The 57,671-nt window shown below is 37.1% G+C and carries 53 protein-coding genes and 1 pseudogene (1 of these 54 running past the window's edge); 40 read left to right on the top strand and 14 right to left on the bottom strand.

Translation table 11 applies throughout. The annotated features are described in order from the left end of the window. The 6 genes from gyrA to dnaA form a co-directional block, all read right to left on the bottom strand. A protein-coding gene (gyrA, locus tag ACQKOG_RS23735) for a DNA gyrase subunit A (RefSeq protein ID WP_370077961.1) crosses the window boundary here: on the bottom strand, window positions 1-1,607 show its 5' portion. The gene continues 871 nt to the left of window position 1, outside the view; the window shows 1,607 of its 2,478 coding nt (coding positions 1-1,607); its start codon is at window positions 1,605-1,607; its stop codon lies off the left edge, out of view. 25 nt (window positions 1,608-1,632) lie between these two features. After that, window positions 1,633-3,567: a DNA topoisomerase (ATP-hydrolyzing) subunit B gene (gene gyrB / locus ACQKOG_RS23730; RefSeq protein ID WP_370077959.1), complete on the bottom strand. Its 1,935-nt coding sequence runs from the start codon at window positions 3,565-3,567 to the stop codon at window positions 1,633-1,635. 91 nt (window positions 3,568-3,658) lie between these two features. Beyond that, window positions 3,659-4,774, bottom strand: a complete 1,116-nt coding sequence (recF, locus tag ACQKOG_RS23725) for a DNA replication/repair protein RecF (RefSeq protein ID WP_402869872.1) — start codon at window positions 4,772-4,774, stop codon at window positions 3,659-3,661. A 3-nt stretch (window positions 4,775-4,777) separates the two neighbouring features. Next, window positions 4,778-5,002 (bottom strand): S4 domain-containing protein YaaA, encoded by a 225-nt coding sequence (gene yaaA / locus ACQKOG_RS23720; protein ID WP_370077955.1) that lies wholly within the window; start codon window positions 5,000-5,002, stop codon window positions 4,778-4,780. A 212-nt stretch (window positions 5,003-5,214) separates the two neighbouring features. Further along, window positions 5,215-6,351 carry a DNA polymerase III subunit beta gene (gene dnaN, locus ACQKOG_RS23715; protein WP_370077953.1) on the bottom strand — a complete coding sequence of 379 codons (1,137 nt, stop codon included), beginning with the start codon at window positions 6,349-6,351 and terminating at the stop codon, window positions 5,215-5,217. A 169-nt stretch (window positions 6,352-6,520) separates the two neighbouring features. Continuing rightward, entirely contained in the window at window positions 6,521-7,870 is a 1,350-nt protein-coding gene (gene dnaA, locus ACQKOG_RS23710; RefSeq protein WP_142510017.1) for a chromosomal replication initiator protein DnaA, read from the bottom strand. Between the two features lie 555 nt (window positions 7,871-8,425). Between dnaA and rpmH the strand changes: the two genes are divergently transcribed. The 12 genes from rpmH to ACQKOG_RS23650 all read left to right on the top strand — a co-directional run bounded on the left by rpmH (window position 8,426) and on the right by ACQKOG_RS23650 (window position 20,433). Further along, entirely contained in the window at window positions 8,426-8,560 is a 135-nt protein-coding gene (gene rpmH, locus ACQKOG_RS23705; RefSeq protein WP_004233310.1) for a 50S ribosomal protein L34, read from the top strand. Between the two features lie 101 nt (window positions 8,561-8,661). After that, window positions 8,662-9,006 carry a ribonuclease P protein component gene (gene rnpA, locus ACQKOG_RS23700; RefSeq protein ID WP_370077951.1) on the top strand — a complete coding sequence of 115 codons (345 nt, stop codon included), beginning with the start codon at window positions 8,662-8,664 and terminating at the stop codon, window positions 9,004-9,006. Between the two features lie 295 nt (window positions 9,007-9,301). Continuing rightward, on the top strand, window positions 9,302-10,072 hold the full coding sequence (gene yidC / locus ACQKOG_RS23695) for a membrane protein insertase YidC (protein ID WP_427448377.1): 771 nt from the start codon (window positions 9,302-9,304) through the stop codon (window positions 10,070-10,072). Beyond that, complete coding sequence (gene jag / locus ACQKOG_RS23690) at window positions 10,069-10,878, top strand: RNA-binding cell elongation regulator Jag/EloR (RefSeq protein WP_370077947.1); 810 nt, start codon at window positions 10,069-10,071, stop codon at window positions 10,876-10,878. Before yidC ends, jag begins: the two co-directional genes overlap by 4 nt. A gap of 858 nt (window positions 10,879-11,736) precedes the next feature. After that, a complete protein-coding gene (mnmE, locus tag ACQKOG_RS23685) occupies window positions 11,737-13,122 on the top strand; it encodes a tRNA uridine-5-carboxymethylaminomethyl(34) synthesis GTPase MnmE (RefSeq protein ID WP_370077945.1) in 1,386 nt (461 codons plus the stop codon). 28 nt (window positions 13,123-13,150) lie between these two features. Further along, complete coding sequence (gene mnmG, locus ACQKOG_RS23680) at window positions 13,151-15,046, top strand: tRNA uridine-5-carboxymethylaminomethyl(34) synthesis enzyme MnmG (protein ID WP_370077943.1); 1,896 nt, start codon at window positions 13,151-13,153, stop codon at window positions 15,044-15,046. 166 nt (window positions 15,047-15,212) lie between these two features. Then, a complete protein-coding gene (gene rsmG, locus ACQKOG_RS23675; protein WP_402869879.1) occupies window positions 15,213-15,929 on the top strand; it encodes a 16S rRNA (guanine(527)-N(7))-methyltransferase RsmG in 717 nt (238 codons plus the stop codon). A 179-nt stretch (window positions 15,930-16,108) separates the two neighbouring features. Beyond that, a complete protein-coding gene (gene noc / locus ACQKOG_RS23670; RefSeq protein WP_370077939.1) occupies window positions 16,109-17,008 on the top strand; it encodes a nucleoid occlusion protein in 900 nt (299 codons plus the stop codon). A gap of 133 nt (window positions 17,009-17,141) precedes the next feature. Next, window positions 17,142-17,336, top strand: a complete 195-nt coding sequence (locus ACQKOG_RS23665; protein ID WP_427448376.1) for a hypothetical protein — start codon at window positions 17,142-17,144, stop codon at window positions 17,334-17,336. Window positions 17,337-18,029: 693 nt separating this feature from the next. Further along, window positions 18,030-18,791, top strand: a complete 762-nt coding sequence (locus tag ACQKOG_RS23660) for a ParA family protein (RefSeq protein WP_142510024.1) — start codon at window positions 18,030-18,032, stop codon at window positions 18,789-18,791. After that, a complete protein-coding gene (locus tag ACQKOG_RS23655; RefSeq protein ID WP_427448375.1) occupies window positions 18,784-19,638 on the top strand; it encodes a ParB/RepB/Spo0J family partition protein in 855 nt (284 codons plus the stop codon). Before ACQKOG_RS23660 ends, ACQKOG_RS23655 begins: the two co-directional genes overlap by 8 nt. A 78-nt stretch (window positions 19,639-19,716) precedes the next feature. Further along, the gene (locus ACQKOG_RS23650; RefSeq protein WP_427448374.1) at window positions 19,717-20,433 is read left to right on the top strand and encodes a DUF554 domain-containing protein; all 717 of its coding nucleotides are present in this window, start codon (window positions 19,717-19,719) and stop codon (window positions 20,431-20,433) included. Here the strand turns inward: ACQKOG_RS23650 and yyaC are convergent. Continuing rightward, a complete protein-coding gene (yyaC, locus tag ACQKOG_RS23645; protein ID WP_370077931.1) occupies window positions 20,350-20,982 on the bottom strand; it encodes a spore protease YyaC in 633 nt (210 codons plus the stop codon). The genes ACQKOG_RS23650 and yyaC overlap by 84 nt on opposite strands. A gap of 93 nt (window positions 20,983-21,075) precedes the next feature. Between yyaC and ACQKOG_RS23640 the strand changes: the two genes are divergently transcribed. The 4 genes from ACQKOG_RS23640 to ACQKOG_RS23625 all read left to right on the top strand — a co-directional run bounded on the left by ACQKOG_RS23640 (window position 21,076) and on the right by ACQKOG_RS23625 (window position 24,615). Continuing rightward, window positions 21,076-21,960 (top strand): mechanosensitive ion channel family protein, encoded by an 885-nt coding sequence (locus ACQKOG_RS23640; RefSeq protein ID WP_427448373.1) that lies wholly within the window; start codon window positions 21,076-21,078, stop codon window positions 21,958-21,960. Window position 21,961: 1 nt separating this feature from the next. Further along, window positions 21,962-22,162 carry a DUF951 domain-containing protein gene (locus tag ACQKOG_RS23635; RefSeq protein WP_370077973.1) on the top strand — a complete coding sequence of 67 codons (201 nt, stop codon included), beginning with the start codon at window positions 21,962-21,964 and terminating at the stop codon, window positions 22,160-22,162. 228 nt (window positions 22,163-22,390) lie between these two features. Next, window positions 22,391-23,491 (top strand): redox-regulated ATPase YchF, encoded by a 1,101-nt coding sequence (gene ychF, locus ACQKOG_RS23630; protein WP_402869887.1) that lies wholly within the window; start codon window positions 22,391-22,393, stop codon window positions 23,489-23,491. 83 nt (window positions 23,492-23,574) lie between these two features. Beyond that, window positions 23,575-24,615: an acyl-CoA dehydrogenase gene (locus ACQKOG_RS23625; protein WP_427448372.1), complete on the top strand. Its 1,041-nt coding sequence runs from the start codon at window positions 23,575-23,577 to the stop codon at window positions 24,613-24,615. A gap of 65 nt (window positions 24,616-24,680) precedes the next feature. Here the strand turns inward: ACQKOG_RS23625 and ACQKOG_RS23620 are convergent, their stop codons facing one another. After that, on the bottom strand, window positions 24,681-25,241 hold the full coding sequence (locus ACQKOG_RS23620; RefSeq protein WP_402869890.1) for a DUF3267 domain-containing protein: 561 nt from the start codon (window positions 25,239-25,241) through the stop codon (window positions 24,681-24,683). Window positions 25,242-25,413: 172 nt separating this feature from the next. On the opposite strand from ACQKOG_RS23620, the gene rpsF reads away from it, so the two are divergent. The 8 genes from rpsF to ACQKOG_RS23580 all read left to right on the top strand — a co-directional run bounded on the left by rpsF (window position 25,414) and on the right by ACQKOG_RS23580 (window position 33,783). Then, entirely contained in the window at window positions 25,414-25,701 is a 288-nt protein-coding gene (rpsF, locus tag ACQKOG_RS23615) for a 30S ribosomal protein S6 (protein ID WP_053482932.1), read from the top strand. Window positions 25,702-25,741: 40 nt separating this feature from the next. Continuing rightward, window positions 25,742-26,314, top strand: coding sequence for a single-stranded DNA-binding protein (gene ssb / locus ACQKOG_RS23610; protein WP_079563368.1), 573 nt, complete (start codon window positions 25,742-25,744; stop codon window positions 26,312-26,314). Between the two features lie 38 nt (window positions 26,315-26,352). Beyond that, window positions 26,353-26,589: a 30S ribosomal protein S18 gene (gene rpsR, locus ACQKOG_RS23605; protein WP_004233359.1), complete on the top strand. Its 237-nt coding sequence runs from the start codon at window positions 26,353-26,355 to the stop codon at window positions 26,587-26,589. 904 nt (window positions 26,590-27,493) lie between these two features. Then, window positions 27,494-28,435: a YybS family protein gene (locus tag ACQKOG_RS23600; protein WP_370077920.1), complete on the top strand. Its 942-nt coding sequence runs from the start codon at window positions 27,494-27,496 to the stop codon at window positions 28,433-28,435. Between the two features lie 12 nt (window positions 28,436-28,447). Next, window positions 28,448-30,421 (top strand): DHH family phosphoesterase, encoded by a 1,974-nt coding sequence (locus tag ACQKOG_RS23595; protein ID WP_402869893.1) that lies wholly within the window; start codon window positions 28,448-28,450, stop codon window positions 30,419-30,421. Continuing rightward, entirely contained in the window at window positions 30,418-30,864 is a 447-nt protein-coding gene (gene rplI, locus ACQKOG_RS23590; RefSeq protein WP_053482928.1) for a 50S ribosomal protein L9, read from the top strand. The genes ACQKOG_RS23595 and rplI overlap by 4 nt, the downstream gene beginning before the upstream one ends. Window positions 30,865-30,877: 13 nt before the next feature. After that, the gene (gene dnaB, locus ACQKOG_RS23585; RefSeq protein ID WP_370077916.1) at window positions 30,878-32,239 is read left to right on the top strand and encodes a replicative DNA helicase; all 1,362 of its coding nucleotides are present in this window, start codon (window positions 30,878-30,880) and stop codon (window positions 32,237-32,239) included. Between the two features lie 251 nt (window positions 32,240-32,490). Next, window positions 32,491-33,783 carry an adenylosuccinate synthase gene (locus ACQKOG_RS23580; RefSeq protein ID WP_370077914.1) on the top strand — a complete coding sequence of 431 codons (1,293 nt, stop codon included), beginning with the start codon at window positions 32,491-32,493 and terminating at the stop codon, window positions 33,781-33,783. Window positions 33,784-34,284: 501 nt separating this feature from the next. Here ACQKOG_RS23580 and ACQKOG_RS23575 read toward each other — a convergent pair. After that, complete coding sequence (locus tag ACQKOG_RS23575; RefSeq protein ID WP_370077912.1) at window positions 34,285-35,205, bottom strand: YitT family protein; 921 nt, start codon at window positions 35,203-35,205, stop codon at window positions 34,285-34,287. A gap of 972 nt (window positions 35,206-36,177) precedes the next feature. On the opposite strand from ACQKOG_RS23575, the gene yycF reads away from it, so the two are divergent. The 8 genes from yycF to rlmH all read left to right on the top strand — a co-directional run bounded on the left by yycF (window position 36,178) and on the right by rlmH (window position 44,491). Beyond that, window positions 36,178-36,891, top strand: coding sequence for a response regulator YycF (gene yycF / locus ACQKOG_RS23570; RefSeq protein WP_049662630.1), 714 nt, complete (start codon window positions 36,178-36,180; stop codon window positions 36,889-36,891). Between the two features lie 6 nt (window positions 36,892-36,897). Further along, window positions 36,898-38,763 (top strand): cell wall metabolism sensor histidine kinase WalK, encoded by a 1,866-nt coding sequence (walK, locus tag ACQKOG_RS23565; RefSeq protein ID WP_370077909.1) that lies wholly within the window; start codon window positions 36,898-36,900, stop codon window positions 38,761-38,763. Further along, the gene (locus ACQKOG_RS23560) at window positions 38,760-40,079 is read left to right on the top strand and encodes a YycH family regulatory protein (RefSeq protein WP_370077907.1); all 1,320 of its coding nucleotides are present in this window, start codon (window positions 38,760-38,762) and stop codon (window positions 40,077-40,079) included. Before walK ends, ACQKOG_RS23560 begins: the two co-directional genes overlap by 4 nt. Then, window positions 40,066-40,893: a two-component system regulatory protein YycI gene (locus tag ACQKOG_RS23555; protein ID WP_370077905.1), complete on the top strand. Its 828-nt coding sequence runs from the start codon at window positions 40,066-40,068 to the stop codon at window positions 40,891-40,893. Before ACQKOG_RS23560 ends, ACQKOG_RS23555 begins: the two co-directional genes overlap by 14 nt. Next, window positions 40,893-41,681 carry an MBL fold metallo-hydrolase gene (locus ACQKOG_RS23550; protein ID WP_100542654.1) on the top strand — a complete coding sequence of 263 codons (789 nt, stop codon included), beginning with the start codon at window positions 40,893-40,895 and terminating at the stop codon, window positions 41,679-41,681. The genes ACQKOG_RS23555 and ACQKOG_RS23550 overlap by 1 nt, the downstream gene beginning before the upstream one ends. A gap of 177 nt (window positions 41,682-41,858) precedes the next feature. Beyond that, window positions 41,859-43,166 (top strand): S1C family serine protease, encoded by a 1,308-nt coding sequence (locus ACQKOG_RS23545; RefSeq protein WP_370077903.1) that lies wholly within the window; start codon window positions 41,859-41,861, stop codon window positions 43,164-43,166. 590 nt (window positions 43,167-43,756) lie between these two features. Beyond that, window positions 43,757-43,921 carry a CxxH/CxxC protein gene (locus ACQKOG_RS23540; protein ID WP_049662644.1) on the top strand — a complete coding sequence of 55 codons (165 nt, stop codon included), beginning with the start codon at window positions 43,757-43,759 and terminating at the stop codon, window positions 43,919-43,921. A 90-nt stretch (window positions 43,922-44,011) separates the two neighbouring features. Then, the gene (rlmH, locus tag ACQKOG_RS23535) at window positions 44,012-44,491 is read left to right on the top strand and encodes a 23S rRNA (pseudouridine(1915)-N(3))-methyltransferase RlmH (RefSeq protein WP_370077901.1); all 480 of its coding nucleotides are present in this window, start codon (window positions 44,012-44,014) and stop codon (window positions 44,489-44,491) included. Window positions 44,492-44,610: 119 nt separating this feature from the next. On the opposite strand, the gene ACQKOG_RS23530 is transcribed toward rlmH, so the two are convergent. Both ACQKOG_RS23530 and ACQKOG_RS23525 read right to left on the bottom strand, forming a co-directional pair. Then, window positions 44,611-48,306, bottom strand: a complete 3,696-nt coding sequence (locus tag ACQKOG_RS23530; RefSeq protein ID WP_427448371.1) for a S8 family serine peptidase — start codon at window positions 48,304-48,306, stop codon at window positions 44,611-44,613. A 346-nt stretch (window positions 48,307-48,652) separates the two neighbouring features. Beyond that, window positions 48,653-50,119 carry an amidase gene (locus ACQKOG_RS23525; protein WP_370077897.1) on the bottom strand — a complete coding sequence of 489 codons (1,467 nt, stop codon included), beginning with the start codon at window positions 50,117-50,119 and terminating at the stop codon, window positions 48,653-48,655. A 134-nt stretch (window positions 50,120-50,253) separates the two neighbouring features. On the opposite strand from ACQKOG_RS23525, the gene ACQKOG_RS23520 reads away from it, so the two are divergent. The 3 genes and pseudogenes from ACQKOG_RS23520 to ACQKOG_RS23510 all read left to right on the top strand — a co-directional run. Beyond that, entirely contained in the window at window positions 50,254-50,985 is a 732-nt protein-coding gene (locus ACQKOG_RS23520; protein ID WP_370077895.1) for a response regulator transcription factor, read from the top strand. Window positions 50,986-51,286: 301 nt separating this feature from the next. Continuing rightward, entirely contained in the window at window positions 51,287-52,012 is a 726-nt protein-coding gene (locus ACQKOG_RS23515) for a Fic family protein (protein ID WP_402869902.1), read from the top strand. Between the two features lie 207 nt (window positions 52,013-52,219). Then, a pseudogene (locus ACQKOG_RS23510) lies at window positions 52,220-52,339 on the top strand (LysR family transcriptional regulator); the annotation flags it as partial. A gap of 203 nt (window positions 52,340-52,542) precedes the next feature. Here the strand turns inward: ACQKOG_RS23510 and ACQKOG_RS23505 are convergent. Next, window positions 52,543-52,965, bottom strand: coding sequence for an exosporium protein C (locus ACQKOG_RS23505; protein WP_370077891.1), 423 nt, complete (start codon window positions 52,963-52,965; stop codon window positions 52,543-52,545). 308 nt (window positions 52,966-53,273) lie between these two features. Beyond that, window positions 53,274-53,591 (bottom strand): BRCT domain-containing protein, encoded by a 318-nt coding sequence (locus ACQKOG_RS23500; protein ID WP_370077889.1) that lies wholly within the window; start codon window positions 53,589-53,591, stop codon window positions 53,274-53,276. 602 nt (window positions 53,592-54,193) lie between these two features. Between ACQKOG_RS23500 and ACQKOG_RS23495 the strand changes: the two genes are divergently transcribed. Next, on the top strand, window positions 54,194-54,463 hold the full coding sequence (locus tag ACQKOG_RS23495; protein ID WP_402869903.1) for a hypothetical protein: 270 nt from the start codon (window positions 54,194-54,196) through the stop codon (window positions 54,461-54,463). A 254-nt stretch (window positions 54,464-54,717) separates the two neighbouring features. Here the strand turns inward: ACQKOG_RS23495 and ACQKOG_RS23490 are convergent, their stop codons facing one another. After that, entirely contained in the window at window positions 54,718-55,209 is a 492-nt protein-coding gene (locus ACQKOG_RS23490) for a hypothetical protein (protein ID WP_370077885.1), read from the bottom strand. A 270-nt stretch (window positions 55,210-55,479) separates the two neighbouring features. Between ACQKOG_RS23490 and ACQKOG_RS23485 the strand changes: the two genes are divergently transcribed. The 4 genes from ACQKOG_RS23485 to ACQKOG_RS23470 all read left to right on the top strand — a co-directional run bounded on the left by ACQKOG_RS23485 (window position 55,480) and on the right by ACQKOG_RS23470 (window position 57,581). Further along, on the top strand, window positions 55,480-55,629 hold the full coding sequence (locus ACQKOG_RS23485; protein ID WP_370077883.1) for a hypothetical protein: 150 nt from the start codon (window positions 55,480-55,482) through the stop codon (window positions 55,627-55,629). A 202-nt stretch (window positions 55,630-55,831) separates the two neighbouring features. After that, entirely contained in the window at window positions 55,832-56,149 is a 318-nt protein-coding gene (locus tag ACQKOG_RS23480) for a hypothetical protein (RefSeq protein ID WP_427448370.1), read from the top strand. Window positions 56,150-56,155: 6 nt separating this feature from the next. After that, window positions 56,156-56,551, top strand: coding sequence for a MerR family transcriptional regulator (locus tag ACQKOG_RS23475; RefSeq protein WP_415731629.1), 396 nt, complete (start codon window positions 56,156-56,158; stop codon window positions 56,549-56,551). Between the two features lie 262 nt (window positions 56,552-56,813). Further along, a complete protein-coding gene (locus tag ACQKOG_RS23470) occupies window positions 56,814-57,581 on the top strand; it encodes a nucleotidyltransferase domain-containing protein (RefSeq protein ID WP_427448369.1) in 768 nt (255 codons plus the stop codon). The last annotated feature ends 90 nt before the right edge of the window (window positions 57,582-57,671 follow it).

Genomic DNA, 57,671 nt, shown 5'->3' with positions numbered 1-57,671 from the left:
CCTTGTACACCACGACCGCCACGTTTTTGACTGCGATATGTATTCGCAGCTAAACGTTTGACATAACCATTGTGCGTTAAAGTTACAACTGAATTTTCGACTGGGATTAAATCCTCGTCCTCAATCATTTCTAAACCGCCAGAAGTAATTTCAGTACGACGTTTATCGTTAAAGCGTTCTTTTAGTTCTACTATTTCAGTACGAATAATATCAACAATTTTAGCCTCATCCGCTAAAATTGCTTTTAATTCAGCAATTAAAATTTGAAGTTCTTGATATTCTGCTTCAATTTTTTCACGCTCTAATCCACTTAAACGAACTAAACGCATATCTAAAATTGCCTGCGCTTGACGTTCAGATAAATCAAATCGTTCCATTAATTGAGGTTTCGCTTCATCACCACTACGTGAACCACGAATAATAGCAATAATTTCATCGATATGATCAAGGGCAATACGTAAGCCCTCTAAAATATGTGCACGATCTTCCGCTTTTCTTAATTCAAATTCCGTACGACGACGAATAATAACCTTTTGGTGCTCTAAATAATGATACAGCATTTCTTTTAAGCCCATTACTTTAGGTTGACCATTTACTAATGACAGCATATTAATACCGAAGCTCGACTGCATGGCTGTTTGTTTATATAAATTATTTAAAACTACATTAGCATTTGCATCTTTACGAACTTCAATGACTACTCGCATACCACGTCGGTCAGATTCATCACGTAGGTTTGTAATACCATCAATTTTTTTATCGCGTACAAGCTCTGCTATTTTTTCAATAAGCTTAGCTTTATTTACTTGGTATGGTAATTCATGAATAAGAATTGTTTCTCTACCATTTGATTTTTGTTCAATCTCTACCTTTGCGCGAATAATGATCGAGCCACGACCTGTTTCGTAAGCACGGCGAATACCGCTACGACCTAAAATTAATCCACCAGTTGGGAAATCAGGTCCTGGGATGATTTCCATCAATTCTTCTGTTGTGATAGCTGGATTTTCTGAAAGTGCGATCACAGCATCTATCGTTTCACCAAGTTGATGTGGCGGAATATTTGTCGCCATACCAACCGCAATTCCTGCCGCTCCATTTACTAATAAGTTTGGATAGCGACTCGGAAGGACAATAGGTTCCTTTTCTGAACCATCATAGTTATCTGTATAGTCAATTGTGTCTTTATTAATATCACGAAGCATTTCCATCGCTATACGAGACATACGTGATTCCGTATAACGCATCGCTGCCGCTCCGTCGCCATCGACAGATCCGAAGTTACCATGACCATCGACTAGCATGTAACGATAGCTGAAATCTTGCGCCATTCGTACCATTGCATCATAGATGGATGAGTCACCATGTGGGTGGTATTTACCCATTACGTCCCCAACGATACGTGCTGATTTTTTGTACGCTTTATCTGCTGTATTCCCTAGCTCTTGCATGCCATATAAAATACGGCGATGTACAGGCTTTAATCCATCTCGTACGTCTGGTAATGCACGAGAAACGATTACACTCATCGCATAATCGAGGAAGGATGTTTCAATTTCTTTTGTTATATTAACTCCTTTAACACCGGAGCGTTCTTGTTCTGACAAAGTGTAGACCTCCTCTCAAGAAAAATTAAATATCTAAATTAGCGTATACTGCATTTTCTTCGATAAATTGACGACGAGGTTCAACTTCATCGCCCATCAAACGCTCAAATGCTTGGTTTGCTTTAATTGCATCATCTAATTCTACTTGTAACAATGTGCGGTGCTCAGGATCCATTGTAGTTTCCCAAAGCTGCTCTGCATTCATTTCCCCAAGACCTTTGTAGCGTTGCACATTTGGTTTTGGCATTTTTGGTAATCGTTCTAAAATTTCTTTTAATGTTTCTTCATCATAGCAATATTCAACATGCTTACCTTGCTTTACTTGATAAAGAGGTGGCTGTGCAATATAAATATAACCTGCCTCTACGAGTGGTCGAAGGAAACGGAAGAAGAATGTTAGTAGTAATGTGCGAATGTGGGCACCATCGACATCGGCATCTGTCATAATAACAATTTTATGATAACGAGCCTTTTCTAAAGTAAACTCTTCACCAATACCTGTGCCGAATGCTGTAATCATCGCACGAATTTCTGCGTTCGATAAAATTTTATCTAAACGCGCTTTTTCGACGTTTAGTATTTTACCACGTAATGGTAAAATCGCTTGGAAGTGTCGATCACGTCCAGATTTCGCAGATCCTCCGGCAGAGTCACCCTCAACGATATAAATTTCACATTCAGCTGGATTTGTTGATGAACAGTCAGCTAATTTACCTGGTAAACTTGATACTTCAAGTGCACTTTTACGACGTGTAAATTCACGTGCTTTTTTAGCAGCGACACGTGCACGAGCAGCCATTAAACCTTTTTCAACAACTTTACGAGCGACAGTTGGATTTTCTAACATAAATCGTTCAAAACCATCTGAGAATAAGGAGTTAGTAATTTGGCTAACTTCAGAGTTACCAAGCTTTGTTTTTGTTTGTCCTTCAAATTGTGGATCAGGGTGCTTAACTGAAACAATAGCTGTTAACCCTTCACGAACATCCTCACCAGTAAGGTTTGTATCTGATTCTTTTAATAGGCCATTTTTTCGTGCGTAATCATTAATAACACGTGTCAGAGCTGTTTTAAAACCAGACTCATGTGTACCGCCTTCATACGTATTAATGTTATTAGCAAATGAAAAGATATTTGAAGAGAATCCAGCATTATATTGCATAGCAATTTCAACTGAAATACCATCTTTTTCTCCAAGAACATCTATTGGATCATGGATTGGTTCTTTAGATTGATTCAAATGCTCAACATAAGAACGAATACCACCTTCATAATGATACGTAGTAGAACGTTCCTCGCCTTCGCGTTCATCAGCAATTGTAATCTTGATACCACGATTTAAATAAGCTAATTCACGAATACGATGTGCTAAAATATCATATTCATAAACAGTCGTTTCTTTAAATATTTCAGGGTCTGCTTTAAAACGTGTAGTTGTTCCATTATGATCTGAATCACCGATAACCGTTAGCTCTTGCGCAGTTCTCCCACGTTCAAATTTAATTTCATGAATATGACCCTCACGATGAACTTGAACGATCGTCTCAACTGATAGAGCATTTACAACAGATGCACCTACACCATGAAGACCGCCTGATACTTTGTATCCTCCACCGCCGAATTTACCGCCAGCATGGAGCACTGTCATAATAACCTCAACAGCAGGCTTACCCATTTTCTCTTGAATACTTACCGGAATACCACGACCATTGTCTTCTACACGAATCCAATTGTCTTTTTCTATTGTTACTTTTATATCTGTACAAAATCCTGCAAGAGCTTCATCAATACTATTATCAACAATTTCCCATACTAAATGGTGAAGCCCTTTAGAGCTTGTTGAACCGATATACATCCCTGGTCTTTTACGTACAGCTTCTAAACCTTCTAATACCTGTATCTGATCGGCTTCATAAGCTTGATTTTGTAAACCTTCATTCTCTATAGCCACGGCTTTCATCTACTCCTTCATAACATCATTGTGTGTAAATGAATGAACAGTCAACCGAGCTGACTATTACCATTCTTTTGTAATCTAAAAAACTCCCGGGCTAACTTTCTTCAATCGCTCCTTGTTTCACGTGAAACAGCTGTGCATGCTCCATCGTTTCATGGTGAATTCCATCAACACTTGTAGTCGTAACAAAGGTTTGAACTTCACCTTGAATGGTATTTAATAAATGCGATTGGCGATAATCGTCGAGTTCCGACAATACATCATCTAAAAGTAGTATGGGTGTTTCATTTGTTTCTTGTTTAATTAATTCGATTTCAGCAAGTTTTAATGAAAGAGCGGTTGTACGTTGCTGTCCTTGTGAACCATATGTCTGAACATCATAGTCATTTACTAAAAACTGCAAATCATCTCGATGTGGACCAACTAGTGTTACACCTCGATCAAATTCACGCGGCTTAGCTTCTATTAGCTTTTTATGCAAGAAGTTTTCAATTTCACTGGAAGTATGCTCTTTTTCAATACCAGCTACTGTGCGGTATTTAATAGCTAACGTTTCCTTCCCTTGTGAAATACCTGCGTGAATTGGCTCTGCCCACTCCTGCAATAAATCCATAAATTGAAATCTTTTTCGAATAATTTGGGTAGCTGCGTGAATATATTGTTCATTATAAACCTCGTACATCACGTCATCTGGCATAGCTTTACCTTGATTCATCTTTAAAAAGTGGTTACGTTGCTTTAAAACTTTTTGAAAGGTTAATAAATCATGTAAATAGACAGGCGAAATCTGCCCAATCTCCATATCAATAAAACGTCGTCGTATTTGCGGACTTCCCTTTACGACATTTAAATCTTCGGGTGCAAACATCACGACATTCATTTGGCCAATATAATGACTTAGGCGACTTTGTTCTATGTGATTTATCTTACCTTTTTTGCCTTTTTTCGTAATAGTAAGTTCAATTGGTAAAATACCATGCCTTTTTTGAATGGCCCCTTCTATTTTACCATAGTCTGAATCCCAACGTATTAATTCTTTATCGTTCGTTGTGCGGTGGGATTTAGCCATCGCCAATACGTAAATAGATTCCATAACATTAGTTTTCCCTTGAGCATTTTCACCAATGAAAACATTAATTTTTGGAGAGAAGTTTAAAGCTAAGGCATCATAGTTACGATAATTTGTAAGTTTTAATTGCTCTATATGCATAATCTACTGTCCAGCGGCACCAACGATACGAAATCGACCACATCCAGGAATATTTACAATGTCACCGTCACGTAATTTACGACCGCGGCGATCATCTATTTCTCCATTTACATATACATCATTTTCGTGTAAAAACCACTTGGCCATGCCACCAGAGCTAATGGCATCGGTTATTTTTAAAAGTTGTCCTAATGTGACAAACTCTACATCAATTTCAATGTCCTTCATAGCTGAGTTCCCCTCCAAATACAGATCGTCTATCTCTCTATCATACCTAAAAATTCGTCATAAGTAAAAAAAGATAGCCGCAATTAGCGACTATCAGTACATTTTTCAAAGTCCTTTGAGTTTGAAATTATGGAGTTTATTCTCTCCAACAAAAATTGTTTACTTCTTTCAACTGATTCCGGGCACAATTTGCCTTCGGTTTAATTGATTTTTTAATACGTACGTACAGGTAAAATCAATTGTAAAATAGCATCGTCATGAACAGAACGTAAAATAAATGGTCTCATTGCCCCTGTGAATTGAACGACTACCTCTTGACCATCAATTGCTTTTAATGCTTCCATCATGTATTTCGCACTGAAAGAAATTTTTAAGTTCTCCCCTTCTAATGACTCAACAGGAATTTCCTCTTGTACTTTACCGATTTCCGGAGAATTGGAAGAAACTTCAACAGCTTGATTATCTAAAATCTCAAAACGTACAACATTGTTACGATCGCCACGAGCAACAAGAGATGCACGATCGATTGCTTGTAATAATGATTTACCATTAATCGTTAGATTTGTTTGGTACTCTTCTGGAATTAAACGTGATGTATCTGGGTAGTTACCTTCAAGTAAACGAGAGAAGAATAAAACCTCTCCAGTTTTAAACAACACTTGCTGACTTGTTATAACAATTTGTACAAGATTTGTAGAATCCTCTAAAACTTTATTTAACTCATTTAAGCTTTTACCAGGAATTACAACACTATGTTCAACCTCAGGTAAATTTTCCAGTTGAACTTTACGTCTTGCCAAACGGTGGCTATCTGTTGCAACACAGATTAATGTTTCATTTTTTATCTGCCAGTTTACACCTGTCAACACTGGTCTACTTTCTGAAGTGGCAACAGCGAATACTGTTTCACGGATAATTGACTTTAATAGATCTGCAGGAATAGTAAATTTTTGATCCTCTGTTAATTCGGGTAGTAAAGGATATTCAGCAGCATCTGAGCCAATTAAGTGGAATTCAGATTTACCTGAACGAATATGAGTTTGGAAACCAATTGTTACTTGAATTTCAACCTCATTTGTTGGTAACTTACGTACAATTTCATTGAACATACGTGCTTGTACAACTATTGATCCTGTTTCTGTAATATGAATTATTTGTTGGCCATCTTCTTCAACTGGAATAAATGTTTGAATTGTAATATCAGCATCACTACCTGTTAAGCGAATACCCTCATCTGTTACATCAATTTTTATTCCCGTTAAAATCGGAATAGTCGTTTTTGAACTTACGGCTTTCATGACATCATTTAAACCCTCTAATAAACGGTCACGTAAAATATCAAATTTCATTCGTTTTCCCTCACATATTTATATTATTTATTTATATAAAATAAAAAAGATATAGTAATAGGCCCTGTGGATTTGTGGATAAGTACTTTCAAGTGAATAAAATCAGTCTATCCACATGTAGATAGACTGTGTATAAGTTTGTGTTTAAATGTTTGTGTTGTCCACAGCATTATTTTCCTAGCATGCTTCGAATTTGTTTAATATCTTGCTGTAGCTGAACGTCATTTTTCAACATAGAAGATATTTTTTCGTGCGCATGGATAACAGTAGTATGGTCACGTCCACCAAATTCTTCGCCAATTTTCGGCAGCGAAAAATCTGTTAATTCGCGAGATAAAAACATGGCGACTTGACGTGGGAAGGCAATTAACTTTGTACGTTTTTTAGCGACAAAATCCTCTAAACGAATGTTAAAATGCTCTCCTACTGCATTTTGAATGTCTAATATCGTGACAGTCCGTGGCTTTGAATTAGGGATAATATCCTTTAATGCTTCAGCAGCCAAAGTTGCATTAATATCCTTGTTAACAAGTGATGAATAGGCAACGACGCGAATAAGCGCACCTTCAAGCTCCCGAATATTGGAGTCAATCTGGTTCGCAATATAGAGCATGACTTCATTTGGCACTTCTAGGCCATCAGCCTTTGCTTTTTTTCGAAGAATGGCGATACGAGTTTCCAAATCAGGGGGCGCAATATCTGTAATTAGTCCCCATTCGAATCGAGAACGTAAACGATCTTCCAATGTCGGTATTTCCTTAGGAGGACGGTCACTGGAAATAACAATTTGTTTCGATTCTTCATGCAATGTATTAAAAGTATGGAAAAATTCTTCTTGAGTTGATTCTTTTCCAGCTAGAAATTGAATATCATCAATTAGCAGTACATCTACATTGCGATATTTATTGCGGAAATCAAGTGCCTTATTATCTCGAATTGAGTTAATAAATTCATTTGTAAATTTTTCAGATGATAAATATACCACCTTTGCATTTGGATTATGTTCAAGTACATAATGACCAATCGCATGCATTAAGTGTGTTTTGCCAAGCCCTACTCCCCCATAGATAAAAAATGGGTTATAAGCCTTCGCAGGCGCTTCTGCGACAGCTAGCGAGGCAGCATGTGCAAAGCGGTTACCAGAGCCAATAACAAACGTATCAAAAGTATATTTCGGGTTTAACATACCTGGTGAAATATCATGATGATCGTCATTTTTTGCTTGGATAATCGGCGCTGGTAAATCGAAATCGTCCGAATCCTGGTTTTTTTGAACAACAAACTTAATAAGCAAGTCTTCGCCTGTAAGCTCCGTTAATATACCTGTAATCAAATGAATATAATGATTTTCAAGCCAGTCTCGAGCAAACGAATTTGGCGCAGCAATTGTCACAGTAGAACCACTACCATTGTAGGAAAGTAGTTTAGTAGACTTTAGCCACGTTTCGAAGCTTGGTTTAGAAATTTTTTGTTCAACTTGAGCCAGGACATTATTCCATAGTTCTTCTAAATGTTCCAAGCTGCTAATCTCCTTTTCAGTTCAATACAATTAAAAGCGCATTTATAGAAACGGTAAATACGTTCATTTTACAACTAGTCCACAAACTCACAAGTTGTGGATAAAAGTTAACCAAAGGCTGTGATAAAAATTATCCACAGCATATCAACAGTTGTGGATAAAATAAAAGTTCATTTCAGTTTTCAACAAAGTGAAGCACAGATATCGTATCAGAAAAACAAAGCTATTTCAATAGTTTGCGAAACTTATCCACATACCTTCTATTTATGCACTACCTAGTTGTCCACAAGGTCTGCTTATGTGAAAAAGCTGTAGATAAATGTTGTGGATAAAAAAATATGCAAAAAATACTATACACAACTCTGTGTAAAAAAAACAAGTATTCTGTGGATAATTTATTTTTATTCAGTAGAAGATGATCGAAGTGAAATATAGACATAGATTTGCGTAAATATAGAAATTTATAAAATTCATTGACAAAATAACTAGTTACTTTATATAATATTCAAGTCTGTATGTTGAAAAATTCAACTCATCCAGGAGGTGTCTATATAAATGAAACGTACTTACCAACCAAAAAAACGTAAGCACAGCAAAGTTCACGGTTTCCGCGCACGTATGAGCACGAAAAACGGTCGCAAAGTTCTTGCTGCTCGCCGTCGTAAAGGAAGAAAAGTATTATCAGCATAAAATAAGTCCACTGAGACACATCAGTGGTCTTTTTTTTCTTTATTTTTGGTAAACCTAAAAATGAGGATCAAAGGATAATTATCGAGTAGCAGGTGAAAGTAATGAAAAAACGCCAACGAGTGAAGAAAAACGATGATTTTCAAAAGGTGTTTAAAAAGGGTAAATCTTTCGCTAATCGTCAGTTTGTCGTATATTTTTTAGAAAAAGAGGGACAAACGGAATTTCGTATAGGATTATCGGTTAGTAAAAAGCTTGGGAATGCAGTAACACGCAACCAGATCAAACGCTATATTCGACAAAGTATTCATGAATTAAAGGATGAACTAAAGCCGAATATGGACTATGTTATTATCGCCAGACAGCCGGCGGCCACAATGGATTTTCATGAAGTAAAACAAAGTTTGCAGCATGTACTACGAATCGCAAAAGTATTGAAGAAAGCCTAATATGGATGGCAACCAAAGTGGTGAAATAGAATAGTTTCGTTTCTGCGCGAAAGTGAATTCAATGGAAATACGCTTAGGGGTATTTTAGAAATGAATTTTCACTGCAATATATGAATTATTAGTAACATTACTTAGCAAATATGTGCCCATTGTTAGAATATTTAGTAGAGTGAAACGATATATGCATGATAAAATAACTGATAACTTTATTCAGTTGCAGGAAACTGTAAATGTATAAAGAAGAGAATGCATATAGTTTTAGAAAAAGTGAATAGTATTTGTAGGGGGAAAAAGGTTGAAGAAACAACTTTGGGTAATTTTGTCGCTAGCATCAGTAGCACTACTACTATCTGGTTGTACAGAATTTAAAGAACCAATCTCCAAAGAAAGCACAGGCTTCTGGAATGAATTTATTGTTTGGCCTTTAGTGTCAGTGATTAAATACTTTGCTGATTTACTTGGTTCATATGCATGGGGGATCATTATTGTAACAATTATCATTCGTTTAGCAATTCTCCCATTGATGATTAAACAAACAAAGAGCTCTAAAAAAATGCAAGAAATTCAGCCGAAATTGAAGGAATTGCAAAAGAAGTATGCTTCTAAGGATGCACAGACACAGCAACAGTATCAAAAAGAGATGATGAAGCTTATGGGTGAGTCTGGTGTCAATCCAGTTGCTGGATGTTTACCTGTATTCATTCAAATGCCAATTTTATTTGGTTTCTACCATGCGATTAGTCGTATGAATGCTACACCTGCTTTTGATTTAGGGAATTTCTTTATTTTCCCGTTAGCAGATCCTGCACCTGCATTAGCAATTATTGCTGGTTTAATGCAATTCCTAGTTTTACGTACGGGCCCAGCGATGGATAACCCTCAAATGAAAATAATGATGTACATTATGCCATTTATGATTATTGCTTTCGGTATGTCATTACCAGCAGCATTATCACTATACTGGGTAATCGGTAACATTATTTCGATTGCTCAAAACCTGTTTATTTACAAACCTTGGGAAAAAGATAAAACACAACCTGCTCAAAATGGAGGGGCTAAAAAGTGAAACAACTTACGCAAATAGGCGCAACAACACAAAAAGCGATCTCATTGGCGTTACAGAAACTTGGCAAAACCCGTGAACAAGTAGATGTTGAAGTTTTACAAGAAGGTAGAAAAGGATTTTTAGGTTTTGGAGCACGATCTGCAGAAGTTCGTGTAACAGTAAAGGAAGTACAGGTTCGACCAATAATTGAAGAAGAAAAAGCTGAACAGCAAAATACGACTCAATTTGTCGAACCAACAGTAATAGATGATGTTGAAACAATAAGTTCACAAGTTTCTGAACAACTAAGTGATATCGAAGCTGTTCAACAAGTCGTAGAGGTACAAAAAGAGGAAGAAGAATCCTCGGTAAACCCAATTGAAGATGCAAAGACTTATTTAGTAAATATTGCTGAACAATTGGATATTCATGATCTTGAAATTGAAACGACACGTGAAGGGAAATATGTCATATTTCAACTGAAAAGCGAGAAAGCTGCACTGCTTATAGGAAAACGTGGTCAAACATTAAATTCTTTGCAGCAATTAATACAACTTGTATTAAATAAAAGTGCCAAGCAGTTCTTAATGGTGAAATTAGACGTAGAAAACTATCGTGAACGTCGTCAAGTAGCTTTGGAGTTACTAGCAGATCGTATGGCGGATAAAGCACTTCGCTTAAATCAGCGTGTGACATTTGAGCCAATGCAGTCGTACGAGAGAAAAATTATTCATAATCAATTGGCAAATCGCCTTGATATTGAAACATACTCAGAAGGAACGGAGCCTAATCGTTATTTAGTCATTGAACCTGTAAAGAACGGCTAAACTTCGTAAAAAACATACAGACAAAAATAAAAAGTCATTTTATCTTCATGATAAAATGACTTTTTTATGTTGTTGAAATAATAAGATGGTCAAGGGAATCATTGTGAATGTTGTGGTTACTTCAGATGAGGGTGATTTCCGTTCCAGGCTACTCGCTTTGCCGCTGACGCTTCGCTTTCGCGCAGAGCAGAGCTTCCTGTGGGCGAGCGTCGAGCCGCTTCCTCCGCTGGCGTTGCTGTCGCTTCGCTTTCGCACGGAAAACATCCGCTACGTGCAGGGTCTCGCCTGTCTCGCTTTCCCACGGGAGTCGAATAGCCTTCCACTCCAATCAGCGATAGTGTAGAACTTTTATAAGTATCATTCAATTCAAAAGTGAACACTTACCATAAATAGAAAAGAAAAGACTTATAACAGTGACACAATTGTACACCAGTTATTGCTACCACTTCGCTTTCGCACAGACAAACATAGCTGAAGTTTTTGTTTTATCACTATAAATTTTGAGTGACATGCCAGAAGATATATGCCAAGTAGTTGATTGGAGTGGAGACTGAGCGACTCCTTGGGGCTCATCGGACGCCCCCAGGAAAGCGCTCAGTCGGAACGGAAATCAACCCCCCGTTTGCCGAAGAGCATACTTTATTCATTGGCAAAATAGTTTTTTTATGATCTAGAAAGAACATTCTAGCATTCGCAATTTTTGTCGAAATACGTGCTATAATGTAGAGCTTTCTGATTATCCACAATTGGAAATTATCCTTACTTTAGATTTTGCAAAAAATATGTTAGTCTAAGGTGTTAGTAAGTATTGGTCGGTTTTATTTATCCACATGTGGATAACGTTAAGGAGGTCATTAAATGGAGTTCGATACAATTGCTGCGATATCCACACCTATGGGTGAAGGAGCTATTGCTATTGTTCGTTTAAGTGGGGACGAAGCAGTCGCGATTGCAGATAAAATATTCAGATCGCCTGGTGGTAAAAGTTTAGCAACGAAGGCTTCACATACAATTCATTATGGACATTTGGTCGATCCAAAAACAAATGAGGTTGTAGAGGAAGTAATGCTGTCATTAATGCGCGGACCTAAAACATTCACTCGTGAGGATGTAATAGAAATTAACTGTCACGGGGGACTAGTTTCGGTGAACCGTGTATTAAAGCTAGCATTAACAAATGGAGCAAGACTCGCAGAGCCAGGTGAATTTACAAAACGCGCATTCTTAAATGGACGTATCGATTTATCACAGGCTGAGGCAGTCATGGATTTAATAAGAGCAAAAACTGATAGAGCGATGAATGTTGCGTTGGGACAAATGGATGGCAAATTATCGCGTTTAATTGGTGACTTACGCCAAGCATTACTAGAGACATTAGCACAAGTAGAGGTTAATATAGATTATCCGGAGTATGATGATGTAGAAGAGATGACAGTTCCCGTATTAGTAGAAAAATGTACATGGGTACGAAATGAAATTATTAAACTTTTGCAAACATCTTCTCAAGGGAAAATATTACGAGAGGGTCTATCAACTGTTATTTTAGGTCGCCCAAATGTTGGGAAATCTTCTCTTTTAAATAGTTTAGTACAGGAGAATAAGGCCATTGTGACAGATATAGCAGGTACAACTCGTGATATTATAGAAGAGTACGTGAATGTACGTGGTGTTCCGCTTCGTTTAGTCGATACAGCTGGTATTCGAGAGACAGAGGATATCGTCGAACGAATCGGTGTTGAACGTTCACGTGAGGCGTTACGTGGCGCAGATTTAATTTTATTTGTTTTAAACTACGCAGAGGAATTGACTGTCGAGGATGAGCGTCTATTCGAAACAATTCAAGCGATGGATTACATCGTTATTGTCAATAAAACAGATCTACCGCAAAAAATTGATGTAGCTCGTGTCAAAGAGCTAGCAGGCAATCATCGCGTTGTGACAACTTCTCTTTTACAGGAAGAGGGCATCGCAGAGCTAGAGGAAGCGATTGCTGCGCTATTCTTTGAAGGGCAAATTGAAGCGGGCGATTTAACATATGTTTCAAATGCAAGACATATTGCATTACTTCATCAAGCACAAGCAACGGTCGAGGATGCATTAGCTGGAGCACAAGCTGGTGTACCTGTTGATATGGTGCAAATAGATGTTACTAGAACTTGGGAAATACTTGGGGAAATTATTGGCGACACAGTACAAGAAAGCCTAATCAATCAGTTATTTTCACAGTTCTGTTTAGGAAAATAATTTTACTAAAGAAAGGAAGATACGAGCTATGCCAACAAATTATGAGGCAGGCACGTTTGATGTTATCGTAATTGGCGCAGGTCACGCAGGTTCTGAAGCTGCACACGCTGCTGCCAAAATGGGTGCTAACACACTGATGTTAACAATCAATTTAGATATGATTGCATTTATGCCATGCAATCCTTCCATTGGTGGTCCTGCCAAAGGAATTGTAGTACGAGAAATTGACGCATTAGGTGGCGTCATGGGGAAAGTTATTGATAAAACGCATATTCAAATGCGGATGTTAAATACAGGGAAAGGTCCTGCTGTGCGTGCATTACGTGCACAAGCGGACAAAGTTTTATACCAACAAGAAATGAAACGTGTGTTGGAGGAAACTGAGAATTTGACAATTCAGCAAGGAATGGTGGAAGAGCTAATAATTGAAGACGGGGAAGTACAAGGTGTTATTACACAAATTGGTGCTATTTACCGCGCTAAAACAGTTGTTATCACAACAGGTACATTCCTTCGTGGTGAAATCATTATTGGTGACGTAAAATATTCAAGTGGTCCTAATAACCAACAACCGTCAATTCGTTTAGCTGATAACTTAAAAGAGCTTGGTTTTGACCTTGTGCGTTTTAAAACAGGTACACCACCACGAGTGAATAACCGTACGATTGATTATGATAAAACAGAGATTCAACCAGGAGATGATGTTCCACGTGCATTCAGCTTTGAAACAACTGAATTCATCACGGATCAGCTTCCTTGTTGGTTAACTTATACAAGCCTAGAAACACATGAAATTATCGAGGCAAACTTACATCTTTCACCGATGTACTCAGGGATGATTAAAGGTACGGGTCCACGTTATTGCCCTTCTATTGAAGACAAGGTTGTGCGATTTAACGATAAACCGCGCCACCAAATTTTCTTAGAGCCAGAAGGTCGCAATACACGTGAAGTATATGTACAAGGTTTATCGACTAGCTTACCAGAGCATGTACAAACACGTTTACTAAAATCAATTCCGGGCTTAGAAAAAGCAGAAATGATGCGTGCTGGCTATGCTATTGAATACGATGCAATCGTGCCAACACAATTGTGGCCAACTTTAGAAACAAAACGTATTAAAGGGTTGTATACTGCTGGTCAAATCAACGGAACATCAGGTTACGAGGAAGCGGCTGCTCAAGGCTTAATGGCTGGGATAAATGCTGCTGCTAATGTGCTTGAAAAACAAGAATTAATTTTAAGTCGTTCAGATGCTTATATTGGCGTATTAATTGATGATTTAGTAACAAAAGGAACAAATGAACCGTATCGCTTACTAACATCTCGTGCAGAATATCGTTTACTACTTCGTCATGATAACGCTGACTTACGTTTGGTAGAGCTAGGTTATAATATGGGAATGATTACTGAAGAAAGATATGCAACATTCAATGAGAAAAAAGAGCTGATTGAAAACGAAATTGCACGTCTCCGTGAAGTGATTATTAAACCAAATGAAGCAACACAAGCTACTATTCGCTCTGTAGGTGGTAGTGAGCTAAAAGATGGTATCCGTGGAGCAGATTTATTAAAACGTACAGAAATGCATTATGAGTTAGTTTCTTCGTTAATTCCAGCAGACATAGAGTTTTCGGATGAAGTGAAGGAACAAATTGAAATTCAGCTTAAGTATGAAGGTTATATTGAAAAAGCATTGCAACAAGTTGAGAAGCTTCATAAAATGGAAAATAAAAAAATTCCTGAAAATATCGATTATGACGCTATTTCAGGTCTAGCAACAGAAGCTCGACAAAAATTAAAACAAGTTACACCACTTTCCATTGCCCAAGCATCGCGAATCTCTGGTGTAAACCCAGCAGATATTTCAATATTACTTGTTTATATTGAGCAAGGTAAAATTGCCCGCGTCAGCGGCGAATAATGAACAACAGTAAAGTGAATAAGAGGCGGGCATACCTTTGTGCCCGCTTCCTATTTTTAAGGCTAATCTTATTTTTATATAGTAGTTGATTTGTAAATGTGAACGAATACATGCTTACAAATCAATAATAGGGATAGTAAAGCCAGTTAGAAAAAGGAGACTTTACATGAACGAACAACAATTTATCGAGGCTCTGAAGAAAAAGGGCATTGAACTTTCTGAAAAGCAGATTGCTCAATTTAAAAAATACTTTGAGTTACTTGTTGAGTGGAATGAAAAGATGAACTTAACTGCTATTACGGATTTAGAAGGTGTTTATTTAAAGCATTTTTATGATTCGATTAGTGCCTCTTTCTATTTTGATTTTTCAAAAGTGACGACAGTTTGTGATGTTGGAGCAGGTGCTGGTTTTCCAAGTATTCCAATTAAAATCTGTTTCCCACATTTACATGTAACAATTGTCGATTCTTTAAATAAAAGAATTACATTTTTAAATCATTTAAGTGATGAGTTACAATTAGATAATATGAATTTCGTACATGCCCGTGCAGAGGAATTTGCACAAAATGCGAAATATCGTGAACAGTTTGATGTTGTAACAGCTCGTGCAGTAGCCCGATTATCGGTCTTATCGGAGTTATGTGTACCACTAGCAAAGCAAGGTGGCTATTTTGTTGCTTTAAAAGCAGCAGCTGGTGCGGAAGAATTAAAAGATGCAAAAAAAGCATTGGCCACATTAGGGGTTACGCTAAAAGAAGAATTTTCTTTCCTACTACCTGTTGAAGAAAGTGACCGCATGTTATATATCTTTGATAAAATAAAAGGAACACCGAAAAAATATCCGCGTAAACCAGGTGTACCAAATAAAACACCAATTCAATAATTAGTGTTTCATGTGAAACTTCTCAAAGTAGAAAATATTTTTTCTATTTTGAGCATACATACTAGTTATGGATGGTTCACGCAAATGACATCTACGAACTATATACATTTTAAGAAATATAATAAATAATAATAGAATGAAACAGAGCAAGATAGTTACTTAAAGGTGGTGCCACTTGGATGAAAAGTCCTTTTTCACGTTTTTTTGGAGGCGGAAATAAAACTGAGCCTATTGTGAAAAATGAAGTAGAACAAGCAGAGACGGTTCATGCAGCAGAAGAAGTTATAAAGCTGCCTATTGATCAAATTGTGCCTAACCGTTTTCAGCCACGTACTATTTTTGATGATGAAAAAATTGAAGAATTATCAAGAACCATTCATACACATGGTGTAATTCAGCCAATTGTTGTACGTAAAACAGCAGAAAATCAATATGAAATCATTGCTGGTGAGCGTCGCTATCGAGCAATGAAAAAGCTACAATGGACAGAAGTCCCGGCAATCATTAGAAATTTAACTGATAAGGAAACAGCTTCTATCGCGTTAATCGAGAACCTACAGCGTGAGGAGTTAACAGCAATTGAAGAAGCTGTTGCCTATCAAAAATTATTAGAGCTTCATGAGCTGACACAAGAAGCTCTTGCCCAACGACTTGGAAAAGGACAATCCACGGTAGCCAATAAATTACGTTTACTAAAGCTGCCTGAAGAAGTGCAGCAAGCTATTTTGAAGCGTGAAATCTCTGAACGACATGCACGTGCATTAATTGCAATTAAAGATCGGTCGTTACAGCTAGAAGTTTTACAACAAACGATTGAAAATGATTGGAATGTTCGTCAGTTAGAAGAACAAATTTATTCTTTATTACATCCGGAGGCAGAAGTTCAAGAAGAAGCGGAGCCAAAGAAAGTAAAGCCGAAACGTAAGGCCATTAGTAAAGACGTACGCATTGCCTTAAATACGATTAAACAATCGTTATCTATGGTAACAAAGAGCGGTATAACAGTTAAGACTGAAGAAGAAGACACAGAGGAATATTATCAAATTACAGTGAAAATACCTAAAAAGAAAAAGTCTTAAGTCGTAATTGAAATTATATTAGAAAAATAAAGAATTGACTTTCATAACATCATCAAAGTTGAGGATGACATTTGTATAACGTATACCAGGTATATAAGTTGATAGGAGCGGGAGTTGGAAGGCCCAGGAAGCTTTGCTCTACGCGAAAGCAAAGCGACAGCAACAAATGTTTACTGTGCGAAAGCAAAGCGACAGCAACAAATGTTTACTGTGCGAAAGCGAAGCGACAGCAACAAATGTTTACTGTGCGAAAGCGAAGCGACAGCAACAAAGCGCCCAGCCGGAACGGAAATCAACGCTACGTTATGATGATGAGCCACTTTTATAGCTCTTTACTATGGAGGCATCTCAGTAATATTTCTGAGATGTCTCCTTTTTTGCATATATTCTTAATATTTTATACAACTATTTTCTGTTTTTTTGATAGAATGAAAGTAAGATAGAGATATTTAACTTCTTTCAGCAAGTGTTTTTTGTAACGAAAGTGAAACGGCAGTTACAAGTGTTTTTTGTACCGAAAGCGTAGCGACAGGTACAGAAGTCTCTCACCTCTATAAGTGGTAATATGAATGCGGGTTTAAGTTACTTTTCAGCGGGTGTCCAAACATCCGCTGAAATAGGGGAGCTCAGTCTAAGAACGCCACGTCCTGTGGCAATTTATCTGTGCGAAAGCGAAGCGACAGCAACACGGTTTTATCTGTGCGAAAGCGAAGCGACAGCAACAACACACGACTGAGTAACCAACTTCGTGCTGCTGACGCTACGTTAGCACTACGCTTTCGCGCAAAAAACATCTGTTGGCCTAAAGCCTCCGGCGGATGTCACGGATTCGGAAAGGAGTGCTTAGAGGATGTTAGCCTAAAACCATCGCATCCATGCGATAACGGCTAACTGACCTACATCGTGCAGGCCTAAGCACAAAGCCGAATCCGGACACAATTATGCCGAGGCATAATTGATCAGTGATTTTACAAATGATTTATCAAAGTGAACTTTGATAGATGAAAGCAGGTGCTTTTAAATGGGTAGAATTATAGCAATCGCCAATCAAAAGGGTGGCGTAGGAAAAACAACGACATCGGTCAATTTGAGCGCTTGTCTAGCATACTTAGGGAAGAAAGTGCTCTTAATCGATACTGATCCACAAGGAAATACAACAAGTGGACTTGGTGTTAATAAAGGAGAACTTCAAGGCTGCATTTATGATGTATTAATTGATGATGAAAACGTTGAAAATGTCATTCAACAAACAAATGTCGAAAACTTAGCAATCGTTCCAGCAACCATTTCACTAGCAGGAGCAGAAATTGAATTAGTTTCAACAATTTCCAGAGAAGTACGTTTAAAGCACGCACTTCAAGATGTAAAAGAAAACTATGATTATATTATTATTGATTGCCCGCCTTCGTTAGGGCTACTAACAATTAATGCTTTAACTGCTTCGGATGCGCTTATTATTCCTGTACAATGCGAATATTACGCATTAGAGGGGTTAAGTCAGTTGTTATCAACTGTCCGTTTAGTGCAAAAACATTTAAATCAGCAATTATACATTGACGGTGTATTGTTGACGATGCTTGATGCTAGAACAAACCTAGGCTTACAAGTTATTGATGAAGTGAAAAAGTATTTCCAGGATAAAGTATACAAAACAATTATTCCTCGTAATGTGCGATTAAGTGAGGCTCCAAGTCATGGGCAGCCGATTATCATTTATGATGCAAAATCAAGAGGTGCAGAAGTGTATTTAGAGATGGCGAGGGAAGTGATTAAAAATGGCTAAAGGTTTAGGAAGAGGCATAGGAGCATTATTTCCTGGAGAGTCTATAGAACAAAGTGGGCAAGTGGAAGAAATACAATTAGAGCTTATCGCCGCGAACCCATTTCAGCCTCGTAAAATTTTTGATGAAGAAACTTTACAAGAATTAGCTGACTCTATACAGGAACATGGTATTTTACAGCCAATTGCTGTACGTAAAAAAGGGCGTAAATATGAAATCGTTGCTGGAGAACGCCGTTATAGAGCGACTCAATTAGCAGGTTTAGAGGCTATTCCAGCTATTATAAAAGAGCTATCAGATGCGCAAATGATGGAACTAGCTATTTTAGAAAATCTACAGCGTGAAGATTTGACAGTTATTGAAGAGGCTGAGGCATATCAAAGCTTAATGGAAAGCTTACATTTAACACAGGAGGAGCTATCCAAAAGATTAGGGAAAAGTAGACCGCATATTGCCAATCATGTTCGTTTACTTGCATTACCAGAGGATGTTCGTGAGTTTATGAATGATGGAACACTATCGATGGGGCAAGGACGAGCGTTACTTGGATTGAAAAATAAAAGAAGAATATCAGAAGTGGCAAATAAGGTCATTAAACAAGGGTTAAACGTACGGCAAGTTGAAATGTTAGTACACAATTTGAATGAAGAAGTTTCACGTGAAACAACTCAAATAAAGAAAAAAGATATATTCGTGGCAGCAAAGGAATCACAGTTACGTGATTACTTTGGAACAAATGTACAAATTAGGAAAGCTAATAATAAAGGGAAAATTGAAATTGAATTTTACTCTGAAGATGATTTAGAACGTATTTTAGAAATATTAAATTTACAGGAAGAGGAAGATTAAGAGAAATATCGATAACGTGATCAGAGCGCCGAACTACAAGGCGCTCTCTATTTTTCTAGAGAGAAGGAAGGTTGGGACGTGGTATTACTAGGGGCATTAATTAACGCTTTGCTTATTATGGTAGGTGCAGTAATAGGACGTATTTTCAAAAATATTCCTGAATCGATGAAATCTACTGTATTATCGATTATTGGTTTAGCAGTTGCACTTTTAGGGATTAAAATGGGCTTTGAAAGTGATAATTTTATTATTTTAATGATTAGTTTAGTGGTAGGTACAGTAATTGGTGAGTGGTTAGATTTAGATAAGCAAATGAATAGACTTGGAAAATGGGTAGAATCTTTATTTAGTAAAAATCGCACTGATAATAATCAAATTGGCATAGCAGAAGGTTTTGTAACGGCATCTTTAATATTTGTAGTTGGCTCCATGGGCGTCATTGGTGCACTCGATAGTGGTCTGCGTAGCGATCATAATATACTTATTACGAAAGGATTAATCGATGGATTTATATCGATAATCTTAACATCTACATTAGGTATTGGAGTGCTATTATCTGCAGTACCTGTATTCGTCTATCAAGGATTAATTGCACTTTTTGCAGGTGTTATCAGCTCTTTTATACCAGATGCAGCACTACAAATGTTTATTCAAGAAATGACTGCTGTAGGTGGTGTTATGATTTTTGCCATTGGTTTAAATATAGCAGGCTTAACTAAGATCAAGGCTGCTAACTTGTTGCCAGGTCTCATCATTGTCGGCATTGTGGTTGCTATCTTCTATATTTTTCAGTGAGTAACGATGTGCAGCGAGCAATAGAGCTCTTGAAAGTTTTTCCGCCATTGCATAAGAAATATGAAGTCTTGTATTTTGTAAAACAAGCATTTCCATAAAGCCTCCAACATTGACTATTCCTTTAATGGAAATATCGCCGATGGGAGGTAATTCTTTTTTTACAGCTTTTCCCGGAAAAATAGGTCCATTCTGTACAGAAATATGTCCAACGTTTTGTTCACTTCCAAGACATGCATCAATCGCAATAATGAATGGTTTTATAGTATGATTGTGTAGCTGTTGCATAGTAGTGTCTAAATTAAGAGCATGCAAAGGATTGTCTAAAGAGCCTACAATTTCATATGGAAAACTAACAGACTTTTTTAAGAAGCTACCTGTTAATGGCCCAAGTGTATCACCTGTACAACGGTCACTTCCAATACAACAGAAAATAAGGCGTTCATGATGAAAGGGTATATGTTCTAAAAATAATGTACTCAACTGCCAAACGATATTTTTACTTTCATGATGAAGAGAATAAGGGAGTAACAATTTTGGTATAGTATTCATAAAAAAACTCACTTTCCTTTTTATTTGTAAGAAGTGCTCGATTTTTATGCAGTATACGCAAATTTTTAGCAAGTTATTCAAGAGGTGGTAATAATGGATTGGTTTAACGAAAGGGTAATAAAAAACGGTTGGGACAAGCTGATGTCAGAGGATCTTTGGATAAATATAACAAAAGTTTCGGTTCAGATTACTATTATCTTGATTGCATCGTGGCTAGCTGTACGATTAGGAAAAAAGTTTATTAAAAAAGTGTTTTTAATGCGTATGCGTTCACCTTTAGACCATTCAGAACGTCGACAAACAACAATTTCAAGATTATTACAAAGTGTCATTTCCTATGTTGTTTATTTTTCAGCAATCGTTGCTATTCTCTCTATCTTGGAGATTAAGATAGCGGGGTTATTGGCTGGAGCAGGGATTGTCGGTTTAGCCATTGGTTTTGGTGCGCAAAGTTTAGTGAAGGATGTCATTACTGGATTCTTTATTATTTTTGAAGACCAATTTGGTGTTGGTGATTATATAAAAATAAATTCAGCTGAAGGAACTGTTGTAGAAATCGGTTTACGTACGACAAAGGTTAATGGTTCTACAGGGGAGCAGTTTATTATTCCGAATGGTTCGATTGGTGATGTTGTCAATTACTCTGTCAACAACTCTAAAATTTATATAGATTTACAAATGACGACCGATGCCAAGTTTGAAAAAGCTGAGGCTATTATTAACAAGTATTTAGATACTTTACCTGAAATTCATAAGGAACTTGTAGCAGTACCTGTCTTTTTAGGTGTACAAAATGTTAAGGGTACAGAGGTAACGATTCGTATAGCCGCAGAAACATTACCACAACAACAATACGGGGTGGCTCGTACTATTCGTCGCGATGTTACAAAACTCTTTGAAGAAAATAATATACCAATGGCTCATCCGAAAATGATGTTCTATGGTGTAAATGGAAATGAAGAGGGGAGAAATGAGTAATATGGAAGCGAAGAAATTTGGTTTAAACGATATTGTTGAAATGAAAAAGCAGCATCCATGTGGCACTAATATGTGGAAAATTATTCGGATGGGTGCGGATGTCCGCATTAAATGTGAAGGCTGTCAGCATAGTGTCATGATTCCGCGCCGCGAATTTGAGAAAAAAATGAAAAAGGTTTTAATTTCCGCTAGTGAAGAATAGTTTGTATCTTTAATCAGTATGTGTTTTGACACCCACTGATTGAAGATAAAACCTATGCAATTACGCCAATGCGAAATTGATGTATATTAGACTTTTTATGAGTGAATCAATATAATAGATAGGGTTATACAGTGATTAATCAGTGAGGACTTCTGTAACCTCACAGTATCCGTTAGTACGGGAGATAAGAGCAAATTTGAACAGATCATAGAAAGGTTGTGTCCATACATGGCATTAACAGCTGGAATCGTTGGTTTACCTAACGTTGGAAAATCAACATTATTTAACGCAATTACAAAAGCGGGCGCATTGGCTGCAAACTATCCATTCGCAACAATCGATCCAAACGTCGGTATTGTTGAAGTACCAGATGCACGTTTAGATAAATTAACAGAATTAGTAATACCTAAAAAAACAGTACCAACAGCATTTGAGTTCACAGATATTGCTGGGATCGTAAAAGGTGCTTCAAAGGGTGAAGGTTTAGGGAACAAATTCCTTGCTCATATTCGTGAAGTAGATGCAATTTGCCAGGTAGTACGTTGCTTTGTAGATGAAAATATTACACACGTATCAGGTGCAGTTGATCCGATTGACGATATTGAAGTTATTAATTTAGAGCTTGCACTTGCAGATTTAGAATCTGTTGATAAGCGATTACAACGTGTTAGCAAAATGGCAAAGCAAAAAGACAAAGAAGCAATGATTGAAGAACCAGTTCTTATGAAAATTAAAGAACAATTAGAAAACGGCCGACCAGCGCGCGCTGCAGAGCTTTCAGAAGACGAGTTAAAGGTTATTAAAGGGCTTCATCTTTTAACAATTAAACCTATGCTTTATGTGGCGAATGTTTCAGAAGATGAAGTAGCTGATGCAGATAATAATGAATACGTGCAAAAGGTACGTGAGTATGCAGCTGCTGAAGGTGCTCAAGTTATCACAATTTGTGCAAAAATCGAGGAAGAAATTTCTGAGCTTGATGATGAAGAAAAAGCAATGTTCTTAGAAGAACTAGGCATTAAAGAATCTGGTTTAGACCAATTAATCCGTACTTCATATGATTTACTAGGACTAGCAACTTATTTCACTGCTGGTGTACAAGAGGTACGTGCATGGACGTTCCGTAAAGGTATGAAGGCACCACAATGTGCAGGAGTCATTCATACAGACTTTGAACGTGGATTTATTCGTGCAGAAACAGTTGCTTTCGATGATTTAGTAGAAGCTGGTTCTCAACCTGCTGCTAAAGAAGCTGGTAAAGTACGTCTTGAAGGTAAAGAATATGTAGTACAAGACGGCGATATTATGTTATTCCGTTTCAATGTGTAAAATACAAACAGGGGCAATCTTTCAATGGATTGCCTTTTTTGTTTATATACTTATCTGAATTTTCAATCCTATAGGAGGTTAGTATGGACATATTACAAATAAAAGAACGTGGTTTAGAAATTGAACAGCTAGGAAGATTACCAGAAGATATACTAGAGCTTATTTATGAGCATCAATTGTTTAAGCTATTCACTGTAAAGGAATTAGGCGGTAAAGATTTAGATCTACTAGAGGGCATTAAAGTATTCCAGCAGATGTCTACACTTGATGGCAACTTTGGCTGGCTTGTCACAATAGGGACAGGGGGTAACGCGTTTATTCCAGCATTAAATAAAGAAGTTTGTGAAAAAATATTTTCACCAAGAAATGGAGTCGTAGCAGGTAGTGGCTATCCTACGGGTACAGCAGTAAAAATAGATGATGGTTATAGAGTAACAGGTCAATGGAAGTATTGTAGTGGAGCAGATTATGCTACAACTTTTACGATGAATTGCTTTGTCGAGAATGAGGGTATTAGAACAGATGAAATAATTAGTTGCTCAATAAATAGTGATCATGTAGAGGTTCTTGATGATTGGCGAGCAATGGGCTTAAAAGCGACAGCTAGTCATACGATTCGTGTGCAAAATGTTTGGGTACCACAAGAGGAAACATTCCAATTAGGCACAATTAAAAACAAGTATGGAAGTGCGGTACATAGTTTTCCGTTTGGTGCATTTGCAGAAGCCTCTTTTATAAGCGTTTGTCTTGGGATAACAGAAAATTTCTTAGAAGAGGCGTCTATTTTAGTAAAGCAAAGAAAGCATGATCCAAGCGGTACTGAACGTATGGGCGCAATACAATTTCTATTGATGCAGCAACAGAAGAACTTTAGACAGCTTGAAGAGAAATTTTACTTAAAGTTGAATGAACACTGGCAAAAACATAAAGAAGGTCATAAGTTGACTGAAGAAGAACTACAACAATTTTCACGAATAAGTAAAGATACTGCAGCGGCTTGTATAGACATTGCCAATAGCTTAATACGCAGGCTTGGTATGGATGCAATTACGGAGACATCTTCAATTAATCGTATTTGGAGAAATTTATATACAGCTGCCCAGCATGGTTTTTTAACACAATAGCAGTCACAAATAGAATCTACTTATAGCCAAGCAGATTCTATTTGTAACGTGACTTGCATGAAAGTTTATTTCTTTTCCTCAGGCATATATACGTAAAGCTTTGGTAAGTGAGGATCATCCTCTATTAATGCATTTTTTGGATATTTGCGCAGTTCTTTATACATGGAAAAATCACCTACTGCCCCAGCTATTAAAAAAGCTCCGACTAATACTAAAACAGTACTGTTAAAATAAAAACCAGCAATTGTCGGGAGGACGCCAGTTGTCCAAAATGGAAGTAATAAAGCTTTTTTCATTGCATGATTCGGTAACGGTTGTTCAGTTGTTGCGTACGCTACGCCCAGCTCTAAATTCAGGCCATATTTTAATGATTTAAAGGGTACGCCTCCAAAGACCATAAAGCCAATTAAATGAAAGGCTTCATGTAAGACAATGAAAACAATATACAGAATAACGAAAAGGATAGATCCAATCATCATAGTCCAAAATGAAAAATCAAAATCTTTAAAGCAAATATATTGAATAGCTACAAACAATATGACGAGACCACTTGTGACAACAATATTGTCCATCATTAGTTTTTTTATATCCAACTCTATTACGATAGGTTCTTTATCTGGTTGCATGAAGATCCTCCGTTCATTCATGAATTAAGTTCATTATATAGAAAGAATTGTTTGGTTGCGACTTGAAAGACATGTATATATATGTTACAATTCATTGATGTGAGTAATAATTATTACTTGCTCCTTGCTCCCTTTTATAGGAGAGCCTAAGTCCATAAGGAGGTGTAAACAGATGAGAAAATACGAATTAATGTACATCGTACGTCCGAACATTGAAGACGAAGCGAAGAAAGCTTTAGTTGAACGTTTCAACGAAATCTTAACTTCTAACGGTGCAGAAGTCATCGAATCAAAAGAGTGGGGCAAACGCCGCTTAGCTTATGAAATTCAAGACTTCCGCGAAGGTTTCTACCAAATCGTGAAAGTAAACGCTACTTCAGAAGCAATTAACGAATACACACGTCTTGCTAACATTAGCGAAGATATCATTCGTCACATTGCGGTTCGCCAAGAAGCATAATCATTTAACAAAATGCTGAAAAAAGGAGGTTGCATTTCTGATGATAAACCGTGTCGTATTAGTTGGAAGACTAACAAAAGATCCTGAGCTACGCTATACGCCTAATGGTGTTGCGTCTACAAGATTTACAGTTGCTGTAAATCGAACATTCTCAAACCAACAAGGTGACCGCGAAGCTGATTTCATTAGCTGTGTTGCTTGGCGCAAACAGGCCGAAAACCTAGCGAACTTCATGCGAAAAGGAAGTTTAATTGGAGTGGAAGGTCGCATTCAAACAGGCAGTTACGAAGGACAAGATGGTAAGCGAGTATACACAACAGATGTAGTGGCCGATAGCGTACAGTTTTTAGAACCTCGTAATGGTGGCGGTGCTCCTGCATCTCCTCAATACGGTGGTGGACAGACTTACGGTAATAACCAACCGTCGTATGGCGGTGGTCAACCACAACAACAGTTTGGTGGTGCTATGCCAGGGCAGGGTTCATTTGGCGGCGATGCTTATCAGCAAAATCAACCACCTGTGAATCAGCCGAATTATACACGTGTAGATGAGGATCCATTTGCTAATAGCAAAGGACCGATAGAAGTATCTGAGGATGACTTACCGTTCTAATACTTCTAAAATAAAAAATGATAAGGAGGAGACACACTATGGCACCACGTCGCGGAGGCCGCAAACGCCGTAAAGTTTGCTACTTCACTTCAAACAATATTACGCACATCGACTACAAAGATGTAGATTTATTAAAAAAATTCATCTCTGAGCGCGGTAAAATTTTACCACGTCGCGTAACTGGCACAAGTGCAAAGTACCAACGTAAATTAACTTCAGCTATCAAAGTATCTCGTATCATGGGATTACTTCCATTCGTAGCAGAAGATAAATAAGATATAAATAAAGGCACAACAAGGTTTAATCGCTTTGATTGTGCTTTTTTTATTTGTGAAAATGGAGTTGCTAATCTTGTAACCGCCAGTATAGAAATTTTAGAAGGTTAACATGTGAATAATCACATAGGGTAGGGAAATCGAGAATGAATATCCCGATTCTGGTAATATCGTTTATTTTATAGCACATCACCAAAAGATGAGGATGGTTAAAATGCATGTCATGTTGATTGGAGTGGAGACCGGGCGACTCCTTGGGGATCAGCGATAGAGGAACGAAGGCTAAAACCATCACATCCTGTGATAACGCCTTCGTGACCAACATCGTGTTGGCCCGAGACCCTGCAGCGAAGCGAAGCGGCTCATCGGACGCCCCCAGGAAGCTTTGCTCTGTGCGAAAGCGAAGCGACAGCAACAACAAAGCGCCCGGTCGGAACGGAAATCAACTCCCACGCTATGGCGACGAGCTTAGTTGATCTCAGTAATTGCTCTATATATTACCATTTGCTATTATCATAAGAATTTATTACACTCTTAGTAGACATGAATAAAGAAAAGATGAAATTTTAGAGATTGAGAAACAATCGACTAAGTAACATTTTTTAAAACAAAACGGCTTATAATCATTTCGATTAAAAGCCTTTTTTCATGTATTAGTAACTGTCGTAAGTTGCTTTTTTTATTGTTGAAAAAATTTGAGAAACACATATATATAATCAATGAATGAATTTGTTCTTTTTCGGTAAAAAATCTCCTATATAGCTATGTATTTTATGTTTTAGTCATTGGTTCTACAAAATTAATGGCAAAGCAATCAGTTGTTCTTAGCGTTTTTTGTTCAATAACCTGAAAAAATGGTACAATAAAGGTCAGTAAGTTTAGCTGAAAAAAGGAAGGTTTTTCAATGCCGAATAATCAAACGAAGGCGCTTGTACAAGGTGCTGCAATGGTGGCAATTTTCACCTTGATGATGATACTATCTGCGTATATTCCATTTGCTCTCATGTTAGTATTTTTATTTGCACCGCTACCGTTTTCTTGGTATAGCGCAAAATATAAGCGTTCCACATCAATATTTATAGCAATTGTCGGTTGTATCCTAACGTTTTTAACAAGTGGATTAATCATGCTTCCATTCGCGTTTATTTTCGCGATTGTCGGAATAATTATAGGCGATGCAATACGCCGACAAAAAAGTAAATTATATTTATTTATGTCATCAGGACTTGCCATATTGTTATCAACTGCAGTTGTATTTTTAGCATATGTGCGTTTAGCAGGCATTAATATGATTGAGATTGGTATAGAAGAAGCAAGAAAAAATTATGAACAAACTACAGCACTATCTCAAAATATTCCTGGACAATCAGCTGTGACTCCTGAACAGATAGAAGCAGTAACAAAGATGATGGAATCTACTGTTCCATCAACAGTAACTTTGGGCGCATTTTTAGTTGCATTTGTATTAGTGACAGTGAATTTATCTGTATTAAAGAGATTAGGTTTGAATGTACCAAAATTTGCACCGTTCCAACATATGCGTCTACCACGATCTATTTTATGGTATTACATGATTATTTTATGCATTAATTTATTTATGCGTCCAGAATCTGGATCTACATTAGATATTATTATTTTAAATTTTTCTTATATATTATGGGTGTTATTACTCCTGCAGGGGATTTCCTTTATACATTATTTTATTTCTAAAAAGGGAATGCCGAATGTTGTAAAATGGATAGCAACTTTGTTAGCCTTACCACTAGCATCCTTTATGATATTGCTAGGCATCGTAGATTTAGGTTTCGACGTACGTTCACTTGTGAAAGGGAAAACTAAAGAATAAGGGGCTGATGTAATGGGGACTTTTAGAAAACGACCAATCCGCTATCCGCTTTTTGTTCTTTCCATTTTTGGCATTGTGACGTTCATGCTTCTATGTATTTGGAATATCGGGATAGGTATCGGTTATGGAGTAGGTTTTGTTCTATTAATGGCCTATACGTGGAAGGTAGAAAAGATTACCTTTGATGAAACAGAAAAGCATATTGAATCTATCTCTTTCCGCATGAAAAAAGTTGGGGAAGAGGCATTGCTTGAAATGCCAATCGGGATTTTACTTGTCAATGATCAATATGAAATAGAATGGTCGAATCCATATATGCAAGGCGTTTTAAATATGGAGAATTTAGTAGGTGAAGGTATCGTTAATATATCTGACGATATTTACGTGCTAATGAAGAGCGAAGAGACAAACGAAGATACGATTACGCTCCGTGATCGTAAATATCGAGTTTATTATAAAAAAGAAGAGAATTTACTATATTTCTTTGATATCACTGAGCAGATAGCTATTGAAAAGCAATACTATGCAGATCGTACAGTTATTGCGATTTTATTTGTTGATAACTATGACGAAATTACGCAAGCAATGGATGACCAACCACGTAGTTTAACGAATACGATGGTGACATCCATTGTTAATGATTGGGCGGCTGAACAAGGGATATTTGTCAAAAGAATATCATCCGATCGTTTTTTAGCTGTATTAAACGAATCCATTTTAATGGAGCTTGAGAAGAAAAAATTTGCCATTCTAGATACAATTCGAGAAAAAACAGCGCAAAAAAATATGTCATTAACATTAAGTATTGGAGTTGGTGCAGGATCATCTTCATTAGTAGAGCTTGGTGAACTAGCACAATCAAGTTTAGATCTTGTTTTAGGCCGTGGTGGTGATCAGGTTGCTATCAAGCAACCTACAGGAAAACTAAAATTCTATGGCGGGAAAACGAACCCTGTTGAGAAACGTACGCGCGTTAGAGCACGTGTTATTTCCCATGCACTACGTGATTTAATTCAGGATAGTGACCAAGTATTTGTTATGGGACATAAAAACCCTGATATGGACTCTATTGGTGCCTCTGTTGGTGTACGTAAAATGGCACAAATGAATGATGTGAAGGGCTATGTGATCGTAAATTTTGAGGAATTAAACGGAAGTGTAACACGTTTAATGAATGAAATAGAGAGTAAATCGGATTTCTATGAAAGTTTCCTAACGCCAGAGGAAGCTGCATCAAGAATGACAGAGAAATCTTTGCTCGTTATAGTCGATACGCATAAACCGGATTTAGTCATCGAATCACAGCTATTGAAGCTGGCTGAAAAAGTTGTGGTGATTGATCATCATCGTCGAAGTGAGGATTTTATAGAAAATCCAACGCTTGTTTATATGGAGCCATATGCATCATCTACAGCAGAGCTTATAACAGAGTTACTCGAGTATCAACCAAAACGTGCAAAGATTAATATGTTAGAGGCTACGGCATTGCTGGCGGGAATTATTGTTGATACGAAGAGTTTTACATTGCGTACAGGAGCCCGTACGTTCGAAGCGGCTTCTTATTTACGGACAAATGGTGCCGATACAGTGCTAGTACAGCGATTATTAAAAGAAGACGTCGATACGTATATCGAGCGTTCTAAAATAGTGCAAACAGTTAAGTTCGTGAAGCCGGGTATTGCTATTGCTGTAGGTGAGGAAGCGAAAGTGTATGATTCTGTACTAATTGCGCAAACAGCAGACATTTTACTAACAATGAAGGATGTTGGTGCTTCCTTTGTCATTGCGCATCGTTCAGATGGCAAAATCGGCATAAGTGCAAGATCACTTGGCGAAGTAAACGTGCAGCTTGTTATGGAAAAGCTAGGCGGCGGCGGACATTTAACGAATGCTGCTTGCCAAGTCGAAGCAAATTCCATTGCTGGAGTAAGAAAATATTTAGAAGAGGCCATAAATGAGGTACTCGAAGGGAGTTCGGAATCATGAAAGTAGTATTTTTAAAAGACGTTAAAGGAAAAGGGAAAAAAGGGGAAGTTAAAAATGTAGCAGACGGCTACGCACAAAACTTCTTAATTAAAAATGGCTATGCTGCTGAAGCAAATGCACAAGCATTAAGCCAATTAGAAGGTCAAAAGAATTTAGAAGCTAAAAATGCTGCTGCAGAATTAGCTGAAGCGAAAGCATTAAAAGAAAAATTAGAAGCTTTAACAGTAGAATTAAAAGCAAAATCAGGTGAAGGTGGTCGCCTATTTGGCTCAGTATCTACAAAGCAAATTGCTGATGCACTTCAAAAAACGCATGGCATAAAAATTGATAAACGTAAAATGACTTTAAGCGATGGAATTCGTGCGCTAGGCTTTACAAATGTACCTGTAAAACTACATCATGAAGTATCTGCAGCATTAAAAGTTCATGTAACGGAAGAATAAGGGGCGACGATCCATGAACGAACCGATGATGGATCGCGTTCCACCGCATAACCGGGAAGCAGAGCAATCGGTTATCGGTGCAATTTTCCTCGATCCTCAATCGTTAATCACTGCATCTGAAATTTTGCTAGCAGATGATTTTTATCATAATGCACATAAGACAATTTTTGAAACGATGCTACGTTTAAGTGATCAAGGAAAAGCGATAGATGTTGTAACAGTTACTGAAGAATTATCAGCTAAAAAAGAAATTGAGGATGTTGGCGGGCTATCGTATTTACTAGAGCTCGCCAATGCTGTCCCTACGGCTGCTAACGTCGCACACTATGCGAAAATTGTCGAAGAAAAGGCTCTATTACGTCGTTTAATTCGTGTAGCTACTAAAATAGTAGAAGATGGCTATACTCGTGAGGATGAGGTAGAGGCATTACTAGGCGAAGCAGAGAAGAAAATGATGGAGGTAGCCAATCGTAAAAATGCGGGTGACTTTAAGCATGTCAAAGACGTATTGGTGGAAACCTTTGATAACATCGAAAAGATGCAATCACAAAAAGGTGATGTTACAGGTATCCCGACAGGCTTCCGTGATTTAGACCATATAACAGCTGGCTTCCAGCGCAACGATTTAATTATTGTAGCGGCACGTCCTTCTGTAGGTAAAACAGCCTTTGCATTGAATGTTGCGCAAAGTGTTGCCGTTCAAGCACGTGAAAATGTTGCAATTTTCTCCTTAGAGATGGGTGCTGAGCAGCTAGTTATGCGTATGCTTTGTGCGGAGGGAAATATAGATGCACAAGTTTTACGTACAGGTGCTTTAACAACGGAAGATTGGGGTAAACTAACTATGGCAATGGGGAGTTTATCGAATTCTGGAATTTTTATTGATGATACACCAGGTGTACGTATCAATGAAATTCGAGCAAAATGTCGACGTTTAGCACAGGAGCATGGTCTCGGTATGATTTTGATCGATTATTTACAGCTCATTCAAGGTAGTGGTAAGCCAGGGGAGAACCGTCAGCAAGAGGTATCTGAGATTTCGCGTTCTTTAAAAGGTCTAGCGCGTGAATTAAAGGTTCCGGTCATTGCATTATCACAGCTATCTCGTGGCGTTGAGCAACGTCAAGATAAACGACCTATGATGAGTGACTTACGTGAATCGGGAAGTATTGAGCAAGATGCTGATATTGTTGCCTTCTTATATCGTGATGATTATTACGATAAAGAGTCTGAGAGTAAAAATATGATTGAAATTATTATTGCTAAACAGCGTAACGGTCCAACGGGTACAGTTACACTTGCTTTTAAAAAGGAATTCAATAAATTCATTAATGTGGATTGGTCGCAAATGCCGCCACCACCTCCACGTGATTAAAAATTTATCTTCATTCATAAGAACCTTCTTTTAGAAGAACTCAACGTTGGAGATTACGCAAATACGGAATTAATCTGAATGTTAGATAATATTCATATCATTCTGTTATTAAACACGAACGTTGAATCATATTTTTTGATTTTACGTTCGTGTTTTTAAGTATTTTTGTTGACTAGGCGTTTCTATCATTGTTACAATAATTAACGGCTTAAAAATTGAGATACAAATCGTATCTAACGGAGGTGCTGACTATGACATCAGTTGTAGTTGTAGGAACACAGTGGGGAGACGAAGGAAAAGGTAAAATTACGGATTTCCTTTCACAAAAAGCCGATGCAATCGCTCGTTTTGCAGGCGGTGATAATGCAGGACATACTATTAAATTTGATGGTGAAACTTATAAGTTACATTTAATTCCATCAGGGATTTTCTATAAAGAAAAAACTTCAGTAATCGGAAATGGTCTGGTTGTTAATCCAAAGTCATTAGTTACTGAGCTTAGAGGCTTACAAGAGCGTGGCGTTGATACAGATAATTTACGAATTTCTAATCGTGCGCATGTTATTTTGCCATATCATATAAAGCAAGATATCGCTGATGAGGAAAGCCGTGGCGATAATAAAATTGGTACGACTTGTAAAGGGATTGGACCATGTTATCAGGATAAAGTAGCACGTATCGGTATCCGTATGGCTGATTTACTAGACAAGGATGTATTTGAAGAAAAACTACGTCAAAATTTAGCAATTAAGAATAAGTTATTTGAGAAATTTTACGAAGTTGAAGGCGTAACATTCGAAGAAATTTTCGAGGAATATTACAACTATGGACAAGAAATCGCAAAATATGTAACAGACACATCGAAAATCTTAAATGATGTACTAGATGAAGGCGGCAAAGTGTTATTTGAAGGAGCACAAGGTATTTTACTTGATGTCGATCAAGGTACGTACCCATTTGTAACATCTTCAAATCCTGTTGCAGGCGGAGTAGCAATCGGTGCTGGCGTTGGTCCATCACGAGTTACAAGTGTTATTGGTGTATCTAAAGCCTATACATCTCGTGTTGGCGATGGACCGTTCCCAACTGAATTATTTGATGAAGTAGGTCAACAAATTCGTGAAGTTGGTCGTGAATACGGTACAACAACTGGCCGCCCACGTCGTGTAGGTTGGTTCGATACGGTAGTTGTACGCCACTCACGCCGAGTAAGTGGTATTACGCATCTTGCGCTTAACTCAATCGATGTTTTATCTGGTTTAGAAACAGTTAAAATTTGTACTGCGTATAAATATAAAGATGAAACGATTACTGAGTATCCAGCAAATCTTCATATTATTGAACAATGTGAACCAATTTATGAAGAGCTTCCAGGCTGGTCAGAAGATGTTACAGGCTGCAAAACATTAGAAGAGCTACCTGAGAATGCACGACGCTATGTAGAACGCGTGAGTGAATTAACTGGTATTGAAATTGCTACTTTCTCTGTTGGTCCTGCACGTGAACAAACGAACGTTTTAGTGGACGTTTGGGAAGCAAAATAATTATAAATCATAAAAGGGCGTACCATATGCGGTACGTCCTTTTTTATACCTCTTTACTTACACTAATTTGAGATGAGGTGAGAATTATTGTCCGTTAATGCAGGATATATCAAAAATAAGTATGACTCTTCTGCAAAACGAGGGGTTGATTTCCGTTCCGACTGAGCGCTTTCCTGGGGGCGTCCGATGAGCCGCTTCACTCGCGCCGCTCGCTCCAGGGTCTCGGGTCAACACGAGGTTGGTCACGAAGGCGTTATCACAGGATGTGATGGTTTTAGCCTTCGTTCCTCTATCGCTGATCCCCAAGGAGTCGCTCAGTCTCCACTCCAATCAACCAATTCACATAGCATGTATCTTCTGGCATATTACTCTAATTTATAGTGATGATATGCGAAAATATAGTGGCAGCAACATATGCTTATTGCAAAGTGTTCACTTCCATAGATGTTTTTCAAACAATATTAAAAAGGAAGTACCATATACGGTACTTCCTTTTTGCTATTAGTGAATATCTCTCTTCTTGAAACGGCCACCTCTAACCTCTGCAATATTACCAATTGCTAGGAATGCATTATCATCAATTTCAGAGACGATTGATTTAAGCTTGGATTCCTCTAATCGTGTAATGACAGTAAAAATAACTTTTTTATCGTTACCTGTATAAGCCCCCTCACCATGAAGGAAGGTTACACCTCGACCTAGTCGGTCCATAATCGTCTGCCCTATTTCATCAATGTCGTCACTTATGATATAAACAGATTTTGATTCCTCCATCCCTTGAATGACGATGTCGATCATTTTATAGGCGATATAGTATGCCAGGATAGAGTACATGGCTTGTTCCCATGTGAACACAAATCCCGCTACCGCAAAGATGAGTAAATTGCAGAACATAATAATTTCACCAACGGAGAACGGTGTTTTACTATTAAATAAAATAGCTAAAATTTCTGTCCCATCTAATGAACCACCATAACGAATGACGATGCCGACACCAATACCTAAAATCATGCCTCCAAAAACTGTGGCCAATAGCGTATCTTGAGTAAACGGGTTTAGATTATGTAAGAAGAGTGTTGTTAATGAGAGTACAGTAATTCCGAGCCCTGTGGAAAGTGCAAAGGTTTTACCGATTTGTTTATAGCCTAAAAAGATGAAAGGTAAGTTTAAAATGAAGATGAAAATACCAAGAGGTAAATTTAATAAATGAGAAGTGATAATGGAAACACCTACGATTCCACCATCCATAATGTGGTTTGGTACTAAAAATAGCTCAAGCCCCAGTGCCATAATGAATGCACCTAATGCCACCATAATGGTCCTAATTATAAGTTTACGAACGGGATTCTTACTTTGGGGCTTCCTTACTTTAGGGGTTATTCCAGAGGTTTGTAAAACATTCAAATTAATCGCTCCATTCAACTAGTGTATCTTATTGCTATTTTATCAGAATATTTAAAAAGCAAAAAGGGGTAAGTCTAAAATTATACTAAAAATAAATGGAATACTACCGCTGTATTTAAAGAACTTAACCAATCGCTTGTAGTAGAGGTTGAGCGGCTTAGGGTCTAGATACCTCATGGAAAGCACTATACTGGAATAAAAATCCATGTTTAAAATATATTTATTAATAGTTATAAAAATAGGAATGATGTAACAATTAGTAGAGAATTAATACATTTACATTACAAAAAGATGAAAACAGTTAAACTGTATTTTCTTTATGGTACAGTATATTGGTGCAAAAATTATTTGTGGGTAATTAATACTGCTATAGAAAAGTTAGAAGGTGCTTTACGGACACCTATCATCAATAAAAGTGCAAGTTAGGACAAGTAAGTAGTAGGAAAAAGTTCTGTTATGGGAAATATAGGATCTGCTAGAAACCCAACAGGTACATATCTACACATCTACACATCTACACTTTTGAAGTTAAGAAAAAGGGTTTGTTAGAAAACCCATTATCATATGTAGGGCGTTAATCAATTCGAATAGGAGGCAGTCCAAAATAGGGCTGTCTTTTTATATACCTTGTATATAAATCTATGTTATTTCCCGAGAAATATTTGTCGAAATGTAGTTTAAAATAATATCGTAAAGTGTCTTAGGATTTAGTATAATGCATAGAAGCTAAAAGCATGGTAGAGTTAGAGTAGTGACTTTAACTTCTTTCAGCAAAAGTCTCCCATCCTTTTAGGTGGTGAGTTAATGCGAGTTGAAGTTATTTTTCAGTGGATGTCCGCTGAAATAAGTTAAAGCCTCCGGCGGATGTCATGGATTCGGAAAGGAGTGCTTTGTGCAAGCACAAAGCCGAATCCAGACGCAATTATACCGAGGCATAATTGATAAATACAATCGTTTAAAAATAGATAAATAGCGAAAGGGAGAAAAAATATGGACAAGACCATTTTAGTTGTTGACGATGAAAAACCAATCGCAGATATTTTACAGTTTAATTTAATAAAAGAAGGCTACAAAGTTATTTGTGCTTATGATGGAGATGAAGCACTAGAGAAGGTTGAGGAAGAGCAACCAGATTTAATGCTTTTAGATATAATGTTACCTAAGCGTGATGGAATGGAAGTTTGTCGAGAAGTACGAAAAAAATATGATTTCCCTATCATTATGCTAACTGCAAAAGGGTCAGAGATTGATAAAGTATTAGGACTAGAAATGGGCGCAGATGATTATGTGACAAAGCCATTTAGTACACGTGAGCTTATTGCGCGTGTAAAGGCAAATATGCGTCGTTTACAGGTAGTAGCCCCTACTGCCGAAGAGGTTGAAGAAGAATCCAATGAAATTGTAGTAGGCTCTCTTGTTATTCAGCCAGATGCTTACTTAGTATTGAAACGTGATGAGGCAATTGAACTAACACACAGAGAGTTTGAACTATTACATTACTTAGGGAAGCATATCGGTCAAGTAATGACGCGTGAACATTTGCTACAAACTGTGTGGGGCTATGACTATTTCGGTGATGTACGAACAGTAGACGTAACAATTCGTCGTTTACGAGAAAAAATAGAGGACAATCCTAGTCATCCAGCATGGATTGTAACACGCCGTGGTGTAGGTTATTATCTACGAAATCCTGAACAGGAGTAAAAAGGAATGCAGAAAGTAAGCTTCTTTAAATCAATTCATGTCAAACTGGTATTAATTTACATTTTGTTGATACTTCTTGCTTTGCAAATAATAGGAATTTATTTTGCGCGTGAATTAGAGCAAAATTTAAAAGAAAATTTCCGACAATCTATTTTTCAACGTGTTGATTTGATGCAATATAGCATTCGTGAAGAAATGTTAAAAGAACGCGATGAGAGTATGCCATCTCTTGAAGAAGGCTTGGAAACGATTGTAATGGAGTTTTCCACGGGGCTGAAAGAAGTTTCTAATGGAGATATTTTAGAAATCCGTGTCATCGATAATAGACAGCGTATTCGTGCCACATCTGAGGTAGACAATCAAAGTTTGATAGGACAGCGTTCGAATAATGATCTCGTACGCCGTGCTATCTCTGCAGAAACATTATTTGAAAACATTAAACTTGATAATAAAACAAGAAATCGAGTGTGGGTGTTAGCTTCGCCAATTCGAGATGGTGTAGGTCCTGATGATGAAATCGTAGGGGTACTCTACATTGAAGCTAATATTGAATCTGTTTTTGAACAAGTGAATGACATTAACCGTATTTTCCTTGGTGGTACAGCAGTGTCCTTAGTGATTACTATCTTTTTAGGAATCTTAGTGGCACGAACAATTACACAGCCGATTTCAGATATGCGTAAGCAAGCACAGGCGATGGCAAAGGGGAACTATTCTCGAAAAGTACGGGTTTATGGTACAGATGAGATAGGGCAGCTGGCTATAACCTTTAATCATTTAACAAATCGCTTGCAGGAGGCGCAATCTACTACTGAGGCAGAGCGGCGAAAGCTCGATTCGGTCCTTAGTAATATGACGGATGGTGTTATTGCAACAGATCGAAAAGGACGCATCATTCTTATTAATGACCCCGCACTAGAGCTGCTGCATATTTCAAGAGATATTACATTAGGCCGTCCGATTGCATCTGTTTTAGGTATTGATCAAGAGTATAGTTTTGAGGATTTAATTCACATGAATGATGCGGTGAATTTAAATTTCAGTACAGCAGACGCACCGTATATTTTACGTGCGAATTTCTCTGTTATTCAAAAAGAAACGGGCTTTATTAATGGTCTAATTACCGTACTGCACGATATTACGGAACAGGAAAAAATAGAGATGGATCGCAGGGAATTTGTATCAAATGTGTCACATGAATTAAGGACACCATTAACGACGATGCGGAGTTATTTAGAGGCGTTAGCAGATGGTGCATGGAAAGATGAAAATATTGCTCCAACATTTTTGAATGTCACACAAACAGAGACAGAGCGTATGATCCGCTTAGTGAATGACTTATTGCAGTTATCACGAATGGATAGTTCAGATTATGAATTGAATCAAGACATTGTTCTATTTAATTCATTCTTTAACCGTATTATCGATCGTTTTGAAATGTCTAAGTCAGATAAAGTGATGTTTGAACGTTTATTCCCAGAGGCATCTTATTATGTAGAAATCGATACGGATAAGGTGACACAAGTTATCGATAATATCATTTCTAATGCTATTAAGTATTCACCCGATGGAGGTAATATTCGCTTTGGCTTTACAGCGCAAGGAGATATGCTAAAGGTTATGATTTCCGATGATGGTATGGGAATTCCTAAGGAAAATGTAGGACGTATTTTTGAGCGTTTCTATCGAGTAGATCGGGCTCGAGCTCGTTCTATGGGAGGCACTGGTCTAGGGCTAGCTATTGCGAGGGAAATGATTGAAGCTCATGGCGGTAAAATATGGGCTGAAAGTGAAGAAGGGCATGGAACAACGGTTTTCTTCACTTTACCACTTAATTTAGATGATTTTGATGAGGCAGGTGAGTGGGAATGAAATATATAGAACCAGTTAAATCAGTTGTTCTATTCCTACTCGTTATGCTAAGTGTAGTTTTAACCTTTATGATTTGGACATACACGCCAGATTATAAAGTTATTGAACAGACTGAAGGAAAAGAAATTCTAATCGGACCACAAAAAAAAATGGATGATGTAATTCGTCCTTATAAAGCTATTTACCGTTTTGATAAGGAATTTACCGGAACAGTATCTAATGGTGCAATGATAGATATTATGGACGCATTTCGGGGATGGAATGTCCTAGATTTAACGCCCATTGACAATAATCTTAAGGCGGACTCTGTAAACGACATGATTCGTTCTAACAATTATATGACCGTCTTTTTTCCTGGTGAGATTCCTTACTCTGCCTTTAACACGATTTTTCAGTTCGCTGATAAGGATCTACCTGAAACAACCTTCAATCGTATGATTATAGATTGGGGCAATTATAATAACAAAGTGTTACAGGTATTTTTCATTAGTGGCAACAATGAATTATTGATGGGTTCACGTGTAAGTCTAGAAAATGCTAATCAATTTGTAAGAAATATTATTGAACCAGCGAAAACATACGGCACTTTTAAAGAAGTGGAGCGAGATGGCTTTACCTCACTATATATTGCAAATGATAAAATTGAATCTGCAAAATATACGTATTTAATCGAAGAGAAACCTGAATTATTTAAAAATGTGGTATTTACAAATCTAAACAATGTCGTGCGCACTGATGAAAGTGCAACTACTGAAAAATATCACGATGGAATGTCACGGATGGTGATTGATTCGAAAGTGAAATCATTAACCTATGTATATCCAGCTGCAGAAAGTAGTGTAAGAATAGAGCCTTCCAAGCTCTTTACGGATAGCTTTGAATTTATCAATGAACACGGCGGTTTTACAGATGATTATCGCTTAGCCTCAACAAGTACAAGCAATAATCAATTAGATTATCAGCTTTATTTACATGGACTACCGATTTATAGTGATCAGGCTATAAACCGAATTACAACCGTTTGGGGAGATAATCGTATTTTCCGCTACAAACGTCCATACTTTTCTTTTGAGAAAGATATTCCATCCGAAAAAGAGATGAAGGAACTTCCGTCAGGATCTGAAATCGTTGAAAAGATTAAAAAGCTAAATAACATTGCTTTATCAGATATAGATGATATTGTTGTGGGTTTCTATTTAACCTATGACCAAAGTACAATAGTGACATTAGAGCCATGCTGGTTTGTTATTCGTAACGGTATATCGACGAAACTGACGCCTGACATATTAGGGGGTGTCATAAATGGATTGGAATAGAACAAAATCTATTTTTATATTCGTTTTTTTAATCTTAAATATCTTCTTGTATTGGTTGTATTTAAATCGCTATAATGAAGCGCAGAGCGTTGAAATACTAGGTGAAAAAACAATAGAAGCCCGTTTAAAAGATGATAATATAACGTATGGACCACTGCCGAATAGTAATGAATCTGCTACTTACATTACAGGCAAAGTGCATAATTTTAAAAATATTGTTAACGATGACAATCAGCGAGTAAGTTTCACTGATGAGACACATGCACATATACGTGTTAATTTTATTAACCCTGTGAAATTACGAAATATTAGCGATGATACAAGCTTTACTGATTTTGTCCATACAAACGTTAAAGATGGAGATTCTTATGCACTATGGAAGGTAGATCATGAGGAAAGAGTCGCAGTCTTCTTCCAGAAGAAAAATAATCGAATGTTCTATTACAATGATAGTGCCGTATTAAAAGTACAGTGGAATTTAGATAACGAAGTGGTAATGTATGAGCAGACAATGATTGATAATATCGAAGAGATGGAGGAACAAGAAACGGTCATACCACCACTTCAAATTTTCCAGACACTTTATAATAAAGGGCTATTAAAATCAGAATCGCGTATTAAGCAAGTGAAGCTAGGTTACTCAACATTTAGTAATTTAACACAAACGCAAGTGTTGATACCAACATGGGAAGTACAAGTGGAATTACCGGACGGAGAAATAGATGAGTACTTCGTTGATGCTATTGATGGGAAAATTATTGAAATCCAAGGAGACAAGCAAAAGGCTGAAGAGGAAGACTGGGGAGTTGAATAATGCGATTTAGTGTTTTAGCAAGTGGTAGTACAGGAAATTCGATTTATGTAGAGAATGATGATCATGCATTTATTGTCGATGCGGGTCTTAGTGGCAAAAAGATGGAGCAACTATTTACAAAAGTCGACCGCAATATGAAACAGCTAAGTGGCATTTTTGTTACACATGAGCATAGTGATCATATTAAAGGAATAGGTGTATTGGCACGAAAATATAATGTACCTGTTTATGCTAACGCCAAAACGTGGCAGGCGATGGACGGGCTAGTCGGTGATATACCTTTAGAGCAACGTTTTGAATTTGAAATGGATACTGTAAAGCATTTTGGTTCATTGGCTGTTGAATCTTTTGCTGTATCCCATGATGCAGCAGATCCAATGTTTTATAGCTTTCATGAAGATGGGCGCAAGCTTGTTGTTATTACGGATACAGGTTATGTCAGTGACCGTATGAAAGGGATTATTCGTGGTGCTGATTCCTTTGTATTTGAAAGTAACCACGATGTGAATATGCTGCAAATGGGGCGTTATCCATGGTCTATAAAACGTCGTATTTTAAGTGATGTAGGGCACGTTTCAAATGAGGATGCAGCTATCGCAATGAGTGACGTAGTGTTTGAAAAACCAACAAATATATATTTATCACATTTAAGTAAAGATAATAATATGAAAGAGCTTGCACGCATGAGTGTTACACAAACGTTGCAATCTTGCGGCATTATTGTCGGGGAGTATTTAAATTTACTTGATACAGATGCAGAAGAGCCGACGAAATTAGTAACCGTTTAATGATTAGTAAACAATAAAAAAGAAGCTTTAATGAGGCTGTTCAATCACATTTTATAGAAAATGTATTGAACAGCCATTTTTATGTCCATTTTATTTATTTTTCATCTGATTTTAATGTTTGAATTGTAATATTAGGGTAACAACTAGCAAATACTAATAAGGGAAAGGATGAGGAAAATGGGCTATTTTCAAGATGATGATAAAAATAATGATTTATTAAAAAATGATGAAATACAGAAGTCACCTCTTCAGGAGCGACTCGAACAAGAGGAGCGAGAAACGCAAGAGAAACGTCATAAAAAGAAAGGCGGTGGCGGAGGTAAAGGTGGTTATTTATTTACCGGTTTTATCGGCGTCATCATTGGGGCTTTACTCGTTTGGCTCATGATGCCTGGACTTGTTAATCAAATGCCTGGTACAACAACAAGTAGCGCAGGTAATGGTAATAAAAATGAAACAACTATTAATCAAGTTGCAACAGAAGTGACAACTGATGTTACGAAAGCAGTTGATAAGGCTTCAGGGGCCGTTGTAGGGATTACAAATATTCAAGAAGTGAAAAGTGGAGGATTCTGGAACCCGACAACCACGTCAGAAGAGGCTGCAGGGAGTGGTTCAGGTGTTATTTACAAAGTTCAAGGCGATAAAGCATTTATCGTGACAAATAACCATGTTATTGAAGGTGCAAAGCAGTTAGAAGTAACAATGCCAGATGGTTCGAAAGAAGTGGCACAATTAGTTGGTCGCGATGTTTGGACAGACTTAGCAGTCATTTCAATCAGCTCTAAAGATGTTAAGACAGTAGCGACATTTGGTAACTCTGATGTATTAAAACAAGGTGAAACAGTAATTGCGATTGGTAACCCACTGGGCTTAGAATTCTATGGTTCTGTTACTACAGGTGTTGTTTCTGGTAAGGATCGTTCTGTACCAGTTGACATAAACAATGATGGCACTATAGATTGGCAACAAGAAGTATTACAAACAGACGCAGCAATCAATCCTGGTAATAGTGGTGGTGCACTTGTAAACATTGCTGGTGAATTAGTCGGCATTAACTCCATGAAAATTGCACAATCCTCTGTTGAGGGTTTAGGCTTCTCCATTCCGATTAACTCAGCAATTCCTATTATCGAGGAATTAGAGAAAAATGGTGAAATGAAACGTCCAACAATGGGTATTAAAATATTAGCAGACTTAACGGATATTCCGTCATTCTATCAACAAAATTTAAAATTGCCAAATGATGTTACAAAAGGTGTTGTTATTGATAATGTTGTGCCTAACTCTCCAGCTGCAAAAGCAGGCATTCAACAATACGATGTAATAGTTGAAATGGATGGCGAAAAAATCGAAACATCAATCGATTTGCGCAAGCATTTATATATTAACAAAAAAATTGGTGATAAATTGACGATGAAAGTATACCGCCAAGGTAAATTAGTGGATCTATCACTAACATTAACAAATAGCGATTCATTGTAAATTAGAAATCAGTGGAGATTATAAGATCTCCACTGATTTTTTTTTGTGAATTTAAAGATATTATTTATCATCAAAAGTTGATACTAATATTTGTTATCATGTATGCCATTTTTATAAGTTGATTGGAGTGGAGGCTGGGTGACTCCTTGGGGATCAGCAATAGAGGAACGAAGGCTAAAGCCATCACGTCCTGTGATAACGCCTTCGTGACCAACCTAGGTGCTGTCGCTTCGTTGCACTACGCTTTCGCGCAAAAAACATCTGTTGGCCCGAGGCCCTGGAGCGAGCATCGCGAGTGAAGCAGCTCATAGGACGCCCGTAGGAAAGCACCCATCCGGAACGGGAAATCAACCCCACATTATTAATGATGCGTTAAAAATATTCGAAGGCATCGAATGAATTATTAAGGATGATTTAGAAAATATTGTGGATAACTAGAAAATTGTGAATAATAACATATACACTGCGAGTGGCGGTAGAAAGCCTATTCTTCCATACTCGCCTGACCTTTGTTACAATAGATTGTGGATAACATAGACTGAATTGTGAATAAGTTTGTGGAAATTTCGGAAAATAAGAAGAGGTGCAAAATGGAAAAATACAGCTGTGAAAACCATATAGAACACGCTTTAGACATGTTTGTGGCTGAGCAAAAAGAGTTCCCAATTATGGATAAAATCGAAGAGGATAAAAAGTTATCCACAAAATGTAGCTACTGTGAACGACCTGCAGAATATCTTGTATCAAGTAAATAACTTTACACAAGATATAGGAATCACTTGTGGATATGTTGATAACTTTTGTGGATAATTTGTTTGTAAATGAAATGTAAAGGTGGATAACGTGTGAATATAACGATTGTATCAGTCGGAAAACTAAAAGAAAAGTACTTAAAAATGGGAATAGATGAATACGTAAAACGTCTCGGTGGCTACGCAAAAATGGATTTAATTGAAGTACCAGATGAAAAAGCACCCGAGCAGCTAAGCGAAGCAGAGATGGAAATTGTAAAGAAAAAAGAGGGTGAACGTATTCTATCTAAAATCAGCCCAGATACATACGTTATCGCCCTAGCCATTAACGGCAAAATGAAAACCTCTGAACAAATGTCGGCAGATCTCGAATCCCTCATGACCTACGGCAAAAGTAAAATCGCGTTCGTCATTGGCGGCTCCCTTGGTTTACATGATGATGTGTTGAAACGTGCTGATGAACAACAATCCTTTGGAAAAATGACATTACCGCATCAGCTAATGAAGCTTGTTTTGGTGGAGCAGATTTATAGAAGTTTTAGGATTATGAAGGGAGAACCGTATCATAAGTAAGTGCGGTTTTATTATGCATCTAGTAGGAGATAATCTTTTTAAAGGGATTGCTTTATAATAAATACCAAAAAGAGAAATTGCGCTGTGCAATTTCTCTTTTTGCTTGAACTGAAATTAAATTATAACTCGGTAATTTCATTATGACCGTTGCCATTACCATTACCATTGCCATTGCCATTGCCATTGCCATTGCCATTGCCATTCCCTGGCTTTACAACCAACACATCAAATGTTAGTGTATGCTCACCATACGTTACCGTAATCGTCGTTTTACCTTGACCTTTTCCTTTTACAGCCCCTGCTTTTACAGTAGCTATTTTATCATTCGCTACTTCGTAGGTTGCAAGCTTTGTAACATCTTTTTCTGTTGTTTTACCATCAAAAGTAGTTACTTCAGTAATCTTAACTGTAACTTCTTTACCTATTCTAGTTTCAACCTGAGCTTGGTCAATTTCTAGTGTTACTATTGGTTCTTTTACAACAGATGCTTTAACTGTCACATTTACAGTAACTTTATTATCACCGTATGAAATAGTAATTGTAGTCGTGCCCTCACCTACTGCAGTTACTAAGCCATTTACTATTGTTGCAATATTTTCATCTCCAACAACATAAGTAGCTTTTGAAGTTACGTCTTCCTCTGTTGCCTCACCTTCTGCAGGCGTTGACGTTTCTGTTACCGTAAGTTGTGCAGTTTCTCCAGCTGTTAGGTCTAGCTTAGTTGGATTTACAGAAAGTGCTACTACTGGTTCTACTACTTCTTTTTCATATATCAATGCTTCACCAACATTCCCGGCTGCGTCATTAATTATTACTGATACAGCATTAGTTTCTGCTGTTACTGGGAATGTGAAGCTACCGTCTTGATTTAATTCAAAAGCAACTGGCGCTTGTACTTCGCCATTTACCGTCGAAATATAGGAAGCTTTTAATTTATCATTTAAATTGTAATTTAAACCGTATAAATATAACTCTTCATTGTAGTCGATATACTTATCTGTTACCTGTCCTGTAGCGACACCTTCAGCTACTGAACCAGTAATTTCTGGTTTAGTCGTTTTCACGAAAATTGGTCCAACATAACCGGAAACTACTCCTGATGCTGCAAGACCGGTGAAGTCAATTGTATACAGGCCATCTGGAATCGTTGTGGCAGGTTCTGATCCCCATGGTTTGTACTGCCCACCAACATTCAGCGTATAAGAGCCTTTTCCTAGCGCAGTACCTGCATGTAGATAACCAATGTAGCCGTCTCCGTATTCGCCACCTTCAGGATTCATAATATCCCAAAGCTCGATATAGTTAGTTGTTACATCTCCAGTTAAGGTGAATGAAAGTACAGCTGAGTCTTTCACTCCATCTCCGTTAAAGGATAGGTCTGTTTCTGTAATCTTAAAATCTTTAAGTTCAGTTACTGCCGCGCCCCCAAAGTCAGCTGCAAATGGCAATGAGATTTCTGTATCTCCACCGCTGATGTAAATATACCCTAGTATTTCAGAGCCTTTTGGTGCCGTAGCTTGTGAAGCAGTTAATGTAATATTTAAAACTTGCTCACCAACTAGATTGAATGTCGGCTGATCTACTGTAACAGTTGCATCACCAAATGTTTTTGTCACATCAATTGATACGTTATAATTGCCGCCGTTCCCTTTAATATCTTTTACTAAAACTTGTTTCGTTACAGAAATATCCCGGTCTTTAAGTGATTGTGGACCGAAAGTAACTGTACCTTTCAAGTTTTCTGTAACTGCACCAGTTCCATCTAAAATTGCGCTATCAAGTGCATAGGCAAGAATTTCCGGATGAACTGCTGCATAAGCATTTACACGCCCTGCCCCCTGAGAAAACACATCGTATGTTGTTTTATCTAAAACCTTTGCGGTGTTAGAAAGCGCCACTTTTACATCGAACGCGTTCCAATCAGGGTTTGCTTGTTTAATTAATGCAGCAATACCTGTAATATGTGGTGTTGCCATAGAAGTTCCTGTTTTACGATCATATGCTTCCCCATAATCTGCATCAGGGAAATCTTTTTTATACATTGGAATCGTTGACATAATGTTTGTTCCAGGTGCACTTACATCTGGTTTAATATCAAAGTTTGGTGTAGATGGTCCACGTGAACTTGAAGAGTTTACATCATCTCCTAGTGTCTTTGTGGAAGCAAATTTACTAAAGCTTACTTTTCCGGTTCCGCCTGCTAATGCAGCGCGAATTGCATCGCCATCTGTTTGGGACATATCAAATGTTGGCAGAAAATCAAATGAATCACCAAGGAATGTGCCTGAAATGTTCGGTGCATTCGTTCCACCAGCAAAGTTATGAATAATTGTTGCGACTGCTCCATTTGCCTTTGCATTCGCAATTTTATCAACGAATGCGATACTGCCACGAGAAATCAATGCCACTTTACCTTTTACATCAATTCCTTCAAAGTCTTTTATTTCCCCGTTTCCAGGAACAGCAACTAGGTCAAATTCTCCTTGAAGCTGTGTTGCTAAATTTTTCGCAAAAGTGGTTCCCATTAATGGAAGCTGTTTTGTTAAGTTGTAGTTGCCAACTGTAACATTCACTTCCCCGTTATACATTGTTTCAGGATTTGATGTGTTACCAACAGCAATTCCTAAACGAGCGGTTGCAGGCGTGCCCATTGTTCCGCGATTTGGACCATCGTTCCCTGTTGCAATTACTCCGATTGTTCCAGCCATCATTGCATTATTAATAGCAAATGAACCGGCATCCGTTTCAGAGTTAGCTCCCCCGCCAAGTGAAAGGTTGATAACGTCCATTTTTTCTATTACAGCAGTTTCAATTGCTTTAACAATACCAGATGTAGCTCCACTTCCGTACGCCCCAAGAACACGGTAAGCATAAAGGTCTACTTTTGGAGCTATTCCTTTAATACCGAATTCGTTAGCTCCGATTGCTGCAATTATTCCAGCAACATGTGTACCGTGAGAAGTATAGAACGAGCTTCCCTTTTCATTAAATTCAGGTGTCCCTACTGGACGCTCCGAGGGCAATGTTTCCGATGCATCGTTATCTGCCCGAGGCTTCGTGTAAGTTGCTGAATATGGAATGAAGTTTTTCCCACCCTTGTAAACCCCAGCAAACTCAGGGTGATCTGCATCAATACCAGTATCTAATACTGCTACTTTTATTCCTTGTCCTTCAATTCCTTCCTTCCAAAGCTGTTCGATGCCAAGGAAAGAATTACTTGTATTCATTTGAGCTTCTAATTGATCTTCCTTAATAAGTTCCGATGATTTCATCTTATTATCTTCTGATGCATAAACAATTGCATCAGGTTCGATTAATGTAATTCCTTCTACTGTAAGCAGTTTCGGGAGATCACTTGCTTTCATAGTTGCCGCAAAACCGTTTAAAACAGTATCAAATGTGTATCCTTGAGTCATCTGAACTTTTTTAGTAGCTAACTCTTTTTTAACTTTTGCTTGTTGTGCTTTTACATTTGAACGAACTTCATTTGCTCGGGCATTAGAGAATTTTTGGCCTTTGACTTGGCTCATTCCTTGCTCTAGTGCCACAGGCTTTTCAGATAAATGAATGATGACTGCAACATCTTGATTGCCTGATACATTTTGTAAGCTTTCGTGTAGAGTTGGACCATCTTTAGACAAGCTTAGCTGTTCAGCGATAGCAGCCTTTAGTTGAATTATACTTTCACTTTGACTATCCTGCTTGAATGGTTTCGATTCTTCAGCACTAGCACTCGACAATGGAACCAATAGAGAAAGCACCATAACGAAAGTTAGAATACTACTTAAGAACTTCGTAAACTTAAACTTTTTCAAATCTCATTTCCCCCTCTGCTTTTAGTTGTCACACTTTGCGATTTAGTGTGATATTTCCAATTTATCACAAGGGGACCAATCCGAATATCCTAATATTTAAATATTCTGAATTATTGATAATTAGTATCAGATTATCAAAGATAGATTAAATCTATCTTCCTAGTAATTTAATAAAAAAGTAGAACTTTCAAATGAGAAATGACTACAGTAATTCATTATTTTTTTCAATTAATCCTATCAAGGCAACAGTTGTAGGTATAGTCGGTGGTGTAGTTGCTTATAGAAAATTCATGTCCGTAAACTAGCAAAAAAGAAGGTACAAGAAAAAATCTTGTACCTTCTTTTTTTATGTTGTCGCGATTTCCGCAATTTCTGCACCCACATGTACGGGTGGTTTACGATCTTTCCATGGAGCAGATTCTTCTAATTGTTTCCCAAGCTGTAGAAGGGTTAACTCATCTGCGAAGCGTCCTGTAAATTGTAGCCCGATAGGTAAGCCAGACGCACTCATCGCAAGTGGCAACGATAACGATGGTTGACCTGTTGCGTTAAACAAATTGGTAAACGGCGCGTATGTGAATAGTTGCTCTGTCCATTCAATCGCCGAGATGTTTGGATTATCCGCATTTAGCTCACCAATTTTCGCTGGTAATGTGCCGATTGTTGGACTTAAAAGCACATCATAATCTGCAAAGAATGTCGCTACTTGACGTGATACAAGTGCATTCGTATTAATGGCTTCTAAAAGTGCGCTAGCTTTTAAGTCTTTGCCATATTCATAGCATTGCCAAATGGCTGCTTCGATATTATCGCGTGAAGGTGTTTTACCTGTTAATTCCGCTGCCCCCACAATCATTTTATAAATATTCGCTGTCCAAATATCTACCGTTGCACGTGAAAATGGTGCTTGGTCGTAAACTGGTCGAGCTTCGACTACTTCATGCCCTAATTCTTCTAATAATTTTACGGCCTTATGTACGGCCTCGATACATTCCGGATCAACGAATGCACCAGAATTTGTTTCTGTTGTCCAGGCGATCTTCAGTGGAAGTACCTTTTGCTGAATGGCTTTACTGTACGGCATTTTTGGACTTTGAATAATCGAGTAGCATCCTAAGTCTGGTCCAGCTACTTGGTCCAGTAATGTAGCGGTATCACGAATGGTTTTTGTCAACGCAAATTCAATGGCTAGTCCATTTAATGCCTCACTATTATAAGGCCCCATTGGCACGCGACCACGTGAAGGCTTTAAGCCAACGACACCACTGCATGATGCAGGAATTCGAATGGATCCGCCTCCATCATTACCATGTGCGATTGGGACGATACCACTTGCGACAGAAGCACCTGCACCGCCACTTGAACCACCAGGGCTATGGTTTAGATTCCATGGGTTACGTGTTGGACCATAAATGACAGCTTCCGTTGCTGCATTATAGCCGAACTCTGGTGTTGTGGTAGTACCGCTTAACACAAAACCAGCGTTTTTAAAACGTTTCATTAATTCACTATCGACAGACATTACAGCATTTTCTGCAACACGACTGCCCATACTATGTGGCACACCTTCTGCATGGAGTACAACTTCTTTAATTAAAAATGGGACACCTGCAAATGGTTGATTATCATTTAAAGTTGAAACTGCTTTTTCAGCTTGTTCCTCTAACACGCTAACAACGGCATTAATCGAAGGGTTAACCTTATCAATACCTTGTAGCGCTAATTTTGTAAGTTCTTGTGGTGTCACTTGCTTTGTTTTTACTAACTCCGCTAATCCAAGACCGTCATATGAAGCATATTCTTGTAATTTCATCTGATCACCTCATTATAGTTTTGACTTACAAATTCATTTTAAATTGAGATGAAAAGAATTGATATTACCCGAAAGGATAATTTGTTTTTAACGAGAATATATGGATTTAAAATAGGGAATTGGGGGGATTGATATTGTGTGAGCAAAAAGAGGTGAAGTATTTATTAGAAGCAACGTTTAAGATTTCGAATATGAATATGCAACAAACAAGTGAAGACTTTAAATTGAATATGTTGCAAGTATTGAGTGAATGTTTTCAATATGAGCATACGGTATTTTGGGAAGTTACGGATGGGGAGTTAAATGAACAGCCTATCTGTTTCAATGTAGAAACAGATACGGTACAAAATTATCTACATGAATATAAATATTATGATCCTTTACACCCAGTGAATATGCGAAACCAACCCGATATTCAATTAATGCAACGAAATGAAGTAATATCGATGAAGAAAAAGCGGTATTATGTTGAACGCTTTTTACAATTAAATGATTTTATAGATGAAATGGTTATGTATCTGTACAATCAGCAAAAGCCAACAGCGGCTATTGGCTTTTTGCGAAAAAAAGGGGAAACACCATTTACAGAGCAGGATAGTCAAAAGCTATTGTATGTAAAACGGACAATTGAAAATGTATATTTATTACATCAATATGTTCAGCCAGACGAGTCATTGCAAACTACACAACGTGAAAAAGAGTTGTTAATGTATTTATGTAAAGGATTTAAAAATGCAGAAATCGCCAATTATTTATATGTCAGCGAAAATACAGTAAAGAAGCATTTGCAAAATTTGTATCGAAAATTTCAAGTAACTTCCCGAACGCAGCTTGCATTAAAATACACAGAAAGCTTTCGAGCATAAAAATAAGATGTTGCCAATCGATAAAAACCAAGTGCTATTTTAACCCGAACAATCCACCACTTTATTTAGCAGATTTTTCGCATCCTATGTTAGAAAAATTTAAAATGATTATTTATAGCCCTATCCTGATATACTATCGAATTACACGAAAGATTGTTCAGCCCGTTCAATTTATTTATCTCCTTTAACGTCATTTAACCGACCGTTTACTTAAAAGAAGTGAAACTGTAAATAGGGTTTAAACTATAATAAATTTAACTTTTCAAGTAAGATTTAATTAACAAGAAAAGGTGGTGAGCTTGTGTTTGAAAGAATAGATGAAAAGAAGGCGGCATTGGATGCTAAGCGACCATTACCGAAATATACGGTGCAAAGTTTGCGTGAAAAGTTGTTTTTAGAATGGACGTATAACTCGAATGCAATCGAGGGTAATACGCTAACGATAAACGAAACTAAGGTAGTGCTTGAGGGAATTACTGTCGGAGGCAAAACGATGCGAGAGCATTTAGAAGTAATTAACCATCGAGATGCAATATCGTATGTTGAGGATATTGTGCGAAAAGAAGAGCCATTTTCAGAGTGGCAAATAAAAAATTTACATCGATTAGTGTTAAAGAGAATTGATGATGAGTATGCGGGCGTGTACCGAAATCAGCAAGTATTTATTTCGGGGGCAGTCCATACACCACCAGAGGCGATTAAGATTCAAGAACAGATGGATCAATTAATGAAATGGTATGAAGGGGATGCGCAAAGTTTACATCCAATAGAACGTGGTGCGATGCTGCATGCGATTTTTGTCGGTATCCATCCATTTATTGATGGTAACGGTCGAACTTCTAGATTGTTGTTAAACCTAGAGTTAATGAAATCAGGATATCCGCCAATTATTATTAAAGTAGAAAACCGACTAGCTTATTATAATGCTTTAGATAAAGCACATACGACTAAAGATTATCGTGATTTTATTGAACTAGTAGCTACGGAAGTAGAATCTTCATTAAACCTATATCTAAGCGCAGTATAAAAATAGAGCACTTTCATTTTATAGAGTAGACGATGTTATCAAAAAAACACGGAAATAAGAAAGGAGTCTTTCTAAAAAGTATGTACTTATTAGACAGATGGATCTTTATGCTGGATATGACTTGAAATCCAGCCGACGATGAGAGCGAGTAAAAGGTAAATGAGTAAAAACAATCCTTGTGCGGCTAAGTTTGACCAGCCCCCAAGGGAACCAGCTTGTCAACGAACTATTGGGTTAACCTGGTCCGAAAAACGCTACTTTACACCAATTGCTAAGCAGTTTCGCCAATTTGTTGTAGAATACTTTTTAACAATTTCTCAAAATTGATGAAATGACCTCTAATATAAAAGAAAAAATAAGCTGTATAGAAAGTTTGATTTTTAATAACTTCTATACAGCTTATTTTTTTAAATCTTTATATAAAACATGCATCTCATTCATCGATCAACACGCTAAAAAAATGATCGTGTATGCCACAAACTTGTACTGGGCATAAACATAATCAAGATGCATGGTAAGAGCTATTATCGTTAACTTTTTATTGCTAAGCCACTAAAAGAAATCGGTCCAACAATATTTGCTTGTGTGTTAGGTGTAATGTTCTCAACAAAAACCTGATAGAAGCTAGTGCCAGCTGGTAAGTTGGAATCAATAGCTTGGAATGTAAAGATATAGTTTTGTTCTGAACCAGCTGATTCTGCGCCATTTTGAGTATTATAGATTTCTTTCCCGTTACGGAAGATTCTAAATACAAGTTGAGAAATATTTGTAACTCCCGTCACACCAACGCTTGCAAGTAGCTCAACGTTATTATTTCTTGAAGCGGTGCCTGGGATGTTTATTTGAATCGAAGCTAAAAGAACTCTAAATGGAGCCTGTGGAATTGGAAAAGCAGTTTCTGGGTTAAACGTACTTAGAGGTTCAGTTGCTTGGTAATCAAGAACTTGCGCCATTTTATCACCTCCTTTTGCTAGGATACTATAAGATATGTTCTATATTAGAGCTCCGATTGTGTAGTAAACTAAGCCGTGCTATTTTTTTAAACTTTGTTTAGTTAATCCGTTTTAGCCCTACTGAAATATGTTGTGTGTAAGCTCTCAAATTAAACTCATGTAGATTTATTAGGGAGAAGTTTTTCATAAGTTTGAGGAATAAAATATGTGAAAAGGTATGTGAACATAGTTGTTTTGCATACCTTTTTAGATGAGATGAATTTATATTTGAGGCAAATCTTCTTTGAAAGATGTGGTAGATATTCTTTTTACATTGAAATGAGCCAAATAAAATCATCCTCAATAATAATCTGAATGTCTAGACCAAGGCTAATCAATTTCTCAGCTTTTAATTGTTTCGTACTTATACCGCGACGTTTGTCCCCAAGAATAAGGAAATCTGTATCTTGCGTAACTGCCCCTTGCATAATCCCTCCATAAGCTCGTACTTTTTTCGCAGCTTCTGAACGTGTCATAGTGGAAAGGGCACCAGTAAAGACGATTTGTTTATTATAAAACGGATGCATCAAGCATTCGGATGGGTCAGAAAGTAAGATGACTTCTGTGTTGTCCTTATTGTTGTTCATGTTTACTCTCCTTAATTGAAATGAAAGATTTTTACCTGAATTCTAGGTGAGATTGATTGATAGGATGTAGGTAACAAAGGAATGTCTCTCTACATTTAAACTATTCATGAAGAATAGTATCATATAGATCCGTTCTTCATGAATATTTGTACCAATAGATAAAAAAGGTATGTGAATTTAAATTGATTTCGCACACTTTTTTCCAAAAGAAGGATTTTATAAATATTGCCCGTACTAAGGAATAGAGAGAGAAAAAAAGTTCTTGTCCAAAAAGCTAGCCTATTAGCAAAGGAAAAATAAGGGCAAAAGGATAGAAAGCAATCATACTGCCAATAAAAAGATGGCTAAAGAAAATTTGTAGTCGATACGCTTTAGAGGAAATGTACTTGAAGGACCGTATCGAGTGCGATTAATTCTAGAAAGTGAAGTAAAAAGCTTTGCTAAAGGAAACCGATCATTTTAGACGGTCTCCTTTTTCTTAAACTTGTTCTTCACTCATTAATGCATAGATATTCACTAACTTTTCCGTACATATTTTCTGCACATTTTCCAATACTATATCTAGATTATTTATCAAATTTGCACGAAGGGAAGAGGCAAAATTGGCTAAGCACTCAGATATGAGCTGGAAACAGGATCATCCAAGCACTTTGTTTGGGAACTCTGTCCAAAAGGCAGAGCGTTTGTTGAAGCATGCAAAGTCACATCCGGAGGAGATAGCGCTTGAGCATGCTTTCAATCAAATCGAACATGCAGAAAATGCATTCATGAATGCAAAGCAATTTGGTGAGCATTTGGATACAGTCCAACAAAATAAAGAATACTTAGAGCAAATCAAGCAGCAATTACACGAAATGCAAGGCAAACAGTAGATAGAAGAAATAAAAATAATGCTTTAAGCGGTTTAAGCCCTATAATCTAAAGGACTTAAGCCGCTTATTTTTATTCATTTTGTTTGCTTGTATATAATGCGCTGTTGGTCTTTATGTGAAATGTTGTACAGATGAGGAAACATAATGTTTTGAGTAACAGAATGTAATCCGTCGATTTGAAAAAGTATAGTTAGTAGAGAGCGTAACGCGGAAGATCGAACTCTTTCCTGGGAAATATTTTCTTTTGTTTTTAGTTAACACCAAACAATTATTGTATATGGTGTAGTTTGTGCAGGAATACTTCTTGTAGTAGGGCCATAAATAACAATTAAGTTTCGATTTGCTGGGCTTTTTGAAAAAGGTTGCCCATTTTTGAGCAAGATAAGTGTATAAGCAGAAAGATTTAGTTGTAATTGGCCATCACTACTCACTAATTGGTTATTAAAAAAGTCGACTTTGACATTTTGAAAGCTATTTTCCTTTACGACAACGAGGGCTCGATATTGAGGTGGATATATCAAAGGAACAGGTGCATTCCCATCATAATATCCAGTAATCTGATCACCGATTGTTACAATTTCTTGGTTTACAAAATAAGTAGAAGGTGAGACGACAAAATTAACGATGCCCTGAGTACTATCTTCTACCGTCATAAGTTTATAACAACCTTCCTTTTCTCCGTTTTGCCCGATCGGAAAATCATCAATCTGTGTAACGACCCCACGAAATGATTTAAAGTTTACCATTGCTATTCCTTTCTTTATAAAATCTAAATCGATCATTGGTGAGACAAAAGCTTTGATTATTGTTTACCCAAAGGAACTGATTTGAATTCAATTACTAAAAGAAAACCAATTTTATAATATAGTACAGCGTCATTTTAATTTATGTAACATCTCTAATTTGGGTGACAGATAATGATTTTATTTATCAAAGGTTAGGTTTCTATATGACATGAATCAATATATACTTAATTTACAAACTATAATGTTCTTTTTTCAAAGGAGGGGAGCCTATTGAAGTGGATTTCTAAAAATAAGAAACCCCTTTTACTATTCATCATTATTATTATTGTCATTGCTGGGATACTCGATATCAAATATGAAGGATTGTTCTTTCAACTATTACCAGAGTCTATTCAAAACCGTTTAGCTGACATTTTCTAGGACACAGAGGCTAGCTATAAAACTCTTTTATTCATAGTTGGAATTGGCTTTATAACTTCATTAGCAACAGCAGTATATTTCTTGTACTAACGATAGGTAGTAGATCCAGAAGATTGATTGTGGCTCTTTTGATTAAAATCTGTTGACATGGAGTTAACTCCATCTTTTAAAGTGAAAGTATTAAAAGAATGGGGTGATGTAAATGGATATTATTGTTTATGTATTGATAGGGGTATACGCATTATTAACAGGGATTGCAGGCTTGTATCAATGGAAAGAGCACGGATATCAAATACGAACATTCTTATTTGTACTTTTATCTATCGGTATTCATGTAACGATATTTATACCAAACAAAGCTCTGGTACTGGTGTTGCTAATCCTTGAATTTGTATTGTTACATGTATTCGCAGTTGCGGAAGGGCTATTGACAAATAAACAACTAAGATATAGTCACCATATCGTTCGCTTCATATTCCATTGTATACTGCTATTATTGGTTTATAAATTTATAGTGTAGTAGGTGATGATCATAAAAATTGGTGAATTTGCTACATGTACGGATCTTAGTAAAGATACGATTCGTTATTACGAAAAAATGGGTCTATTACATCCGGAAATAAAAAACAAACATCGTGAGTATAACGAGGAACATATTGAAATCATTAGTGCAATTCTTAAACTAAAGCAATGTGGTTTTTCACTTCAAGAAATTAAAATGCTTTTTGAATGGTCGCAAAATACTGATGAAAATGATGAATTGACAGAAGCGGAAATTCAGAACGTTCAACAGCTGAAAATATTATTTCAAAATAAGTATAAGCAAATGCTTCAAAGAGAAAATGAGATTAAACAAATAAAGCAAGTCTTACTACGTGCTGATCATAAAATGGAGCAACTACTAGAAAAAAATAAAGGTTAGATGGGTGTTCTAATTAGAATAACGGCATCATTTTAAAAACAATTGAGATAATCATCTAATTGAACAAAAGATCCTGAAAACGACGGATATATTTCTTTATAACTAAAGGGAACATCAATAAAAAAGATAATGTTTTTTATAATTTAACACAGCTAATAATGCTGTGTTTTTTTCATTTACAAAGTTAAAGGTTTTTTTTGATAAATATTGAATATATGAGATATTCCAAAGCTCAATTTTTAAGAAAGGTGATGATAGTTTTATGGAAGAATGGCAAATGGCACTTGAAGAGTTTTTAAAAGATTGGAAGAACCGAAATGATGTTGTAGGGGCACTCGTGTGTGGGAGCTATATAACGGGAGATCCTTCAAAGCGTTCTGATATAGATGTACATATTATTTTATCTGAAGATGTTGATTGGCGAGAGAGAGGGAATAGAATTGTTAAAGGTTTTCTTATAGAATATTTCGCTAATCCACCAAAACAAATTCGCAAATACTTTCAAGAAGATTTTCAAATCCATAGAACAATGTCCATGGTTCAATTCATTACAGGAAAGATTCTATTTGATAACACGGGAATACTTAATGAGTTAAAAATCGAAGCGGAACATTGGATAAACAATGACTATGATGAACTAAATAAAACAGTTTTAGAAATAAAAAAATATTCACTATGGGATTCACTAGATAATTTAAAGGATTGTTTTGAACAACAAAGAGTGGATTTCCCTTTTGTGTATTTTAACTCATTAGCTAATTTATTTTCTGAGTACTGTCAGTTCTTAAAGTTAGAAAGCATTCCATACTATCAAGTACATTCTTATCTTATAGAGCCAGCATTTATTAAAAAATATCTAAAAAATGTTTTTCCTGATTCGATATTTAAAGAAATGTTTTTAAAAGCATTACTTGAAACGGACAAACAAAAGATGATGGAGGCATATGAAGAGGTAGTAAACCATGTATTTAATCAGACGGATGGTTTCAAAATAGATGGTTGGAAAATAAAAAGCCCTGTCGAAAAATAAAGTGTACCCTTTGTAAAGGACATTTTTAAAAAAGCTCTAGGCAACTTGAAGAAGATGAAGTCTGTATTGTGCAGGCGTCATCTTTTTTAA

It is taken from the genome of Lysinibacillus sp. NPDC093216, assembly GCF_050280325.1.
Classification (GTDB): domain Bacteria; phylum Bacillota; class Bacilli; order Bacillales_A; family Planococcaceae; genus Lysinibacillus.
The sequence above is the reverse complement of the archived record's forward strand: the minus strand, read 5'-3'. Positions and strand labels throughout refer to the sequence as shown.

Bases quoted from the DNA above. Each gene is read 5' to 3' on its own strand.
- gyrB (WP_370077959.1), bottom strand. From the start codon at position 3,567: ATGAAAGCCGTGGCTATAGAGAATGAAGGTTTACAAAATCAAGCTTAT.
- recF (WP_402869872.1), bottom strand. From the start codon at position 4,774: ATGCATATAGAGCAATTAAAACTTACAAATTATCGTAACTATGATGCC.
- yaaA (WP_370077955.1), bottom strand. From the start codon at position 5,002: ATGAAGGACATTGAAATTGATGTAGAGTTTGTCACATTAGGACAACTT.
- dnaN (WP_370077953.1), bottom strand. From the start codon at position 6,351: ATGAAATTTGATATTTTACGTGACCGTTTATTAGAGGGTTTAAATGAT.
- rpmH (WP_004233310.1), top strand. From the start codon at position 8,426: ATGAAACGTACTTACCAACCAAAAAAACGTAAGCACAGCAAAGTTCAC.
- rnpA (WP_370077951.1), top strand. From the start codon at position 8,662: ATGAAAAAACGCCAACGAGTGAAGAAAAACGATGATTTTCAAAAGGTG.
- mnmE (WP_370077945.1), top strand. From the start codon at position 11,737: ATGGAGTTCGATACAATTGCTGCGATATCCACACCTATGGGTGAAGGA.
- mnmG (WP_370077943.1), top strand. From the start codon at position 13,151: ATGCCAACAAATTATGAGGCAGGCACGTTTGATGTTATCGTAATTGGC.
- rsmG (WP_402869879.1), top strand. From the start codon at position 15,213: ATGAACGAACAACAATTTATCGAGGCTCTGAAGAAAAAGGGCATTGAA.
- noc (WP_370077939.1), top strand. From the start codon at position 16,109: ATGAAAAGTCCTTTTTCACGTTTTTTTGGAGGCGGAAATAAAACTGAG.
- ACQKOG_RS23660 (WP_142510024.1), top strand. From the start codon at position 18,030: ATGGGTAGAATTATAGCAATCGCCAATCAAAAGGGTGGCGTAGGAAAA.
- ACQKOG_RS23655 (WP_427448375.1), top strand. From the start codon at position 18,784: ATGGCTAAAGGTTTAGGAAGAGGCATAGGAGCATTATTTCCTGGAGAG.
- yyaC (WP_370077931.1), bottom strand. From the start codon at position 20,982: ATGAATACTATACCAAAATTGTTACTCCCTTATTCTCTTCATCATGAA.
- ACQKOG_RS23640 (WP_427448373.1), top strand. From the start codon at position 21,076: ATGGATTGGTTTAACGAAAGGGTAATAAAAAACGGTTGGGACAAGCTG.
- ACQKOG_RS23635 (WP_370077973.1), top strand. From the start codon at position 21,962: ATGGAAGCGAAGAAATTTGGTTTAAACGATATTGTTGAAATGAAAAAG.
- ychF (WP_402869887.1), top strand. From the start codon at position 22,391: ATGGCATTAACAGCTGGAATCGTTGGTTTACCTAACGTTGGAAAATCA.
- ACQKOG_RS23625 (WP_427448372.1), top strand. From the start codon at position 23,575: ATGGACATATTACAAATAAAAGAACGTGGTTTAGAAATTGAACAGCTA.
- ACQKOG_RS23620 (WP_402869890.1), bottom strand. From the start codon at position 25,241: ATGCAACCAGATAAAGAACCTATCGTAATAGAGTTGGATATAAAAAAA.
- rpsF (WP_053482932.1), top strand. From the start codon at position 25,414: ATGAGAAAATACGAATTAATGTACATCGTACGTCCGAACATTGAAGAC.
- ssb (WP_079563368.1), top strand. From the start codon at position 25,742: ATGATAAACCGTGTCGTATTAGTTGGAAGACTAACAAAAGATCCTGAG.
- rpsR (WP_004233359.1), top strand. From the start codon at position 26,353: ATGGCACCACGTCGCGGAGGCCGCAAACGCCGTAAAGTTTGCTACTTC.
- ACQKOG_RS23600 (WP_370077920.1), top strand. From the start codon at position 27,494: ATGCCGAATAATCAAACGAAGGCGCTTGTACAAGGTGCTGCAATGGTG.
- ACQKOG_RS23595 (WP_402869893.1), top strand. From the start codon at position 28,448: ATGGGGACTTTTAGAAAACGACCAATCCGCTATCCGCTTTTTGTTCTT.
- rplI (WP_053482928.1), top strand. From the start codon at position 30,418: ATGAAAGTAGTATTTTTAAAAGACGTTAAAGGAAAAGGGAAAAAAGGG.
- dnaB (WP_370077916.1), top strand. From the start codon at position 30,878: ATGAACGAACCGATGATGGATCGCGTTCCACCGCATAACCGGGAAGCA.
- ACQKOG_RS23580 (WP_370077914.1), top strand. From the start codon at position 32,491: ATGACATCAGTTGTAGTTGTAGGAACACAGTGGGGAGACGAAGGAAAA.
- yycF (WP_049662630.1), top strand. From the start codon at position 36,178: ATGGACAAGACCATTTTAGTTGTTGACGATGAAAAACCAATCGCAGAT.
- walK (WP_370077909.1), top strand. From the start codon at position 36,898: ATGCAGAAAGTAAGCTTCTTTAAATCAATTCATGTCAAACTGGTATTA.
- ACQKOG_RS23560 (WP_370077907.1), top strand. From the start codon at position 38,760: ATGAAATATATAGAACCAGTTAAATCAGTTGTTCTATTCCTACTCGTT.
- ACQKOG_RS23555 (WP_370077905.1), top strand. From the start codon at position 40,066: ATGGATTGGAATAGAACAAAATCTATTTTTATATTCGTTTTTTTAATC.
- ACQKOG_RS23550 (WP_100542654.1), top strand. From the start codon at position 40,893: ATGCGATTTAGTGTTTTAGCAAGTGGTAGTACAGGAAATTCGATTTAT.
- ACQKOG_RS23545 (WP_370077903.1), top strand. From the start codon at position 41,859: ATGGGCTATTTTCAAGATGATGATAAAAATAATGATTTATTAAAAAAT.
- ACQKOG_RS23540 (WP_049662644.1), top strand. From the start codon at position 43,757: ATGGAAAAATACAGCTGTGAAAACCATATAGAACACGCTTTAGACATG.
- ACQKOG_RS23525 (WP_370077897.1), bottom strand. From the start codon at position 50,119: ATGAAATTACAAGAATATGCTTCATATGACGGTCTTGGATTAGCGGAG.
- ACQKOG_RS23505 (WP_370077891.1), bottom strand. From the start codon at position 52,965: ATGGCGCAAGTTCTTGATTACCAAGCAACTGAACCTCTAAGTACGTTT.
- ACQKOG_RS23500 (WP_370077889.1), bottom strand. From the start codon at position 53,591: ATGAACAACAATAAGGACAACACAGAAGTCATCTTACTTTCTGACCCA.
- ACQKOG_RS23490 (WP_370077885.1), bottom strand. From the start codon at position 55,209: ATGGTAAACTTTAAATCATTTCGTGGGGTCGTTACACAGATTGATGAT.
- ACQKOG_RS23480 (WP_427448370.1), top strand. From the start codon at position 55,832: ATGGATATTATTGTTTATGTATTGATAGGGGTATACGCATTATTAACA.
- ACQKOG_RS23475 (WP_415731629.1), top strand. From the start codon at position 56,156: ATGATCATAAAAATTGGTGAATTTGCTACATGTACGGATCTTAGTAAA.
- ACQKOG_RS23470 (WP_427448369.1), top strand. From the start codon at position 56,814: ATGGAAGAATGGCAAATGGCACTTGAAGAGTTTTTAAAAGATTGGAAG.